Origin of the sequence: Paraburkholderia aspalathi (genome assembly GCF_905220735.1) — a bacterium.
GTDB classification, from domain to species: domain Bacteria; phylum Pseudomonadota; class Gammaproteobacteria; order Burkholderiales; family Burkholderiaceae; genus Paraburkholderia; species Paraburkholderia aspalathi.
The window spans coordinates 749,731-807,401 of the sequence record NZ_CAJNBA010000004.1 but is presented as its reverse complement, the minus strand read 5'-3'; the positions used below and the strand labels follow the sequence as shown (position 1 = coordinate 807,401).

Here is a 57,671-nt window from a genome sequence, read left to right as displayed (position 1 = left end):
TGCCATGAATGGCCACCTCTGGCCCAATTCAACCGTGCGCTCATTTTCTCGTCTCCAATGTTGTTGAAATCTCAAGACGACGGCACCCCTGCGCCGTCGCGCGTCGAGTCTGCTGCGTGGGGCTGACCGATACTGATTTGCTTCGATTCATGCGGCTCGGTCAGCCGCTGCTGATCGAGCCCATTGCGCGGTTTGCGTTGCTATGTCCTGTCACCTTCGCGGCGAGATCATCGACGGCCTGCGGGAGCCGATCTCCGCGCCACGCGACATGCATGTCGGGCCGCACGAGGATCAGGTCGCGCTCATAGACGGTGCGAAGCGCCGAATCCGCGAGCACGAGCACATCGAGCGGCGCGCCGAGCGTTTCGAACGCGGCGAGCAGCGGGCCTGCATCATGCCTACCCGCCGTGTCGATCAGCGTGTAGCGCGCCGGCCGCAGCCGGTCCTGGACCGCGCTTCCGTCCTTGAGCCACATATGGGGAAGCCGCGCGCCCGGCCATGTGGTGGGAAGATAGGCCCGCAGATCGTGCTGCGGCCCTCCCGGTACATTGTCGATAACAGGCGAATCCACATAGCGATAGCCCAGTTCCGCGCCGATCATCTCGTTCGACTTGCGCTGCTCCACGTTCGCCACAACGGCCAGGTGAGCACGAGCAGTCGTGCCTTCGGGCGTGTCGTCTCCGATCTCCGGGCGTACCTCGGCCAGCCAGGCGCGATACCCAAGCGACGCGTAACGCGATGCGCCGACGACCCGCTCGCCAATCTGGCGCCGTTCGACTTCATAGGAGGCCAGCAATCCCGGGCCGCCCCACCCTTGCAGCGTGGCGGCCAGTTTCCAGGCAAGGTCGGTGGCGTCGCCAACGCCAGTGTTCATGCCGAGACCGCCCGTAGGAATCACGAGGTGCGCCGCATCGCCCGCGAGAAACACCCGTCCTTTTCCATAGCGTTCGGCCAGCAGCAAATTCTGCCGCCATTCCGCGCAATACAGCATCTCGTAGGGCAAGGCAACGCCGATGATCCGCTCGAACATCCGCCGCATCTCGTCATCGCTTTCGACGGCGGAATGAATCGTCCAATGTCGTGTGGAATCCTGCATGATCATGAACGTGGGAGGTCCGCCCGCCATCAGGTAGTGCCGCCCCCGGCTCGGCCCGTTGCCAATCGGAAGCTGCTCGTAGAGTTGCTCGCAGTAAAACAGGCCCTGTCTCAGCCGCGCGATGTCGCCCTCGCCTTCCAGACGGATGCCCAGTTGCTTACGCACGGAACTCGCACCACCGTCGCAGCCTACGAGGTAAGCGGCCTTCAATGTTCTTCTCGCACCGTCGGCGGCATTGACCGCCACCAGAACACCATCGTTCTGCTCGGTGAATTCCAGAAACGTCGTGCTCCGCATCACCGTGACGTCCGGCAATTGCTCGGCCACCTCAAGAAGAAGCGGCTCTAGTGTGTACTGCGAGATCAGCTGATAAGGTTCGAGCGGAAGGCTGCCGTCGTGGCTCTCGTGCGTGAGCGCGCGAGCCTCCGCCACCGTGGGATAGGGCAAGCGCAGAATCGCAGGCTCCGTCATGGAGCGGATGATCTGGATGTCCATGGGGACGTCTTCGGGCATGCCGGCCGCCCGGATGCGATCCGCGATATCAAGCCGCCGGAAGATCTCCATGGTCCGCGCGTTGCAACGCTCCATCTTCGGCAAAAACTGCGGCTCCGCCTTTTGCTCGACGAGCACACACGCTATACCGCGCTTGCCGAGGTCGATCGCAAGTGTCAGTCCTACCGGGCCAGCGCCGACAATGATGACTTGAGTGTCCAAATCCGATCTCCGTTCGTATAGATCGTCACTGCAATTATTATTTTTATTAGCAATGCCAATGAAGTGATTGAAAGACCAACGTTGAATCTTTCATGTCCAGCCAGGATCGTTCGATCCGACTCCTCCCTCACGTCTGCACCAGTTCAGCGTATGACGCGTTGCTCACCCGGAACGAGGCGGTCTATCCGAATTCACCCGGGTAACATTTATTTGATTTTTCAACTACATTTGAAGTGGAGTATAGTTGATTTTTCAAATATACGTACCCATGTAAACCCGCAACCTACCGATGACCATGAAGACACCGAAGCGACCGCAAGAACTCGAACAGGCGATTCCGTTCCTGCTGACACGGGCCGGAGGCCGGATGGGAAACGCCTTCGCGAAGGCGCTGAAACCGTTCGGCCTGAACCTCAGCGAGTGGCGCGTCTGTGCCTCGCTGCTGTACGTTCCGCACCAGACCTTGTCTGAACTATCGGTGCATGCGACATCGGATATTTCCGCGCTGTCGAGGATCATTGATCGTCTTGAAAGCCAGGAGCTGGTCAAGCGCGAGAAGAGTACGACGGACGGACGATCAATCAGGATTGCCCTGACGAGCAAGGGCGACGAACTGGCGCTGCGCATCGTCCCGGTCGCGAAGCAACATGAGTCGGTGATACTGAGCGGTTTTACGGTAGACGACGTTCAGGTGCTGCGCGCCATGCTGCTCAAGGTGTACGAAAACGCCGGCGCGCTTGATGACCTTGTTTAGCCCGACTCGATCGCGACCGACGTGTCGTTCTTCTTCCATCTGCCGATCGGCGTTCATCTCGAAAAGCAGTTATAATTGAGCGCGTAATCACTCTATTTTTTCTTCAGACATACGATGGCACGTCCTTTGAGTCCGGAAAAACGCGGCGCCCTGCTGCTGTCCGCAACGCAGACCGTTGCTGAACAGGGCGTGCTGGCCACCACGGCGGGCATCGCCAAGCGCGCCGGCGTGGCCGAAGGCACCCTGTTCACCTACTTCGAGAACAAGGACGCGCTGTTCCAGGAACTCTACCTGCACCTGAAGCAGGATCTGGCCAGATCCGTGATGCCGGACTATCCACACGAGGCGGGCTATCGCCAGCGCATGCAGCACGTCTTCGAGCGCTATGTGAATTGGGGGCTGGCCAATGCGGCTGGGCGCTCCGCTCTCTCGCGGCTTTCGGCTTCCGGCCACATACTCGACGACACACGGGCACAGGGAATGGGACCGTTTCTGGCGATATCCCAGATGATGGAGGACGCCGTGCGCGACGGTGTGCTGGTTGATGCCTCGATCGCATTTCTTTCGTCCATAATCGAGCACATCGCCGACACGACGATCGAGTACGTCGACAAGCACCCCGAGAGCGCCGAACGTCACCTGCAACTCGGCTTCCATGTCGCCTGGCGGGCAATTACGGTTTAAAAATTTTCGACCATTATTGAGCGCGTACGCGCTCATTATTCGTAAGGAGGACGGTATCATGGCAAATCAGAAGTGGTTCATTACCGGCGCGTCCGGCGGTCTCGGGCTCGCCCTCACGGAAAAAGTACTGGCCCAAGGGCATCCTGTGGTTGCAGCCGTGCGGCGTGTCGAAGCGATGCAGGCGCTGAAGCAGGCCCATCCGGATCTGCTCCAGGTGGAGTCGGTTGATCTCGCCGATCACGAACAGGTTCGGGCCGCCGCAGCGCGCCATTCCGATGTCGACGTGGTGGTCAACAACGCGGGCGGCGCCGTGATCGGCGCGATGGAGGAAATGAGCGAGGCCGATATCGAGCAGCAGATTGCGCTCAATCTGCTGGCGCCTATCCACGTCACGCGCGCCTTCCTCGGCGCGCTGCGCGCCAGGAAACGCGGCACGTTCATCCATGTCACCAGCGTCGGCGGACGTGCGGCCTTCCCCGGAGGCGCGCTGTACCACGCCGCGAAGTTCGGTCTGGAAGGTTTTGCCGAAGCGGTGAGCCAGGAAATCGCCGAGTTCGGTATCAAGACCATCATCATCGAACCAGGCTCCATGAGGACCGACTTCGTGGCCAATATCCGCTGGACCGCAGAACTCGATGAATACAAGGACAGCGTGGTTGGCAAGCTGCGCCGCTGGATCGCGGAAAACGGCGACGCATACGCTTCGGGCGCCCCCGTGAAAATGGCCGACGCCATCTATACGGTCAGCCAGATGCCGGAGCCGCCGCTGCGCACTGTCCTCGGCGGCGATGCCTATTCGGTGCTGGAAGCCGGCTACGCCGGGAGTCTGGCCAAGCTGCAGGCGCAAAAGGACATCGCAGAGTCCGTGATGTTCGAGGGCAAGGCCGGCTTCGTGCCCGGGTGAGCGGTGCCGCTATCCCTTTGATGAGGGGTACGGCGTTTCGTCGAAGCTATGGCATTGCTGCCGTCGTTCATCAACGGATAGGCGTCAGTAGTGCGTAGCTTGCGTCGAGTGCGGCGGTAGGATTGCGCCCAGGACCCCAGCCGAGTGCTTCGCGATAGCTGCCGAGACGCGCACCGTGAGGAAGACGTGCTTCGTCCACCATGACGGAGGCATCGGCCTGCGGCGCGACGAACAGCGCATCCGCCGGACAGTACAGCTCGCACATGAAGCAGGTCTGACAGTCGTCCTGCCTCGCGATCCGCGGGATGCCACCCTCCACCGCCTCGAACACATTCGTGGGACACGCGCGCACGCAGATATTGCATCCCGTGCAGCGCGATTCGCTCAAAATTTCAATCATGCATGGGCTCCTTGATGTTCAGTTGGCGCCAATCCCGTGTCTACCTCCTTGCTGCGGACCCATACGTCGTCGAGGCCTCCACTGATCAACCTGTGACGCTGCCCGACATCGATCGACTTATATTCCGCGCGTCGATGCATGCCGCGCGTCTCGGTACGTACCTGCGCGCTGCGATACATCCAGCGCGCGGTCGCAACCATCGCCGCCGCCTCTCGCGCACGCACGGCCTCGTGTGCGCCGCGTGCCGGCGCGCTGGCGCGCAAGCTCGCCCACAGTGTGTCGAGGCGGCCCAGCGAATCGTCCAGCAGGTCCCCGCTGCGCGTCCAGTTACGCTCATACGGGAACACCTCGTCTTGCACGGCCTTCACGACGCTCGCGCTGTCAAAAGCCAAGTTGTGCGATGTGTCGCGCAAACCGACATCGCCCGCGCAATAGAGTCTGCCGGTCCCGGCGCGACGCTTCGCGAGCGAGTGGTCAGCGGCACCGGCGCCCGCCCAGAAACCCGACGACATCGCCCATGCTGCGTTATGGCTGCCGCCTCCGGTGAACCCGCCGCAAATCATCTCGCGTGTCGCGGCGTCGCCTGACGCATAGAGACCTTCCACCGACGTCGAACAGTCGCGACCCGTGACGTGCAGGCCACCGGTTCCGCGAACCGTCCCCTCTAACCTTAGCGTTACCGGGAAGTGCTGGGTGAAGGGATCGATGCCCAGCCGGTCGAAAGGTACGAAGAAGTTCGGTTGCGCCGTGCGCATCCACGCGCGAACCTGTTCGTCGGCGCGATCGAGGCACGCGAACACGCGGCGCGTCTGCAGCTCACGCGCGATGATGCTGCGCCCGAATGCCGAGCCCGCTCCCTCGAGCTTCACGCCCTGTTCGTCGTAGAACGTCGCCCACTTGTAGAAGAGCGATTTGGTGACCGAAGCGAATGCCGGACCAAGCCCATAAGCATTCGAGAACTCCATGCCGGACATCTCCGCGCCTACTTCCGCGGCCATCAGGTGGCCGTCGCCCGTCAGCACATTGCAGCCGAGCGCACGGCTCTGAAACGCGCAGCCGCCCGTCGCAATCACCACGGCCTTCGCGCGCACGACCCACGTGTCCCCGCTCTGGCGCTGCACGCCGCGCGCGCCGGCAACCGCGCCGCCTCCATCCACGAGTAATTCGAGGGCTGGGCTGTGATCGAGGATGCTTGCACCGCTCTCCTTCACGCGCTTGCGCATCAGCCGCATATAATCCGGCCCCTGTAGCGATGTGCGCTGCTCCTCGCCATTTTCGTCGACGGGAAATGGATAGCCCCATTCCGCAAGTTGGTGGACGTTCACCCAGGTTTGCTCAAGCACACGATCCATCCATTCGTGTTCCGCAAGCTGGCCTCCCAGATCAAAACGGCTCTGTTTCGCCCGCTCGCGCGTATCGCTCTGCGGCGAGACATACCAGATCGCGGTGCCTGACGGCGCCGTCGCGCCCGATGTCCCGCAGAAGCCCTTGTCCGCGAGCACGACCTTCGCCCCCCTCGCAGCAGCGCCAATCGCGGCCCAGGTGCCGGCCGGACCACCACCGATGACCAGCACATCGACATCATGACGCGTAGCTGCGGTTGCATCGTCCAGCGCGCCGCCGCTCACAATCGGTTGACTCATGTAAATCTTCTCCCATTAGGGCGAGGTCCAGATGGCTCGCGTTCCGACGTCCCGCCGGCTGGCATCCGGCGCTTACAAGAAAAACGTTCCTAAAGCGACCCTGCATCCATGCCGCGATACACGTTTATCGTTTATCGTTAATCGCTCGAGACATTTCGTTCGCACAGCTCGCGTTTATCGATACTCGATTCAAACCTCTTGAACCGGACTGCCGCATGCAAGGTGCACCGCAAAACCTTTCCCCTGTCGACCGCGCTGAAGATATCTCCGCCAAAGCAGCGGCAAATCTGCCATTGCAGTCGAGCGGCCGCGATCTGTCACGTAAGCAGCGGGAAATCATATGGACTGCGTTCCGTAACCATGAGGCCCTGAGCGCGTGGCCCGAAGCTGTCCTCGACGCCCTCGTCGAAGCTGGCTCTCTGCGCACGTATGCAGATGGCGAGCTGATCTATCTCGCCAACGATCCCTGCACCGATATCCACATCATTCTTTCCGGCATGCTCGAATGGGGATGGCCAAGCACTCAGGGCATCCGGGCCGTCGAGACGTTCATCCCACCAGGCGAGCTGGCCAACCTCACCGCGGTGATGACCGATCAGCGCTCCATTCACAACCAGCGGGCGCGCGGACTCACCCGGCTTTTCCACATTCCCGCCGATGCGTTGAACGCCGCACTCGAACGCGAACCGACCCTCACCGCAAGCCTGCTCCGGCTACTCGCCACGCGTGCACACCACCTTCACGACTGCCTCGGCAATCTTGGTTTGATGTCGTTTCGCGCGCGCCTCGCGGGCCATTTACTTGCGCTCGGCAAACGCTACGGCCACACCGATAACAATGGCGTGACGCTCGGCATCCGTCTGTCGCAGGAGGATCTGGCTGCACTGCTCATGGCCTCGCGCCAGCACGTCAACAAGGAACTGCGCTGGTTCATAGACCGGCAACTCGTGCGCATCCGGTACGGTCGAATCACCTTGGTCGATACCGCCGAACTCGAGTCCATTGTCAGGCAGCCCCCCGCCCATTCGATTGAACCGTTCGAGCCGCACCGCTCCGTTTGAGCAAACGCACGCGATCGTTACCGGTACGACCTGTCGCCGTCGTATTCGAACGATGACGGGGTCATTATCCAGGCTGACCGATTGGGTAATCTGTCGTTGACACGACAGTGCTTTGCTGTTTTTCTTTTATCTAAATCTGTCGCAGCACATTAGCACTCAACGCAATCGATCCGATTTTTCGCCGAAGCACGGCTAAGAAGAATAAGCATCAGACACGATGCCATCGCGGGCACTGCGGCCGCGACAAACAGCGCGGTATTCGACCATTGCAGCCTGATCAGTTGTCCGGCCACTACAGGACCGATAATTGAACCCGCCCGGCCGATTCCCAGACTCCAGCCAACCCCGGTGGCCCGCAACGAGGTGGGATAGAGCGTCGCGGTCAAAGCGGTGACCGCCGGCTGCCCACCGACGATACAGATTCCGCTTATCAGCACGACGGCATAGCGCAGCCCCGTCGATAGATCGGGGAGACCGACAGATGCCACTGAAAATGTCGCCACCAGAAAACTGAGCGCCAGCACACGATAGAAGCCGAAACGATCCATCAACGGGCCCAGCAGCAGCGCACCCACCGTACCGCCGATCTGCAACGAGGTGCCGATGAGCACAGCCGTCGCCACCCCATGACCAACTCGTAAGGAAAGCATCGGAAGCCAATTCGACAGGAAAAAGAGATCAAGCAGATTCGCGAAGTTGATCCCCCATAGCAACAACGTCATCGTGCCGCGGCCGTGGCGAAACAGCTCGCCAACGGAGGCCTTCGCTTGCGGCTGCCCGCGAACGGCGAAGCGGGTCCCGGGCGCGAACTGGACGCTCGGCGCAATTCGCCCGAGCCACTGAACCACCTTTTCCAGGCTGCGCTGTTTGACCACCAGCAGTTGGAGTGACTCGGGCAGATACCGGGCCATCGGGACGGCAATGAGCAGGGGCAATACGCCCCCAACGAAGAAGACCGATCTCCAGCCCATCGACGGAAGCAAGGCTGCGCAGAGAAGTCCTCCAGCAATGGCCCCACCCGTGAAGCCACACGAGACCCAGGTCATCAGCGATGCCCGATATTTCTGCGGACTGTATTCGCTGACCAGCGCGATAGCGTTACCCATCACGCCGCCGATACCGAAACCGGTCAGGAACCGAAGGACGAGAAACTCCGGCACGCTCTGAACCAGGGTGGTACCGAGCATGCATAGCCCATAGAAAATGGTCGCGCCGATGAGCACCGGCCGACGCCCCGCACGATCGGCCATGGCGCCGAGAACGATCGAGCCCGCGAGCATCCCCAGCAAGCCGGCGCCGAAAATCGGGCCGAGCTCGGCCGGGCTGATGCCCCACGCACGGACAATCGCAGGCGCGACAAAACCCATTGTCTGCACATCGAACCCATCCATCACCACTGAGCAACCGATCATCACCATGATCCATTTCTGGAAGGTGCTCAGTGGCTGGCTATCGATCAACGCGCCAATGTCGACGATCGAAGCAGGCGCCTTTTTGACTCGCTGCACAGTATCGGGGGTCACGCTTCACCTCGCTCCGTTTGCGCATGAAATCGTGCGCCAATGGGTCACTGCTGTCTTCTCGACGTTGCCGGGCGACGCGACTCCGTGCGCGTATGCGGCTAGCCCGGCACAACAGCTTTCTAGAACGGATAAGCCGGAAGTTCGTCGCGGCTCGTCACCCACTGCCATTCCGTAAACTGGTCGATGTTGGTCAGCGTGCTGTAGTTATGCCCGTTGCCTGACAAACCCAGACCGCCCATCGGACCAAACACCTCGTGCATGACCGTCTGATCATTGATGTGGACGATGCCCGCATGCAGCCGGTCCGCAATCCGTTGGGCGCGACGCAAATCCGAACAAGCCACTGCCGCGACCAGGCCATACCGGTTCTGATTGGCGAGCGTTACCGCCTCGTCATCGTTCTTGAACACGGTCACCGCGGCGACGGGACCGAAAATCTCTTCCTCGAACGCGGGCATCCCAGGCGCGACGTCTACCAAAACGGTCGGGTTAAAAAACAGTCCGTCGCGAGTCCCACCGGCGAGAAGCTTCGCGCCCTTGCTCACAGACTCAGCAACGATGCGATCGACGTTTTCAGCCTGCCGTTCATTGATGATAGGACCGAGATGGACATTGCCCTTGAAAGGATCGCCAACCGATAGCGCTTTGGCGCGTCTGACGAGGCTTTCAATGTAGGCGTCGGCAATACGTTCGTGAACGAGATGCCGGCCCGCGGACATGCAGACTTGCCCTTGATGCAAAAACGATCCCCACGCTCCCGCGCTCGCCGCAGCTTCGACATTGACATCATCAAGCACGATGTAGGGATTCTTGCCGCCGAGTTCGAGGCTCGCTCGCTTGAGCAAGCCGCCTGCTACTGCGCCGATCGCTTGCCCTACCCGTGTGGATCCCGTGAAGCTGATCATGTTGACAAGCGGATCCCGGACCAGCGCATCACCGGTTTCCGCTGCACCGGGAAGAACATGGAACAATCCCTCGGGCAGCCCCGCTGCCTCGAATAGCCGCGCATACAACACGCCGCCGCTAACCGGCGATTGAGGGTCGGGCTTGAGCAGCACTGCATTGCCGGTGGCCAACGCCGGAGCGATGGCGCGCGCCGCTAGAATGAACGGAGAATTCCATGGAGTAATAACGCCGACCACGCCCATTGGAATTCTGCGCGCTACGCTATGCCGCTCCTTAACGTCGCTTGTCGTGATCATCCCGGTTGGCTGGCTGCCCAAGGCCGCCGCTTCGAGAATCTCGCGTATCGCCAGCTTCACCTCCAGTTGCCCCTTTGGCCGTATCGACCCGGTCTCGCGGACAATCTGGACGGCGATCTCCTCTTTGTGAACCTCCAGCAAACGGGCGACCTCGCGCAACACATCCCCTCGCTGAGGCCCTGGCGTCGCGGCCCAGGCGCGTTGCGCTTCAGTCGCGATCGCGGCAGCGGCGGATACGTCGGCAGCCGATGCGCAACCAATCGATCCCATTTCCGCGCCGGTCGCCTTCTCGGTCACCGGGATCGTACCCGCGCCTCCGGTCTTCCATCCGCCGCTATAGATTCTGTTACGCCACACATCTGCTGGCGCCAATTGAGTCAATACGGACATTCGATTTCTCCTATTCCTCGCATCATTCAAGACCGAACAAACGCTGTGCGTTTTCCCGTCCAATCTTCACGCGATCCGTTTCGCTGATCGAGCATGTGTCGAACCACTGGGACGCCTCGTCATGCGTTTCGAACGGATAGTCGACCGAGTACATGATCCGGTCGCTGCCCATTTCAAGCATCGTGGACAGCAGCGTCTGGGTTCTGAAATTCCCGCTCGTCGTGACGTAGACATTCTCCCTGAGGTATTCGCCCACGCTACGCTTGCAGGGCAATCCCCGTGGCGCCTTTTGAAGAATGTGGTCGACGCGCCAGATGTTGAACGGAATCCCCTCGCCGAGATGGCCAAGAATCATCTGCAACTCAGGATTGCGGTCGAAAAGACCTGACGTCATCAGTCGCAGTGCGTGAGTACTCGTCTCAACCGCGAACGCCCAGGTCGCGGCGGTCAACCACGGAAAGCCATCGTAGATCGGTTCACGGGACGGCAACGGATCGCGAGGATGCATATAGAAAGGCTTGCCGAGCGCCGCCGCGCTCGACCAGAAATCGGTGTACTGCGGGGCATCGTAGTACACGACATTTTCCGCATCACCCACCTGGGAAAAGCCGTTCACCATGAAGCCATGGAATCCGAGATCCTTCACGCTTCGCTCGAGTTCACGTGCCGCCGCTTCGGGGTCCTGCATAGGCAACGCGGCAAATCCACCCAAACGGGTTGGATGGCGGCCAACATGTTCTGCGAGGACATCATTGGCTCGTCGCGCGACATCGATCGCCTGCTTGATGTCCGGGATACCCTGAATGCCCGGCGAGTTGAGCGACAAGATTGAATACTCGGTTCCGCCCTGCTCCATCCGCTCGAGTCTCTGCTGCTCGATGTCCATCAGATTGGACTTCAGCATTTCCCAAACGGGCGCAGGCGCATAAATCTTCGACTGTTCGATAGTGAGGTCTATCGCAAAGTGTTCCTCAAGTGCAATCTTGTTTCTCATTGATCGGCTCCAATTCAAGGCATCGCAACCTCATCTGCAAAGGCGAGATGAGGTGCATCACACGGGTTTGTCCCAGAGGTTAATTTATTTGATTTTTCAAATATGTTGGGACCGAGTGTACTTGATTTTTCAAATATATGTGCACCGCGTAAACCCTGAATCGACCGACTGACACCCGCAAGCAATCCACGGTCGGGTCGCGGACCAACGTAGGCCGCTACGAAGGCTAAGGGAGGGGAAATACGATCATGCAGGCTGACGCAATGACGCGAATATTCGAGTCATTCAGGCTGCACGGTATGGCATGGACAAAAAAAAACGGTGCGGCTCCGATATAACCGGAGTCGCACCGCGACATGCAGAATTACCTTCGCAAGCTGAGGCAAGGTTCCATCAGGGTTGCAGCAACCCTGACGGAACCCGCACACCTGCTCAGGCGAGGTCGAAGCGGTCGAGGTTCATCACCTTGACCCACGCAGCAACAAAGTCGCGAACGAATTTCGCCTGCCCGTCCTCGCTTGCATAGACTTCGGACAGCGCCCGCAACTGAGCGTGCGAACCAAACACCAGATCGACACGGCTACCGGTCCACTTCACCTCACCGGTCTTGCGGTCGCGCCCTTCGAACACGTCCCGGGAGACCGGTTTCCATTCCGTACCCATGTCGAGCAGGTTGACGAAAAAGTCGTTGGTCAGCGTTTCCGGCCGCTTGGTGAAGACACCATGCGAATCCTGCCCGCTCTGGACCTTCAGGGCGCGCAAGCCGCCGATGAGTGCCGTCATCTCGGGTGCAGTTAGCGTCAACAATTGCGCCTTGTCGATCAGCAACGCCTCAGCCGGGACACTGTACTTGCCCTTCAGATAGTTGCGGAAACCATCGGCAACGGGTTCAAGCGCGCCAACGGACTCCACGTCGGTCTGATCCTGCGACGCGTCCGCGCGTCCCGGCGCAAACGGCACGGTCACCTGATGGCCGCCGTTTTTCGCGGCCTGCTCGATGCCGGCGCTACCGGCCAGCACGATCAGGTCGGCCAGCGACACCTTCTTGCCGGACTGTGCGCCGTTGAACTCGCTCTGGATCCCTTCGAGGACCTTCAGTACCTTCGCCAGCTGCTCGGGCTGGTTGACCGCCCAGTCTTTCTGCGGAGCGAGGCGAATGCGCGCACCGTTGGCGCCGCCGCGCTTGTCCGAGCCGCGGAACGTGGATGCTGACGCCCAGGCCGTCGACACCAGTTGCGAAACGGACAGCCCTGACGCCAGAATCTTCTGCTTGAGCGAGGCGACGTCCTGATCGTTCACCAGAGCGTGGTCGACTGCCGGAATCGGATCCTGCCAGATCAGTTCTTCAGCAGGCACTTCCGGTCCAAGATAGCGGACGCGCGGTCCCATGTCGCGGTGAGTGAGCTTGAACCATGCACGGGCGAAGGCATCGGCGAGCTGGTCTGGATTCGCTAGGAAGCGCCGCGAAATCTTCTCGTAGGCGGGATCGAAGCGCAGCGAGAGGTCGGTGGTGAGCATCGTCGGCCGCTGCTTCTTCGAGGCATCGAAAGCGTGCGGAATCGTTTCGCCGGCATCCTTGGCGACCCACTGGTTGGCGCCGGCGGGGCTCTTGGTCAGTTCCCATTCGTACTTGAACAGGTTCTCGAAGAAGCCGTTGCCCCACTTCGTCGGCGTGGTGGTCCAGGTGACTTCCAGTCCGCTGGAGATCGCGTCGGCGCCCTTGCCGGTGCCGAAGCTGCTCTTCCAGCCCAGCCCCTGGTTCTCGAGGTCTGCAGCCTCGGGTACCGGACCCACATTGTCGGCAGGACCGGCGCCGTGCGTCTTGCCAAAGCTGTGGCCACCGGCGATCAGCGCGACCGTTTCCTCGTCGTTCATGGCCATGCGAGCGAAGGTCTCACGGATGTCATGTGCCGCGGCGAGCGGGTCAGGATTGCCGTCGGGACCTTCCGGGTTGACATAGATCAGGCCCATCTGCACGGCGCCCAGCGGGTTTTCCAGGTTGCGCCCGTTGTCGTCGCGGCTGACTTCGCTGCCGTGCAGTGCTGGATCGGCCACGATCACGCCTTCGCCCTCATTGCCGGCAGCGCCCTTGCCGTAGCGGACATCGCCGCCCAGCCAAGTCTTTTCGTTGCCCCAGTAGACGTCCAGGTCCGGCTCCCAGGTGTCGGCGCGACCGCCACCGAAGCCGAAGGTCTTGAAACCCATGGTTTCGAGCGCGACGTTGCCGGTCAGGATCAGCAGATCGGCCCAGGAAATTTTCTGACCGTACTTCTGCTTGATCGGCCACAGCAGGCGGCGAGCTTTATCGAGGCTGACGTTGTCCGGCCAGCTATTGAGCGGCGCGAAACGCTGCTGGCCACGCCCGGCGCCACCGCGGCCGTCGCCGATGCGGTACGTGCCGGCACTGTGCCAGGCCATGCGGATGAAGAATGGACCATAGTGGCCGAAGTCTGCCGGCCACCATTCCTGCGAGTCGGTCATCAGTGCCGCAAGATCCTTCTTCACCGCGGCGAGATCGAGGCTCTTGAACGCCTCGGCATAGTTGAAGCCGCTGTCCAGCGGGTCCGACTTGCTGGAGTGTTGGCTAAGCAGATCCACCCGCAGCTGCTTTGGCCACCAGTCACGGTTGGTCGTGCCACCTCCGGCAGCATGATTGAACGGGCACTTTGCATCGTTAGACATGCACTATCTCCTTGGGGAATATACCCACTACCAGTTCTTCCACGGCGTCTGGCTTCTACGGTGCATCGCCGAACCAGTGCCGTCGGGCGGTCGGGGAATCACATGATGGACTCTTTTTGATGTACTGGCACTGTCACCCGGCGCGCATAGTCTTCGTCCGATGATGGACGTCGTGGCGTGTATTGGACCAGGATGGGTCCGCGTCGGCAGGCCTACTGCACATAAAAATATATGTGAGAGCGGCCATCAACAGAATGCGATTTTCGCAATGCTATTGATAGATCGTAACTATAACGTGACAGATGCCTTACATATTTGCCGTCATGTGCGCCGTCCCGCGCCGTAGGAAGTGCAGGCTTATTTGTGCGCCGACATCTATCGACCCCATAGCGAGTAGTGGCTTCAAGCATATCGTCAAATTCCGATATATGATTCGTCTTGTAGCGATGCAGATGCATGGCCGCTAGCGTGTGCCACGCCTGCTTGTTGTTGACGATCTGAAGTTGATGCCCTGAAACCGACCCACATGACGCTCGATATCGACGCGATTCACAAAGCGCTCGCCAACCCTGTACGGCGGGAGATTCTCGGCTGGCTGCGCGAGCCGTATGCGCATTTCTCCGACCAGGAGCTCCCGCTCGACCACGGCGTGTGCGCGGGCAAGATCGACGCGCACTGCGGCCTGTCGCAGTCCACCGTGTCGGCGCACCTTGCCGCGTTGCAGCGCGCCGGTCTCGTTACGTCGAAGCGGGTCGGTCAATGGGTGTTTTTCAAACGCAATGAGGCAGTCATTCAAGCCTTTCTCGAGCACATGAACAGCCAGCTCTGAGCGCTTCATCCGCATCGCCGCGTTTTTTCGCTTATTTCATCATGCAGTTTTTTTAAGGCCGGGGCCACGCGCCCGCCACCTAAGGTGAACTCATATGCCGACTCTTTTTGACCCGCTCCAGATTGGCGACATCACGTTGTCGAACCGCATCATCATGGCGCCGCTCACGCGCCAACGCGCTGAAGAAATCCGCGTACCGAACGCGCTGATGGCGAAGTACTACTCCGAACGCGCCACGGCAGGCCTGATCATCAGCGAAGCCACGTCCGTTACGCCGCAAGGCGTCGGTTACGCCGACACCCCGGGTATCTGGTCGCAGGAGCAGGTGGAAGGCTGGAAGATCGTCACGAACGCCGTGCATGCAGCCGGCGGCAAGATTTTCCTGCAGTTGTGGCACGTCGGCCGTATTTCGGACCCGCTGTTCCTCAATGGCGAACTGCCGGTTGCGCCTAGCGCCATCCCGGCTCAAGGCCACGTGAGCCTGGTGCGTCCGGAGCGTCCGTATGTGACGCCGCGCGCACTCGAACTCGACGAAATCGCCGGCGTGGTCGAAGCGTTCCGCAAGGGCGCCGAAAACGCGAAAGCAGCAGGTTTCGACGGTGTGGAAGTGCACGGCGCGAACGGCTATCTGCTCGACCAGTTCCTGCAGGACAGCACCAACAAGCGTACCGACGCCTACGGCGGCCCGGTCGAAAACCGCGCCCGCCTGCTGCTCGAAATCACTGACGCCTGTATCGACGTCTGGGGTGCGAACCGTGTCGGCGTGCACCTCGCACCGCGTCGCGACTCGCACAACATGGGCGATTCGGATCCGGCAGCCACATTCGGTTACGTGGCACGCGAACTCGGCAAGCGCAAGATCGCGTTCATCGCCGCCCGCGAAGCACTCGGCGACGACCGCCTCGGCCCGCAACTGAAGAAGGCATTCGGCGGCCCGTACGTCGCGAACGAAAAGTTCACCAAGGAAACCGCGCAGCACGTACTCGACGCGGGTGAAGCGGACGCGGTGGCGTGGGGTCAACTGTTCATCGCGAATCCGGATCTGGTGCGCCGCTTCGAGACGAATGCGCCGCTGAACAAGCCGAATCCGGCAACGTACTATGCACGTGGCGAAACTGGCTACGTGGATTATCCGACGCTGGAAGCAGTGGAATAAGGCGTTCGGTTCATGCGGCGTTACGCAAGGTCACGCCGCATGAACACGCGTTTCGATTCGTCGAGTCCGCGCGCGATGTGCGCATCGCGCCGCGCGATCAGTGCCGCATCCAGATCGGCCTCCTCGATATCGCGAAAGCCGAGCCGCCGATAGTACGGTGCGTTCCACGGCACCTCGCGAAACGTCGACAAAATGAGTTGCGTGATCTGTTGCGCACGCGCGAGTTGTGCGACCTGCTCGATCAGCGCCGCGCCAATGCGTTGCCCGGCATGCGAACTCAGCACATCAAGTTCCTGAACATAGAAGCGCGCGGGCTGCGGCTCGAACATCACAAAACCCACACACGTCTCATCAGCTTCCACGGCAACGATGATCTGCTGCGCGTCGATCTTGCGGCGAACAAGTTCCAGCTCCATCGGCGGTGCATCGGCGATACCCGTCATGCCGACGCTGACAAAGCGCTGGCCGGCCTCGAATTCGATCATACGGATAGCATCCGCATCGTGCGGCGCGGCAAAGCGGAACGTGAGGCTGGAAGTGTGTTGCATAGGGGTTTCTTAAATTTGTTCGGGCGCGATTCTGGAAATCACACCCCGATATTGACATCCGCACCGAGAAATAAACAAGTGCCCATGCCGCGACGGGACTAAAATCCCGAACACCCAAATCCCTTTCGAACCACGATGGATCTCATGCATGTGCTGCAGGTCGCCCTGCACTTCGACCAGCACCTGAGCGGTTTGATCGTGCAATACGGCACAGCCGTCTACGCGATGCTGTTCCTCGTCGTGTTCGTCGAAATCGGTTTCCTGCCGCTATTCTTTTTGCCTGGCGATCCGCTGATCTTCATCTGCGGCGGTCTCGCCGCGACAGGCGCGCTGAACGTCTGGCTCGTGATCCCCGTGCTGTTCGCCGCAACGGTGGCCGGTAGCATCGTCGACTATGCGATCGGCCGCGCCATCGGCGAAAAAGTCTATACCGCCGACTACCGTTGGCTTGACAAGAACGCACTGCGTAAAGCGCACGCGTTTTACGAAGCACGCGGCGGCCTGACCTTTCTGCTGTCGCCGTTCATTGCCGTCGTGCGCACGTTCGCGCCGTTCGTCGCCGGTGTTTCGCGCATGACGTTTGCACGTTTCGTGTCGTTCGTCACCGCCGGCGCGGCGCTGTGGATCGTGTCGCTGGTGGCGGCCGGTTATCTGTTCGGCAACGTGCCACTGGTACGCGATCATATGAGTTCGATCGTGCTGCTGGGCGTCTCGCTCGGTGTCGGATCGCTGCTGGTGAGCGCCGTGTGGCGCTTCGTCAACCGAAGGTTGCGCGCTCATTAAACCGGAGGTTGCACGCACACTGAGCCGATGGTTGCGCGCGCACTGAATTTTGTGGAGGGACGTGATGTCGCTATCTGCTTTGCTCGTCTTCGCGCTGGCGCTGATCATCGCCGCCGGCACGCCCGGTCCTAGCATCGCCGCGCTGGTCGCGCGCGTGCTGACCAACGGCTTTCGCGACGTCTTGCCGTTTCTCGCAGCGATGTGGCTCGGCGAAGCATTGTGGCTCACCTGCGCGGTGGCCGGCCTTGCGGTGATCGCCCGCAGCTTCGGCATGGTGTTCATCGTGCTGAAATTTGTCGGCGTCGCCTATCTGCTGTTCCTTGCCTGGAAGATGTGGCGCGCACCGGCCGACGTGCAAGGCAGCGACCTGCCGAGCGGCCAGTCGCCGTGGCGCATGTTCATCGCCGGCCTGCTGGTGACGCTCGGCAATCCGAAGATCATGATGTTCTACCTCGCGTTGCTGCCGACCATCATCGATCTGTCGCGCATCGGCACCGTCGCCTGGTTCGAACTCACGCTCACCATGCTGATCGTACTGATGGCCGTCGACTTCGGCTGGGCGCTGCTCGCCACACGTGCGCGCAAATTGCTGAACACGCGCCGCGCGGTGAAGTTCACCAACCGCGCCAGCGCTACGGTCATGGCCGGTGTTGCCGCCGCGATCGCCACGCGCTGACGAGAACGTACGACGCACGCGCAGCCATTCAGCCCGGCGGCGCAGCCGATTGCACTTCAGTCCGTAGCGAAGCCAGCAACACCTGCCACCATTCGCCATGCCGCAACAGAAACACGCGCTCGGGGAAATGGTGGCGTGCGACATGCTCCTGCGGCACCGTATCCCAGCCGCGATGCTCCACCGTCACGCGTGTTTCGTCGCCCACCGCTTCGAAACGCACTTCGACCTGAGTGTGCTGCGCGTCGGTGAAACTGGCCTGACGCCAGCCGAATGCCAAACGCTCGCCCGGCTCCCAGGCCGTCACGCGGCCGATCTCGAACACGCTGCCGTCCGGCTGCGTTTCGATCAGACGGCCGTGCTCTCCGGGCGTGTGAGGCGCCGCAGCCTGCTCGAACGACAACACACCCGCGCCTTGCGGCGTGAACTGAAACAGGCCATTCGGACGCCACCATCTGCCGATCTCACGCGTAAACACTTCGAACGCGCGCTTCGGCGTTGCCGCGACCCGTAGCGACACCTGCACGCGAGAACTCATTCCTGCTGCTCCAGATGCGCCTTGAACGACAGCAATTGCTCGGACCATAAGGCTTCGGTCTGTTCGAGCCATGCCTTCAACTCGTTCATTGGCGCCGACCTCAGCACGTAGAGACGCACGCGCGCATCGACGCCGTCGTGCGATTCCTCGATCAGTTCGCTCGAGCGCAGCACACGCAAATGCCGGCTCATTGCCTGCGGCGAGAGACCGGTTGCTTGCGCGAGTTCACCCGCGCGCATCGGTTGCTGGCTGAGCAGTTCGACCACCTGACGCCGATTCGGGTCGGCCAGTGCAGCCAGAGTGCGGTCGAGCGAGACGCTGGCATGCAGTCCCATCGCTTATACCCACCCTTCGATTTTCAGGCCGCTCACGCGCTCGGCTTCCTCGCGCGACACCTCACGAACCGTCTGGCCGAAGCTCCAGACATGCCCTTCCGGATCGCGCGCCGCATAGACGCGGTCGCCATAGAACTGATCCGCCGGCTCGCGCGTGATCACAGCGCCTGCGGCACGCGCACGAGCGCAATGTTCATCGATCCCTTCGCGCAGTTGCACGTGTACCGACTGTGTATTCTTGCCGCCGATCGAAGCCGGGCTCGCAGCGTCTTCCGACCATTCGCGGCAGATCATCACGTAGCTGTCGCCGAAACGCATCTCCGAGTGGCCCAACTGACCGTCGCTATCCGTGACCACCAGTTGACGCTCGAAGCCGAACGCATTCTCGAGCCAGTCGAGCGCGGCAAACGGGTCCTTGTAGTACACCGACGCGCCCAGCGAAGGACGATGAAACGGTTCGTTCATGATTGCCTCCTTTTATAAACCTTTCGGTTGATATTTAACACTATAGTTAAACAAATCGAAAAGGCAAGGATGGCGTATTCGTACTGGTGACTCTTCCCAAATGAAATCTGGATCGCGGTGCCGCACGCAACCGCTATCCCTTCGGCGTTGTGTCGTGAATCCTCGCGGCGCGCAAGAAATCGAAATCGACGCCTTTATCGGCCTGCAGCACCGTATCGAGGAACAGTTTCCGATACCCGCGTTCGGCCGTCGGCACGTCTACGGGTGCAGCGGCCTCGCGGCGCGCGAGCTTGGAGTCCGACACGAGCAGCGTGATTTCACGCGCTGCTACGCTGAGCCGGATACGATCGCCGTTCTGAACATAGGCCAGCGGCCCACCAACGGCCGCCTCAGGCGTCACGTGCAACACGATGGTGCCGAAGGCCGTGCCACTCATGCGCCCGTCGGAAATGCGCACCATGTCCTTGACGCCGGCACGCGCCAGCTTTTTCGGAATCGGAATATAACCGGCCTCTGGCATTCCCGGCGCGCCTTTCGGTCCGATGTTTTTCAGCACCAGAATATCGTCGGCTGTGACGTCGAGGTCGTCCGAGTCGATGCGCTCGGCCATGTCCTGACCGTTCTCGAACACCACGGCGCGCCCCTCGTGCTGCATGAGTCTGGCATCGGCAGCGGATTGCTTGATGATCGCGCCGCCAGGTGCGAGGTTGCCATGCAAGACGGCAATGCCGCCTTGCGGATAGATCGGATCGGCGATTGTCCGCACCACGTCCTGTTCAAAGCCGGGACCGGCCAGTTCGATCTCTTCGCCCAAGGTACGCCCGGTGACAGTCATCGCGTCGAGCTTGAGCAGCGGCCTGAGTTCACGCAGCAAGGTCGCCATGCCCCCGGCGTGGTGGAAGTCTTCCATGTAGTGCTGACCGGACGGTTTCAGGTCCAGCAACACCGGCGTTTCGCGGCCCATGCGATCCAGCGCCTTCAGATCGACATCCAGTCCCATGCGTCCCGCAATCGCGGTCAGGTGCACGATGCCATTGGTCGAGCCACCGATCGCCAGTAACACGCGGATGGCGTTCTCGAATGCATCGGCGGTCAGAATCTTGTCGATCGTGAGGCCGCTGCGCGCCATGCGCACTGCCTGGGCGCCGGTCTCTTCTGCGATGCGGATACGATCGGCCGTCACGGCCGGCGGCGATGCGCCGCCCGGAACGGTCATCCCCAGTGCTTCGGCCACGCAAGCCATGGTGCTGGCCGTGCCCATCACCGAACAGGTGCCGACGCTGGCCACCAGTTGGTTGTTCACCGCGGCAATTTCCGCGCTATCGATTTCGTCCGCGCGGAATTTGCCCCAGTAGCGACGGCAATCGGTGCACGCACCCACGCGCTCGCCGCGGTGCGAGCCAGTCAGCATGGAGCCCGTGATCAACTGGATGGCGGGAATATTAGCCGATGCCGCGCCCATCAACTGCGCCGGCACAGTCTTGTCGCAGCCCCCGATCAGCACAACCGCGTCCATCGGCTGGGCGCGGATCATCTCCTCGGTATCCATCGACATCAGGTTGCGCAGGTACATGCTGGTGGGCTGCGAAAAACTCTCATGGATGGAAATGGTCGGAAAATCCATCGGCAAGCCGCCGGCCAGCATCACGCCGCGCTTGACTGCCTCGATCAGTTGCGGTGCGTTGCCGTGGCACGGGTTGTAAGCGCTGCCGGTGTTGCAGATGCCGACTACCGGTCGATCCAGTGCTTCATCGGTATAGCCCGCCCCCTTGATGAAAGCTTTGCGCAAAAACAGGGAGAAGCCGCTGTCGCCATAGTTGGTGAGACCTTTGCGGATCCCGGTGGCCGGTGCGTCGAGCGAGTCTTCTGGTTTGGTCTTGGACATTGAGAAACCCGGTATAGGGTGACACGTGAACGTAGGGACGAGACGATCTCACGGTGCGCCCGTCGCCGTGCGTGCGTGGCGACGAAATGCTTGCGGCGGTTGCCCGAACACACGCAGGAACACTTCCCGCATTCTCCTTGGATCGGAGAACCCGGTCGCGCTGGCGACCTGATCGATCGTGTGCCGGCTCTCCTCGAGCATCAAGCGTGCAGTTTCAATGCGCAGCCGCTCGACGGCCTTTGCAGGAGTCTGCCCTGTCTCCGCACGAAACGCGCGGCTAAATTGACGCGGACTCAACCGCGCGACATCCGCCAATTGCTCGACCGAAAGGGGCTCGTTGAGATTCTTTTTCGCATACGTCAGCGCGGATTGAATGCGATCGGACTTGGGCTCGAGTTCGAGCAGCGCTGAGTGCTGCGACTGTCCGCCGCTACGCCAATGATAGACAACAAGCTTTCGCGCGACCGACCGCGCGACCTTGGCACCAAGGTCCTTCTCCACCAACGCGAGTGCGAGATCGATGCCCGCCGTCATGCCGGCCGAGGTCCAGATCGGCCCGTCCGCAATGAAAATCCGATCCTCGTCCACCGTAACAGAGGGAAAGCGGGTGCGCAGATCGTGCGCATAGTGCCAGTGCGTGGTTGCGCGGCGGCCATCCAGCAAGCCAGCCTCCGCGAGCACGAACGCACCCGTGCACATCGAGGCGGTGCGCCGCGCGGTCTCGGCGCTGCGACGCACGTATGCGAGCACACCTGGCGGCGGCACGACGGTGATGGGGTTGCTTCCGGCGAAGATGACCGTATCGAAGACGCGATCGTCGATCGCCTCGGTCAAGACCGTCAGACCGCTCGAAGCGCGCACCAGACCGCCCGCTTCGGAAACGTTGAGTGTCTGATAGAACGGTTCACCGGCCGCCACGTTTGCGAACTCGAACACGGATTCCGCAACGAGCGCCATGGAATAGAAGCCGTCGAACACCACAAACGCAACTGTCGGCACGGCTGCCTCCTGAAAGGACACGTCCTGAAAACGTAGTTTATACGTCCTTTGAGCCATCAACAATTGACCGTATAAATATCGGTAAGGAGCACGGATCGCGTTACGCGGACGCGCTGTTCGCATACCGTGTCGGCTGCGACACGATCTCGTTGGCCTTCGATTTGATCAGATTTATATCTTCCATTTAATTAGGCATACGTAAATATGTTTTCCATTTCATCCTTGCGTCGACTGGCGTTCGGCTCGTTGAGGGCACGCGCGTTTAGCCTCAGCTTTCTTACTGCGGCCGCTTTTGCACCACCTGTCTTTGCTGCTGTCGAATTGCCCGTACCGGCATCGACTGGCGATACGGCGATCCGCCCGTTCCACGCTCATTTTTCCGATGCCCAACTCGCCGATCTGCGCAAACGCATCGCGGCGACTCGCTGGCCGGACAAGGAGACGGTTGACGACCGAGCGCAAGGCGCGCAACTCGCGAAGCTGAAAGAGCTCGTGAACTACTGGCGCACGGACTACGACTGGCGCAAGGCCGAGGCGAAGCTCAATGCCCTGCCGCAATACGTCACCACAATCGATGGAGTCGATATTCACTTCATCTGGGTGCGCTCACGCAATCCGAACGCGCTGCCGATGATCATGACCCATGGCTGGCCCGGCTCGGTATTCGAGGAACTGAAAGTCATCGGGCCGCTCACCGATCCAGTCGCCTATGGCGGACGCGCGGAAGATTCGTTCGACCTGGTCCTGCCTTCGATGCCCGGGTACGGGTTCTCAGGCAAACCCAATGGCACTGGGTGGACGCCTGACCATATCGCCCGCGCCTGGGAGGAACTGATGCGCCGCCTCGGCTACCAGCACTATGTCGCGCAGGGCGGCGACTGGGGCTCCGTGATCGCCGACAAAATGGCCGCCCAGAAACCACCCGGACTGCTCGGCATTCACGTCAACATGCCGGCGACAGTACCGCCGGACGTTGCGAAATCGCTGAAAGCGGGTGACCCACCGCCGGCCGGCCTCTCCGACAAGGAGAAAGCCGCCTACAGGTCGCTCGATAACCTCTATACGCGCGGCGGCGGTTACGCAGCGATGATGGTCACGCGTCCACAGACAGTGGGTTATGCACTCGCGGATTCTCCGGTCGGCCAGGCCGCATGGATGTACGACAAATTTGCGGACTGGACTTATAGCGGCGGCGATCCCGAACGCTCGCTGACCAAGGACGAGATGCTCGACGACATCACGCTGTACTGGCTGACCAACACGTCTACGTCCGCGGCGCAGCTCTACTGGGAAAACAATGCGAACAACTTCAACGCCGTCGATATCTCAATCCCTGCGGCAGTGACGGTGTTCCCCGGCGAGATCTATCAGGCGCCTCGTAGCTGGACCGAACGCAGCTACCACAAGCTCATCTACTTCAATGAAGTGAACAAGGGCGGCCACTTCGCGGCCTGGGAACAGCCACAACTTTTCTCGGAAGAACTCAGGGCCTCTTTCAAGTCCTTGCGTTGAATGACGCGAATCCATTCACGCATGAAAACCATTTATCTCAAGAGCAATCGATGAAGACGACTGGCAACACCATTTTCATTACCGGCGGCGGCTCTGGCATTGGCCGCGGTCTCGCCGAAGCATTCCATCGACTCGGCAATCAGGTCATCATTTCCGGACGGCGTCGCGCGAATCTCGACGAAACGATCGCAGCCAACTCCGGCATGCAGGCGATCGAACTCGACATCACCGACCCGAAGAACATCATTTCGGTTGCCGAGGAACTCGTTGCCGGATGGCCATCGCTGAACGTGCTGATCAACAATGCAGGTGTGATGCACGTCGACGATCTCGGCGCACCAGTTGACGAAACGCTGCTCACGTCGACGCTGAGCACCAATCTGATGGGTCCGATACGGATGACGGGCGCGCTTGTCGAACACCTGAAACAGCAGGACGACTCGACGATCATCAATGTCTCGTCAGTTCTAGGTTTCGTGCCGATGGCAATGGCCGGTGTCTATTCGTCGACCAAGGCGGCCATTCATTCCTACACGCAATCGCTGCGTTACGTGCTCAAAGATACATCCGTACGCGTGGTTGAAATCGCGCCACCCTGGGTTCAGACGGACTTGCTGAACAGTAAGAACGAACCGCGAGCCATGCCGCTCGCCCCGTATATCGAACAGACCATGCGCGAACTCAGCACCGATGCAATCGAGGCACTGGTCGAGGCAGCGCGACCGATGCGCAACAACGTCGGTCCGAATGAATCGGCGTTCGTAACGCAGTTCAACGACAAGTTCAAAAGCTGATTCACTGTTCGATAACCCTGATCATGAAGAGGAGACTTCCGGTGTCGAATGAGATGAACAGCCGTCGCCGACGCTTTCTTAGGACGGCTGCCCTCGGCGTCGGTGCCATGGAACTGTCCTTGAGCGGGTTGGCGCACTCGCAGTCCGCAGAAGGAGACGCGAATCCACGCGCAAACGCCGCAGCGTCGAAGGCATCGTTTGCCGGGATCAAGCAGATCGATGCCGGCGTACTGAACGTCGGCTATGCGGAGGTCGGCCCGGGCAACGGGCCAGTCGTGATCCTGCTCCACGGCTGGCCTTATGACATCCACAGCTTCACCGATGTCGCGCATCGGCTCGCCGCGGCGGGCCATAGGGTGATCGTCCCGTACCTGCGCGGCTATGGGACGACGCGGTTTCTTGCCAGCGAAACGGTCCGCAATGGCCAGCAGTCGGTGCTCGCCGTCGATGTCATCGCGCTGATGGATGCGCTGAAAATTCAGCAGGCGATCATCGGTGGATTCGACTGGGGCGCGCGCACGGCCAATGTCGTCGCAGCGCTCTGGCCGGAGCGCTGCAAGGCATTGGTCTCGGTGAGCGGCTATCTGATCGGCAGCCAGGCGGGCAACAAGGCGCCCTTGCCGCCGAAGGCGGAGCTCGCGTGGTGGTACCAGTTCTACTTCGCCACGGAGCGGGGTAAGCAGGGCTATGAAGCCAATCGGCAAGGCTTCGCGAAGCTCATCTGGCAACTTGCGTCGCCGAAATGGCGCTTCGACGACGCCACGTTCGAGCGATCCGCAAATGCCTTCCAGAACCCGGACCATGTTGCGATCGTGATCGACAACTACCGCTGGCGATTGAGTCTCTCAGATGGGGAGCCGCAGTATACCGATCTGGAAAGGCGTCTTGCGGCCGCACCAACCATCGCTGTGCCGACGATTACCCTTGAAGGCGACGCGAACGGCGCGCCTCATCCGGAGCCCACGGCATATGCGAAGAAATTCGTCAGCAGATATGCGCACCGCACCATCACCGGTGGAATCGGTCACAATCTGCCGCAAGAAGCCCCCAAGGCCTTTGCGGACGCTGTGATCGAGGTTGCCAGCTATTGAATGTCGCGGACGGCATCGCCGAAGGGCCAGGTCGCTCGACGGATTTGACGCCCGTGGCAGGCTCCGATTGGGTCCCGTTGGGGTGCGCTTTCGCTTGGCACGGCAACGCGCCGTGCCGGGACGCTCAAGCGGATTCAAGCAGACGCGCCCTTCGCACTCCCCCTCGCCTCGCTGCGCGCTTCGATCGCACGCACAACGGCCGCCATATCGGCTTGACCATGACCCAACTCAACGGTCTCGGTGTACAGATCAAAGCAGACATCCAGCAGCGGCGACGCAAGATTCGCATGGCGCGCCGCCTCAGCCGCAAGCCGGTTGTTCTTCAGCACGTCGACAATCGAGGCCTGCACCGTGAAATCTTCGTTCACGAGCTTGTCGACCTTCACGCGCGAAACGTTGCTCGCCATCGGGCCGGCGTCGAGCACGGCCTGAAATTGCTTCATGTCGAGCCCGTAGCTTCGCGCAAGATGCGCCGCCTCGGCAAGCGCGGTCACCATCGGAATCAGGAACGTGTTGATCGACAGTTTCATCAGAAGCCCCGCGGGCACCGCGCCGCAGATCACCGTCTCGTGGCACATCGGTTTGAGAAGTGGACGCACTTCTTCGACGGCCGCCAGTTCGCCCGCCAGCATCGCCACCAGTTGACCCGCTTCGGCCGGCTTGCGTGAGCCCGAGACGGGCGCCTCGACGTACTGCCCGCCTGCCGCGCGGATGTCGGCTTCGAGGCCGCGCGAATAGTCGGCCGATGTCGTGCCCATGTGCACGATGATGTGCTGTGCGACGTTCGTTGCGAAATCCGCGGTGTGGCGGCCGAGCACCGCGTCGAGCGCCGTATCGGTCGCCATCATCAGGATGACGATGCGGGCCTGCCGGAAGACCTCGCCGACGCTGTCCGCAACCTGCGCACCTGCGTCGCGCAACGCGGCGCAACGGTCCGGCGTGCGGTTCCACACGACCAGTGGGGTGCCGGCGCGCGCGAGGTTGAGCGCCATCGGCTGCCCCATCACGCCGAGACCGATGAATCCTGTTTTCATGGGAGTCTCCATTTCTTATCCGTTGCTTGTGGCCACGGTTCGGTGGATCGATCGAGCCGGGCGACGCCGCCCAGTCTATCCAAATTGCCGCGATCACGCCCGCACACCGAGGGGGGCGATTTTCATAAGAAAAACGCAGCAACGCCGCAACTATTTTCATTTTACTGTTTGCGGCGCGGCGCTCAGGATGAGGGCACAGCAAGGAGACGGAGCCGCCTATTTATGCGCGAGCCGCGGCATGCCATGGGCGGAGCCGTCTGCCGTCCGCCCATTCACCTGAACACCCTATCTCCACCAGCGCAGCGGACGGCGCAGATGATGCCGCTCCAACCGCACCGCGGCGCCCGCCTGGAGAAACGCGGGCATGCTGTCCAGCGGCCGGCCTTCGAGCCGCTCGCGCTCCTCGTCGGCCTCGACGGTCCTCGCCGGATCGATGAAAAACGCCGCCACGATCCCCACCCCGAGCAAGCATGCCGAAATCGTGAACGGCACGTTATAACTGCCCGTCGTCTCAATCAGATAGCCGAACACGACGGGCGAGATCATGCCGGCGACGCCGAAGCCCGTATTCATCATTCCGCCCGCCGTGCCCGCGTAGCGACCGCCGATGTCAAGCGGCAAAGTCCACAACACCGGATTCGTGATCTCAAGAAAGAAGAACGACGCCGACAGGTACAGCACCGCCATCAGCGGATTGGTCGCAGACACCATCGGCAGCAGAAACACGAGCGAGCCGCCCATGCCCACCACCAGCACGGCGCAGCGCGCAAAGCGCAGCCGGCCGGTGCGCTTGTAAAGCCGGTCCGAAACGACGCCGCCCAGCGTATCGCCGATCACGCCCGCGAGCAGCGGCAGCGCCGTGAACAGCGCCAGTTGCTTGAGATCGAAGCCGCGGGCTTCCTTCAAATACGAAGGCAACCAGGTCAGATACACCCACAGCAGCCAGCCGTAGCAGAAGTCGACGAACGTGACGAGCCACATACGACGGATCAGCTTGCGCCACGGCGTGGCCGCACGCTTGGCGCGTTCGCAGTCGCCCGCGCGATAGCCGATCTCGGCCGTTTCCTCAGGCGTCACACGCCGGTTCTGCTCCGGTGAGTTCGTAAAGACGCAGAGGTACAGCACCGTCCACGCGAGACTCGCCACGCCGAGCAGAATGAATGCGTCGCGCCAGCCGCCCGCCACGACCACCGCGAGCACGAGCGGCGGCGTGACCGCGCCGCCGAGGCGGGCAAAGCTATGGGTAATACCTTGAGCGAAACCCCGCTCCGCCACCGGCATCCAGTAGGTAAAGGCACGCGTCGCCGTCGGAAACGCGCCGCCCTCGCCGATGCCCAACGCGAAGCGCAACGCGACGAGCATTGCCACACTGCCGGCGAAGCCGGTAGCGAGCGTCGCCGCCCCCCAGATCAGCGACAGCACCGTCAACACCAGCTTCGGCCCGTACTTGTCCGACAGCCAGCCGCCGATGACCTGCATGAACGCGTATGGATAAGCGAAAGCGGAAAACACGAGGCCGAGTTGGACCGTCGTCAGACCCATTTCATGCCGGATGATAGGACCGGCCACGGCAATATTCACACGGTCGATGTACGAGATGAAATACATCAGGCACATGACGGCCAGGATGATGTGGCGCGTCTTCACACGCCGCTTGTGCGTTTGCATGCTGTCTCCTGTGTCTCTTATGTGACGCCGGGGGCGTCTGTGATCGCTCGATCTGTACGTCGTACTGCGTCGCGTCGCGTGCGCCTCGACTCGCGCCCTCCTCTGCTTGCTGGCGCGCTCCGGGCATGCCGCTGCGCATGCCGATACATGTGCCGTCAGGTGGGCACGAGCTTCAGGCGCTGCACCTTGCCCGACGGTCCACGAGGCAGTTCCGCGATGAAGCGAAACTCCTTCGGCGTCTTGTAGCGGCCCAGTTCGCGTAGACAGTGCTCACGCAGATCCGCGATATCGAGCGCGCCCGCCCCCTCTGAAATGCGAGGCACGATGAAGGCGACGATCTCCTGGCCGTAAGCGGAATCCGGCACGCCCACCACCGCCGCATCCAGCACACCGGGGTGTTTGAGCAACGCTTCATCGATCTCGCGCGGGGCGATGTTTTCGCCGCCCTTGATGATCAATTCCTTTGCACGGCCGTTGATGTAGAAATAACCGTCGCTGTCGCGATAGCCGAGGTCGCCGGTGCGCAGCCAGCCATCGGCGGTAAAGGCCGCACGCGTTTCTCCCGCGCGCTTGTAATAGCCGCGCATGACCTGTTCGCCACGCAACACCAGTTCGCCGCATTCGTCGGGCGCGCATTCGCGGCCGTCACGGTCGATCACCTTCGCTTCGCCGCCTGACGGCAGACCGATGCTGCCGATTCTCCGGCTTGCCGGGTCGTATGGATTGCTGAACATGGGGGCAGCGGTTTCGGTCATGCCCATCGTTTCGATGATGCCGATTCCGAAACGCGCCTCGAACGCGCGGTGATGCTCGACCGGCAGCGCCGCCGACGCACTGCGGCAAAATCTCAGCGCGGACAGATCGGCCGTGCACGGTTCGTCGTTGTTGAGCAGATAGGCGACGATCGTCGGCACCACGTTGATCCATGTGCAACCGTGGCGCGCGACATCGCGCCAGTAAGTGCGCGCGGAAAATCGCGGCGCCATGACCACCGACCCGCCATGAAAAAGCGGCGCAAGCAGCGTCACGACGAGACCATTGATGTGATAAAGCGGCAACGCGGCGAAGACCCGGTCACCGGTGCCGAGCCGATGTTCGCGCGAGATGTTGCGCGCATTGGCTAGCAGGTTTCGCTGGTCCAGCAGAACACCCTTTGGGGCGCCTGTGGTGCCGGACGTGTACATCAGTAGTGCTACGTCGCTCGCAGCCGGTTCGCCGTTTGCGGTCGTTTCGGTATCCCAGATGTCTATATGTTTCGCCTGTGCCTCGTATGTCGCACGTGACGCACGCTGAGCCGGTTTTGCGTGCACATCCAAAGACACTGCCGCTTCCGCCAGCACGGGTTCGACGGAGGTCGGCACCGGTGCACCATCGGCATCGGGCGACGTCTGCAACAACGCGATGTCGCGGGTCAATCCCTGCTCGCGCAACTCCGCAATCGCGCTCGACATCGCCGCGTGCGTCTCGCTGGAAACGAAAACCATGCGCGTGTCCGAATGCTCCACGATGTAGCGCAACTGCGACGGCTGACACAAGAGATTGAGCGGATTGGCGACGAGCCCGCTGTACATCGCCGCGAGCAGCAGCCTTGCCGTATGGATGCCGTTGCCCATGAAGACCGACACGACATCGCCGGCCTGCAAGCCTGCTTCGTGAAAAACCGTCTCGAGGGCGCGGCAGTCGTCGCGCAGTTCCGCAAAGGTCAGCACGTCGGGACGCAGCGCCGCGCCGCCGTCTTCAGCACATTCAGGCGCGGCCAGCAGGAATGGCTTGTCGGGATACTGCGCAGCACGCGCGTCGATCAGCGCACGGATAGTGTGAGGCGTCGTCATTTGCCATACCTCACGAAGAAATCCCCGAGTACGTCGTCCAGTTCGGGGACACGCTCTTCGATCGGGTAGGCCACACGCGTGATGTTCAAGTAATGCTGAAAGTTGAGGTTGCTCGAGAAATTGTTGCGGCCCCACGTTCCGCATCCCATCGACAGCGAGAATGGCAAGCCGTTATCGAAGTTGCCGCCGGTAGCAAGGCAATGCGCCTGATTCACGATCACGCGCGCAACCGGCAACGTTGAACCGAGCAGCTCCGCCTGGCCCGCGTCGCTGGAGTGCAGGCCGACCGAGTGTCCCGCACCCATGTAGCTGTAGATGCCGCTCACGATGTCCGCAGCGGCGTCGAAGGTCTCGGCGCGATAAACGGTCAGCACCGGCGCAAGCTTCTCGCCCGAGAAGGGGTAATCAGCGCCGAAGCCGGTCTCCTCCACCATCAGAAACGCGGGCTCGCGTGCGGCGATGTCGTCGAGTCCCGCCGCGCGTGCAATCGCCGTGGCCGAGCGCGCGGTGCAATGTGCCGCCAGCTTGCCGTTCGACCACAAGGCGGCCTGCAATTGCGCCTTTTGCGCGGCGTCGAGCATCACGCCGCCGCAGGCAGTCAGTTCGGCCAGCATGTCTGCGTACACCGCGTCTTCGATCACGACGCTGTTTTCGGATGAACAACTCGTAGCGTTGTCGAACGTTTTCGAGCGCGCGATCTTGTGCGCCGCATCGTGCAAATCGGCAGACGCCGTGACGATCGACGCAACGTTCCCTGCGCCCACGCCGAACGCAGGCGTTCCGCTGGCGTAGGCCATCCGCACATTCGCCTGCGAGCCGGTCGCCACGACCAGATCGCACTGCCGCATCAGTTCAGCGGTGGCCGCCTTGCTGATCGGTGCCGGCAACATCTGGACAAGGTCGGCCGCGAGCCCGACTCTGGCGAATTGCGCGTGAATGAATTCGATCAGCAGCGCGCACGACGAATAGCCCTTCGGAGAAGGCGCCACGATGACCGCATTGCCGCATTTGAGCGCGTTGACGATCTTGTTGATTGGCGTGGCCGCCGGATTGGTGGACGGTGTGATCGCCGCCACCACGCCGACCGCCCGCGCGATCTCGACGATGCCGGTGGCTTCATGACGCGCGATCACCCCCGTGGTCTTCTGCCCGCGCAAATCGCGCAACAGCCCGAGCGTCTTGCGATAGTTCTTGCGGAACTTGTCGTCCGCGTTGCCGAGACCGGTGTCGCGCACCGCCAGCTCGGCAAGCCGTCGGTTGCGGGCGGGCTCCATAATCGCCCACGCGGCAGCAGCGGCGGCGGCATCGAGCACGTCCTGCCCCGCGACCTCGAATTCGCGCTGTGCGGCGCGCGCACGCCCGACCAGTAACGCGACGACGCGCTCGACTTCGCGGTGTGTAGCAGCGTGCGCAGCTTCCGCTTCTGTGGCCCTAACGTTCATACGGTTCACTCCGGACTGAAAAAATTGGCGTTGGTACCAATCTAGTGAGCCGTACCTGCTTCGGAGTCCCGTTTTTTGAACTATCCCTTGCGCTAAGCGGGCCAGAATCGAAAAGTGCGAAATTCGGGACTTTCCATAGTCCCGAAAACTAAACAGACCGATGCACAATCCAACTTATAACTACGACATTGAGGAGACAGCGTGGCGACTTCGAATCAATCGAATGCGGCAGCCGTGCGCGCATTTCGCGTACTCGAAACCCTGGCTGAGGCAAGCGGCCCGCTTTCCATGACGGATCTCGTCCATGCCCTCGAACTGCCCAAGCAGACCGTGCATCGCATTCTGGTGCAGTTGATGGATGCGTGGCTGGTCACGCGCAGCGCCGGCGACCGGCTGTATGAGTGCTCGCCGCGCGTACGCATGCTGGCGGTCAATGTGCTGATGCATGCGGGCCCGGCCGCTGCCCGCCATGTGCTGCTTGAACAACTGGTGGCCAAAATCGGCGAGACTTGCAATCTGACGATGCTGGCCGGCAACGACGTGGTCTATGTGGACCGGGTGGAAACGGAGTGGCCGCTGCGCATGCACCTTCAACCCGGCTCGCACGTGCCGCTGCACTGTTCGGCAAGCGGCAAGCTGTTGCTCAGCTTTCTTCCCAAAGACCGGCGCGAACGGGTGATCGAAACCTTGCCGCTGCGCGCCTATTCCGAGCGGACGATTACGGATCGCGGCGAGCTACGCAAGGAGTTGACCATCACGCGGCGGCGCCAGCTCGCGATCAACAATCAGGAACATTTGCAGGGGCTCATCGCGATCGCGGTGCCGGTCATGCTGGATCGCAATCGCGCGTGCGCGGCCATCGCCGTCCAGGCGCCCGTCGGGCGGGTGGTACTCGACGATCTGCTGGCCTTCCTGCCCGATCTGCGGCTGGCCGCGGAGGAAACCGCCAAGACATTCCGGCAGTAGCGCCGAAATAGCGCGCCGCAGCGCATTCCGAAAAACGGGATGATCTGCGCTGGAATTACACGCCGGATCTGCCCCAATCCTGCGAAAACCTTGGCCGACAAAGGCACACGGTACAATGACGCCGATCCATTTTCCGGAACGGCACCATGACTAAAGCGGATACTCCCACCCTGCGCGCGTTCGCCCTGCTGGAACATCTCGTCCGCGCCGAAGGTCCGGTGTCGCTAGCCGACATTGCTCAGGACGTCGATCTACCCAAGGCTTCGCTGCATCGCATGCTGGCTTCGCTCGAAGCCGGTGGTCTCGTGATCCGCGAACCCGGTCAGAAGAATGCCTACGTGATCGGGCCGCGTCTCGCGCAACTCGGTCTTGGCGTCATGATGCACTCGGGTGCCCGCCGGTTGCGGCATGCGATCCTGTCGAATCTGGTGGCCGATCTCGGCGAGACCTGCAACCTTACGATGCTGCACGAAACCGAGGTGCTCTACCTCGACCGGCTCGAAGCGCCCTGGCCGTTGCGGCTCGATCTCAAGCCCGGCTCGCACGTACCGGCGCATTGCAGCGCGAGCGGCAAGCTGCTGCTGGCCATGCTGCCGCGCGAACAACGCAGCGCCCTCGTGCGCACGCTGAAGCTCGAACGCTTCACGCCGAATACCATCACCGACCCCGAACTGCTCGAAGCGGAACTCGACCGCACCGCGCACAAGCGCATCGCCATCGACAATGAGGAATTTGTCGCCGGTATCGCGTGTGTGGCCGCGCCGGTGATGGATGAGAACAATACCTGCATCGCAGCGATTGCCGTTCATGCGCCGGTTTCGAGGGCGCCGCTGTCGCGCGCCCTGGAGTTCGTCCCGCGCCTGCAGGAAGCCGCTCAGCAGCTCGCTAAAACGTTCTAGCGCGCCGCCCGTCTATTCCTCGGGCTGCTGCGCGCGCACAAGCTCCGCGAGCAGGCGCACGCCCTCGTCGATCTTTTCGAGCTTGATAGCCGAAAAGCCCATCCGGAAGCAGTGGTTTTGCTCCAGTCCCGTCATGAAGAAAACCCGCCCCAACTCGATCAGGATGCCGTGTGCCTGCGCATCCGCGGCGAGCTGTGTCGCATCGAGCCACGGCGGCCCTTCGACCCAGCACGACGCGCCACCGCCGACCGGCAGATAACGCGCTTCGGGAAGGTGCGTGTCGAGCGCCGTCATCAGCGCCTGCGCGCGTTCCCGATAGGCGTGAGCGAGCCGCCGCAGCAGCGCATCGTGGTGCCCGAGCGCCAGAAAGGTGGCAAAGGCGCGTTGAATATAGGCCGCCGGGTGCCGCACCATCAGGCGCCGCAGCGCGCGCAATTCGCGGACCAGTTCACGCGGCCCGACGATATAACCCAGCCGCAGCCCGGGCGCAAACGTCTTCGACAGACTGCCGATATAGATCACCCGGTCTGCGGTATCCAGGCTCTTCAATGCCGGATGCGGTGTGCCTGAGAAATTGTTTTCACTCTCGTAGTCGTCCTCGATCAAGACGAAGTCATGGGCCTGCGCCTGCTCCAATAGCGCATGACGGCGCTCGATGGGCATGGTGGCCGTGGTCGGGCACTGATGACTCGGCGTCACATAGACGTAGTCGCATTGCGCGAGCAGATCGGCGTCCTCGACCGGGCGCACGCCACCGCTATCCACAGGCAGCGGCTGCAGCCGCGCATTGCGGTTCTCGAAGATATTGCGGGCATCCGGATAGCCGGGGTTTTCGAAGCCGATCGTGGTGCGCTCGCTCGCGAGCAGATCCGCGATCAGATAGAGCGCCTGCTGGCAGCCGATCGTCACGACGATTTCGTCGGGCATCGCAAACACGCCGCGCCGCGGCAGCACTCGTGTGCGGATCTGCTGGATCAGCGACTCGTCGTCGCGCTCGATCAGATCCGGTGCCCAATTGCGAATCTCCATCACCGACAGCGCTTTCATGCAGCATTCGCGCCAGTCGTTAGTCGGAAACAGCGACTGGTCGAACTGTCCGTAGATAAAGGGGTATTCGTAGCTCAGCCAGTTTCCCGGCTTGACGATATTGCGCTGCGAGGACGGCCGTCTTCTGACGCGCTGATCCCAATCCGGCCGCGCGAGCGCCTCATTGGCCGCCTGTCCGGGGACCGTCTGCAGCGGCGCAAATTCGTGCCGCCCCTCGAGGATGGCCGGGTTGACGAAATGCCCGCTGCGCTCACGCGAAAGCAGATAGCCCTCCTCAACCAGTTGCTGGTAAGCCAGCACGACCGTATTGCGCGCAACGCTCAATTGATCGGCCAGCTCCCGGCTGGACGGCAGCGCGTGATTCGGCAGCAGTTGGCCGTCCAGAATCGCGGCCACCAGCATCTGGCGAATCTGACCCTGGAGGCTCATGTTCGACTCGGGTGAGCGCTGGAACCGCTGGGTCCATAGGGCCACCGAGGTGCGACTTGCCATGCTTTCTCCTGATTTTTATAGGCGGAGCCCGCCCGCGCAAAGGCGGACACCGGCATTGTGAACGCGCAAAAAAGCGTGAGCCACCAGCCCGGGCGGCTGCCGGCGAGATCGGCGCAACGGCCCACTCTGGTGCAAGGGTGTGGACTCAACGATCAGCCACGTCTGGCCCTAACCCGCAACATTTTTTACTGACGATACTCGCATCACCCCATTGCCGGCGATTGGGACAAGCCCCCGTCGGCGAAGGTTGGATTCACGTGTACTCGCGTGCCTGCACGGCCATTCTGGAGACCTACGATGAAAAGCGACAACCCCCAAAAGCTGTCCCGCTGGTTCGGCCATCTGACGCGCCGCATGACGGTAGCGGCATTCGCAGCACTCGCCTGCGTGGTGGCGCCAGCCAGTCACGCGCAGGACAAGGAGGTCACGATAGCCTATCAACAGATCGTCGACCCATGGGTCGTCGCGATCGCGAGCGGCTCCATCGAGAAGGACACGGGCTACAAGATCAACTGGCGCCAGTTCGAATCCGGCGCGAAGGTCGCGACCGCCATGGCGTCGGGCGACGTGAAGGTCGGCGTGATCGGTTCGAGCCCGCTCGCCGCCGCAGTCAGCCAAGGCCTCGACCTGCAGCTCTTCTGGATTCTGGACAACATCAACCAGGCCGAGGCGATGGTCGTCCGCAACGGCTCCGGCATCACCAAACCGGCCGATCTGAAGGGCAAGACGATCGGCGTGCCGTTCGTATCGACGACGCACTATCACACCATGTTCGCGCTGCAGCATTGGGGCATCAATCCGTCCGAGGTGAATATCCTCAACATGCAGCCGAACCAGCTGGTCGCAGCGTGGGAGCGCGGCGATATCGACGCCGCCTACGTGTGGGACCCGGCGCTCGCGCAATTGAAGAAGAACGGCAAGGTCCTGATTACGTCCGGCGACCTGTCGAAGCTCGGCAAACCGACCTTCGACGGCATTGCTGTCGACCGCCAATGGGGCCAGGCGCATAAGGACTTCATGGCAAAACTCGTGAAAGCCATCGCCGACGCCGACGATCAATACCGCAAGAACACGGCGCAATGGAATGCGACTTCGCCGCAGGCTACGGCCATCGCCAAGATGATCGGCGGCTCGCCGGCCGACGTGCCGGAATCGCTCTCGCTCTATGCGTTCCCGACGCTCCAGGAGCAGGCCTCATCGCAATGGCTGGGCGGCGGCAGTGCCGGCCGCGCCACCTTCGCGCTGAAGGACACGGCGAACTTCCTGAAGGATCAGAAACAGATCAGCGCGGTGTTGCCCGATTACTCGAAGTTCGTGACCCCGGCTTACGCCGAAGCGGCAATGAAACTCAAATGACGTAGGCCGGTTCCGTCGAATCAGGAGGCAACATGGAAAGCATGAGAGTCAAGAATGTGAGCGTGGTCTTTCCGGGGCGCAAGGCCGGCCAGACCGTGCACGCGCTCGACAACATCAATCTGACGATCAACTCGGGCGACTTCGTCGTCGCGCTCGGTGCATCGGGTTGTGGCAAGACCACCCTGCTCTCGCTGATGGCGGGCTTCATTGCGCCGACCAGCGGCGAGTTGCTGCTCGGCGGTTCGCCGATCGCCGGACCGGGTGCCGACCGTGGCGTCGTGTTCCAGAAGCATGCCCTGTTGCCGTGGCTCAACGTGATCGACAACGCCGAGTTCGGCTTGAAGCTTCAGGGCGTGCCGAAAGCGCAGCGGCGCGACATCGCCGCGCGCAATCTCGCGCTGGTCGGCTTGCAGGACTTTCACAAGCACATGATCTATCAGCTTTCCGGCGGGATGCAGCAGCGTGTGGGCATCGCCCGCGCGCTGACCTGCGACCCCGCCATGCTGCTGATGGACGAGCCGATGGCCGCGCTCGACGCGCTGACCCGCGAAACCATCCAGGAGCTGCTGCTCGACGTCTGGACGAAAACCAGCAAGATGTTCTTCTTCATCACGCACAGCGTGGAGGAAGCGCTCTTTCTGGCCAGCCACCTGATCGTGATGTCGCCGCGCCCTGGGCGCATCACGCATACCTACGAACTGGATTTCAATCGACGCTTCCTGGAGACGCGCGACGCGCGCGCCATCAAGTCGAGCCCCGATTTCATAGAAATGCGCGAACGCGTGCTCAGCATCATTTACGGCGACGAGAAAATGCACGCCGCCGAAGCCGAGGTGACACATGTTTAGTTCAAAACGGGCTCATGCACTGGCGCACGGCCAGCAAGCCTCGCTCGGATCCGACACGCCGATGGAGCCTCCACGCACACCCGGTCGACGTCCACGACTGCTCGCCAAGAAACCCGCACGGCCTGGCGACACGTTCGGCGTGCCCGGCCAGGGCAGCAGCGTCGTCACAAGCCTCATCACGGTCTCTCTGTTCATCGGGCTGTGGTTTGTCGCGACTAACCTGCATTGGATCAAGCCGCTCTTTCTGCCGTCGCCGCAAGCGGTGTACGCAAAGTTCATCTACGTCGCGACAGAAGGCTTCGCCAACTCCACGCTCGCGCAACATACCGGCATCAGCTTGCTGCGCGTGTTCGGCGCCTTCGCGCTAGCCTGCGTGACCGCGATTCCCATCGGCGTGATGATGGGCGTCTCACGCTTTGCGCGCGGCATCTTCGATCCGCCTATCGAGTTCTATCGGCCGCTTCCGCCGCTCGCCTATTTGCCGCTCATCATCATCTGGTTCGGCATCGGCGAATTCTCCAAGGTCTTTCTCATCTACCTGGCCATCTTCGCGCCGCTCGCGATCGCCGCGCGATCAGGCGTACGGTCCGTGTCGATCGAGCAGATTCATGCGGCCTATTCGATGGGCGCCTCGCGCACGCAGGTGGTGTTGTATGTGATTCTGAAATCCGCGTTGCCGGAGATTTTCACAGGTATGCGGATCGGCATCGGTGTCGGCTGGACGACACTTGTCGCCGCGGAAATGGTGGCGTCGACCAGCGGTCTCGGCTTCATGGTGCTCAACGCCGCGGAGTTTCTCGCCAGCGACGTGGTGATCATGGGCATCATCGTCATCGGCTTCTTTGCTCTGTGCTTTGACCTGTTGATGCGCCACCTCGAACGCGTGCTGGTGCCGTGGAAAGGCCGGGTGTGATGGTAGAAGACCGGCGTGGACTCAGCGATTGGCGGCGGCTGGCACTACTCCGATGACGGTGCCCTCCGCAATACTTCAGCTGTCTGTTATCGCTGGAGCGCAGTATGAATTCGATCGCGAAAGTCTGGCCGTCGCCGCAGGTTCGTCATGAAGCGCTGCGCATCGGCGGAGAAGCAATCCGGCGCGCGGAGATCATCGATGTTTTTAACCCCTACAACGGTGAACTGGTCGGCACGGTGCCCAAGGCGACGGTGGCCGACGTACGGCGCGCCTTTGCCTGGGCACACCAATATCGGGCGCGGCTGACGCGCTACGAGCGCTCACAGATCCTGCTGCGCGCAGCGGATAGGGTCCGCCGGCGTACTGAAGAAATCGCCGATCTGATCACTGCCGAGTCCGGTCTGTGCAAGAAAGACTCGCTGTACGAGGCAGGCCGCGTGGCGGACGTGATGACCTTCGGCGCCAATGAGGCGCTCAAAGACGACGGCCAGGTGTTTTCCTGCGATCTCACGCCACACGGCAAGAAGCGCCGCGTCTACACCCAGCGCGATCCCCTGCTCGGCGTCATCTCCGCGATCACCCCGTTCAACCATCCGATGAATCAGGTTGCGCACAAAATCGTGCCCTCCATCGCGACCAACAATCGCATCGTCGTTAAACCCTCCGAGAAGGTGCCGCTGTCCACGTACCTGCTCGCGGATATCTTTTACGCGGCCGGTCTGCCGCAAGAAATGCTGCAGGTCATCACCGGCGACCCGAAAGACATTGCCGACGAACTCATCACGAACGAGCACGTCGATCTGATCACCTTCACGGGCGGCGTGCAGATCGGTAAATACATCGCCGGCAAGATGGGCTATCGACGCGCGGTGCTCGAACTCGGCGGCAACGATCCGATCATCGTGATGGAAGACGCCGACCTGGAAGAAGCCAGCACGCTCGCCGTCTCCGGCTCCTACAAGAACTCCGGCCAGCGTTGTACCGCGGTCAAGCGCATTCTGGTGCACGAGGCGGTGGCCGACCGCTTCGTCGAACTGCTGGTGGAGAAAACCCGCGCCATACGTTACGGAGACCCCACCGATCCGGCGACCGACATGGGCACCGTCATCGACGAAGCCGCCGCGAAATTCTTCGAAGCTCAGGTGAACGATGCGATCAGCCGCGGCGCGAAGCTTCTGGTGGGCAATCGCCGCGACGGCGCGCTGTATTCACCCACCGTGGTCGATCACGTCACCCCTGACATGCCGCTCGTCAAATACGAAACCTTCGGACCCGTGTCGCCAGTGATCCGCTTTCGCGATATCGACGACGCGATCCGGATTTCCAATTCGACCGACTACGGGCTCTCGTCTTCGGTTTGCACGAATCGCCTCGATTACATCACGCGCTTCATCGCCGAGCTGCAGGTGGGCAGCGTGAACGTGCGCGAAGTGCCCGGCTACCGGCTCGAGTTGACGCCGTTCGGCGGCATCAAGGATTCGGGTCTTGGCTACAAGGAAGGCGTCCAGGAAGCGATGAAAAGCTTCACCAACGTGAAGACCTATTCGCTGCCGTGGGATTGAGCCGCCCCACGCATTCCGCCCTGCATCACATTCTTCAATTTTCGAGACAACTTGTACCGTTTATTTCTCATCACCTATTGACCATCATAGGTGCATGCTCTACATTTTAGATAAGCACTTTTCGGAACAAATTGTTCCGGTTTCATTAAACATCGGAGACAACCCTCATGAGCGATCACACCCCCGTCAGCGGCCCGCAGGCCATGACCCCGTCAGAAGCTTTCGTCGAAACCCTGGCCGCTAACGGCGTGACCGACATGTTCGGCATCATGGGTTCGGCCTTCATGGACGCCATGGACATCTTCGCGCCCGCCGGCATCCGTCTCATTCCCGTGGTGCACGAGCAAGGCGCCGGCCACATGGCCGACGGCTATGCTCGTGTATCAGGCCGCCATGGCGTGGTGATCGGCCAGAATGGCCCGGGTATCAGCAATTGCGTGACAGCTATCGCCGCGGCCTATTGGGCGCACAGCCCCGTGGTCATGATCACGCCCGAGGCGGGCACCATGGGCATCGGCCTGGGCGGCTTCCAGGAAGCGAAGCAACTCCCCATGTTCCAGGAATTCACCAAGTATCAGGGCCACGTCACCCATCCCGCGCGCATGGCTGAATTCACCGGCCGCTGCTTCGATCGCGCGCTGGCCGAGATGGGCCCGACCCAGCTCAACATTCCGCGCGATTATTTCTACGGCCAGATCAAGGCCGAGATTCCGCAACCGCAGCGTCTCGACCGCGGCCCCGGCGGCGATCAGCGCCTGAACGAAGCGGCTGAACTGCTCGCCCAGGCCAAGTTCCCCGTCATCATCTCCGGCGGCGGCGTGGTGATGGCCGATGCGATCGAGGAATGCAAGGCGCTCGCCGAACGTCTGGGTGCCCCGGTCGTCAACAGCTACCTGCACAACGATTCGTTCCCTGCCGACCACCCGCTGTGGTGCGGCCCGCTCGGCTATCAAGGCTCCAAGGCTGCGATGAAACTGATCCAGCGTGCCGACGTGGTGATCGCGCTCGGTTCGCGTCTGGGACCGTTCGGCACGCTGCCGCAACACGGCATGGACTACTGGCCGCAGAACGCCAAGATCATCCAGATCGATGCCGACCACAAGATGCTTGGCCTGGTGAAGAAGATTTCCGTGGGCATCTGCGGCGACGCCAAGGCCGCAGCGGTTGCACTGACGCAGCGCCTCGAAGGCCGCACGCTCGTCTGCGACGCCTCGCGTGAAGAACGCGCCGGCGAGATCGCCGCGGAGAAGGCAGCATGGGAGAAGGAACTCGACGGCTGGACCCACGAGCGCGACCCCTACAGCATGGACATGATCGAGGAGCAGAAAGACGAGCGCACGCCCGGCGGCGGCAACTATCTGCACCCGCGACAGGTTTTGCGCGAGCTCGAAAAGGCGATGCCGGATGACGTGATGGTCTCCACCGACATCGGCAACATCAACTCGGTGGCCAACAGCTACCTGCGCTTCAAAAAGCCGCGCAGCTTCTTCGCCGCGATGAGCTGGGGCAATTGCGGCTACGCGTTCCCTACCATCATCGGCGCCAAGGTTGCGGCGCCGCATCGCCCCGCGGTCTCTTACGCCGGCGACGGCGCGTGGGGCATGAGCCTGATGGAAACCATGACCTGCGTGCGTCACAACATTCCGGTCACGGCGGTGGTCTTCCACAACCGGCAGTGGGGCGCTGAGAAGAAAAACCAGGTCGACTTCTACAACCGCCGCTTCGTCGCCGGTGAACTCGACAACCAGAGCTTCGCGGGCATTGCTCGCGCGATGGGCGCCGAGGGTGTGACGGTGGACCGGCTCGAGGACGTCGGCCCCGCGCTCAAGCGTGCGATCGATGCGCAAATGAATCACGGCAAGACCACCATCATCGAGATCATGTGCACCCGCGAACTCGGCGATCCGTTCCGCCGCGATGCGCTGGCCAAGCCGGTGCGCCTGCTCGACAAGTATAAGGACTATGTCTGATCCATCCGTTGTCTGATGGTCCGGGCGCGGGGAGCACATCACCTCGCGCCCGGCGGGCCGGAAACGGGATATCCCCTGCCGTTTCCGGCTTCTTTGTTTCAGGCCTGATTTCTGGCCGCTTTGTTTTCGGCCGCATTCGTTGGCTGCCTGTTGCGTCTCCCGCCGCCTTCATTTGCTGCGTCCTCTTTTCAACCGTGATTGCCGCCCTGTGCCATGAAAGCCATCAACCGCATCATCGAACGCGCCCGCTCCTCGCTGAGACGCATCGTGCTCTGCGAAGCGGAAGATCCTCGCATACTGGAGGCCGCGCAACGCGCCACGCGTGAAGGCATCGCCCGCATCGTGTTGGTAGGTCCGAGTGAGCGCATCCGCGCGGCCGCAGCAGAGCAAAACATCGAACTGTCCAGCATGGAGCTGGTGGATCCTGCGACCTCGCCGCTCGCGCCTTCGTTTGCCGAAGCGCTCTTCACACTGCGCAGCAAGAAAGGCATGACGCCGGACGAAGCCAGGCAGGAAATCCTCAATCCCCTCTGCTTTGCCAACCTGATGGTGCGGCTCGGTCACGCCGACGGCTCGGTGGCCGGCTCCGTGCACACCACCGCCGACGTGGTCCGCACAGCGATCCAGATCATTGGCATTCATCCGTCCTTCAAGCTCGTATCGAGTTTCTTTCTGATGATGCTGTGCGAGCCCTTCCACACGCTCAAAGGCGGCCTGATCTTCTCCGACTGCGGACTGGTGGTGGACCCGGACGCCGGCGAACTGGCCCAGATCGCGATGGCGGCGGCCGACAGTGCGCAAAGCCTGCTGATGGAGGAGCCGCGCGTGGCCATGCTGTCATTCTCGACCAGCGGCAGTGCCCGGCACGCGGCGGTCGACAAAGTCGTGGAAGCAACGCGCCAGGTGAGGGAACAGCGTCCGCATCTGGCGATCGACGGCGACGTGCAACTGGACGCGGCACTCGTCTCCGAGATCGCCATGCGCAAGATCGAGCATTCGCAGGTTCAAGGGCACGCTAACGTGCTGATTTTCCCGAGTCTCGAGGCCGGCAATATCGGCTACAAGCTGGCTGAGCGGATCGGCGATGCGAAGGCAATCGGCCCCTTGCTGCAAGGCCTGAAAAAACCGGCCAACGATCTTTCGCGCGGCTGCAGCGCGGACGATATCTACTACGTGATCGCGGTGACTGCCGTGCAGGCGCAAACGGCAGAGACACCGCTGGACGCACACACCACGCCGCTCGCGTCGTGACCCACGCGCGGTCAGGCTGCGGGAGCGGTTACCGCCTGCCGCCCTGCCCGCGTGCGCCGATCCAACCCACAATCTCCGCGAACAGCTTCATGTCGGGCGGCACGGAAAGATCCACCGCGAGACAACGGCGGTAATACGGACTGAGATCCAGCCCGACACCCAGGCCCAGCACCTCCACATCGCGCGTGGCCTCATGGCGCGCCACGACGGCCTTGAGATGGTTGTCGAGATAGAAGGCGTCGTTGGCCTGGCCCGTCGCGCTATCCATCGGGCTGCCATCCGAGATTACGATCAGAATCCGTCGCGCCTCAGGACGGGCGACGAGACGCGCACAGGCCCAGTCGACCGCTTCGCCATCCACGCCCTCGCGAAACAGGTCCGCCTTGAAGAGCGCGGCAATATCGGCGCGGGCGCGTCGCCAGCTCTGGTCGGCGTTCTTGAACACCAGATGCGACAGTTCATTGAGCCGGCCCGGATGAGACAGCCGGCCCTGCGCCAGCCAGTCGAGCCGGGCGCGGCCGCCATTCCAGGCGCCTGTGGTGAAGCCCAGCACCTCGGTAGTGACACCGGCCTGGTCGAGCGCGCGCGTGAGGATGTCCACCATGATCGCCACCGGCTCGATATGCGCTTTCATCGAGCCCGAGCAGTCGATCAGGAAGCCGACTACGTAGTCGGCCACGAGCGTGTTTCGTTCCAGCCGGAACAGACGCCGCTCAGCGGGAGAACTAACCAGTTGGGCGAGACGCCGTCCGTCGATACGGCCATGCTCTTCACCGAACGACCAGCCATCGCGTTGCGGAATCGCCAGCGCCGCCTTCAACGCGTGCGCAAGCCGCGCCACGTTGATGCCCTGGGCAGCGACGCGTTCGTCGAGCCGCTCGCGAAACTCGCCAAGCAAAGCTTTACGGACCAGCGTGCCTGGCGAAATCTCGCGGTCGTAGCGTGTGGTATAGGCCCGATAACCCTGCTCCGAGGCCTCGAGCACGCGGCTTCTGCCGGTGAGCGCAACGGCCATGTCCTTGTACTCGTCGTCCTCGACGTCGAACCGGAGCGAAAACGCTGTGCGCGGGGCTTTGTCGTCGCTCTCCTGCTGGTCATCTTGCGCATCGTCCAGCGCCTCGGCGCGGGCGGTTCGGATCATGTCGCCCACCAGCCTCGCCAGTTCGAGCGCATGGACAGCGAACGCGCCCTGCTCCTGTCGATGCCTGCGCAAACCCGCCAGCGAGACGCCCACTACCGGCACGATCGCCGCGCGCGTGGCTTCGATCAGGCCTTCGGTTTGTTCGAGCACGGGCCAGCCCGTCAGGCGCGACCACGCAATCTGCGCGACGGTGTACAGGAGGACGCCGAGGTGGTCTTCGGCGAGCCCGGAGCGATAGAAAGCCAGCGACCAGGCCTCGAAACGATCGCGCAGATTCTGCACCAGGCCCGGCATGCCAGGCGGCGTCTGCGTCTCGCAACGCAGTTGCTCGAGCAGTTCGAATACCAGTCGCTCGACACGGTCCGTCGGACATAGCCGGCTATGCAGCGCCGCATCGGAGTGCATGAGTCGCAAGGCAGCGCCGTCGGCGGCGCCACGCAGGGATGCGAAATCGTCCTGCTGCGGATCGGTGCGCAGATGCGGCGCGTGCAAGGGCAAAGGCCGCAGGTCGCGGCACAAACGGCCTTCGCGGTAATGCAACGTGGCGTCGCCTGTGAGCGCACGCACGGTCGCGGCGCACAGGGCTTCGCGTTGCTCCGCGCGCAACGTCGCTTGCCTGTCAGACGTCATCAGCGGATGCCCGCTGCGTGGTCTTCAACCTTGGCCGCGGCCTCGAGTTCAATACCGAAGCAGCGCTGGAAATACTCGGCCACGATCGAGCGCTCTGCTTCATCGCACTTGTTCAGGAAGGTCAGGCGGAACGCCATCGCGGGATCACGGAAAATCTGGCAATTCTCCGCCCAGTTGATCACCGTGCGCGGCGACATCAGCGTCGACAGGTCGCCACTCGCAAAGCCCTTGCGGGTAAGTTCCGCCACGCTCACCATCGACTCGATCAGCGCACGTCCCGCCTCGTCAGCAAGCTCCGGTACCCGTGCAAGCACGATGCCGGCCTCTTCCGCGCGCGGCAGATAGTTGAGCGTGGCCACCACGTTCCAGCGATCCATCTGCGCGTGATTCAGCACCTGCGTGCCGTGATACAAACCGTTCAGATTGCCCAGTCCTACCGTATTGGTGGTGGCGAACATGCGGAAATACGGATGCGGATGAATCACGCGATTCTGGTCGAGCAACGTGAACTTGCCGTCGCGCTCGAGAATGCGCTGGATCACGAACATCACGTCCGGGCGCCCCGCATCGTATTCGTCGAAGATCAGGGCGACCGGGCGCTGCAAGGCCCATGGCACGATCCCCTCCTGAAACTCGGTGACCTGCAGATCGTCGCGCACCACGATCGCGTCTTTACCGACCAGATCGAGGCGGCTGATATGGCCATCGAGATTGACACGCACGCACGGCCAGTTGAGACGGGCCGCAACCTGTTCGACGTGCGTCGACTTCCCGGTGCCGTGCAAGCCCTGCACCATCACCCGGCGATCGCGGCTGAAGCCGGCCAGAATCGCCAGCGTCACTTCCGGATTGAAGCGGTAGACCTCGTCGATCTCCGGCACGTGGTCGTCGCGTTCGCTGAAAGCGGGCACCATCAGGCTCGAATCGATGCCGAAAACGGTTCGTACCGCGACCATTCTGTCGGGTTTGCCAGTCACGAAATCAGTCACTTCATTCTCCTCTCCGCTGCGGGGACGTTTGCTCGGCGCCGCCGGATCATGTTAATTTTCGGTACATTTTGTTCCGTTTTTATTATAAACAGAATCCCACGTCCTGGGCAGCACCTCGCCCACATCAACCCGGCAGGCCGCGCCATCAACGCACGGTCGCCATCTCGTCAAAGGGTTTCGTGCGCCGCTCCATCGCTCGCGCCGCCCACGCTGAGAGCAGCGCGGACAGAATCACGTAGCCGCACACATACCAAGGCTTGCCGCCGTCGAGACGCAGCAGCGCCGTCGCGATGATCGGCGTGAGGCCGCTCGCGAAGATGCCCGAGAACTGATACACGAACGAGATGCCGGTATAGCGCACCTCCGGATCGAACAGCTCGGCAAAGAGCGCGGCTTCCGGACCGTAGACCATCGCATAGAAGATGCCGAACGGAATCACCACGCCGAGCCACACGGCCAACGTATTGCCGGACTGTGTCTCCATCAGCCAGAACGCCGGCAGCACCGAGGCGCCGCAGATCAGCGAACCCCAGCGATACACGCGCGCACGTCCCATCAGGTCCGACATCCTGCCGAAGAAGGGGATGAAGAAGCACATCACCATGGCCGCGATCATCACGCCGGTGAGCGCTTCAGTGCGGCTCATCGAAAGACGCTGCGTGAGGTAGCCGATCATGAACACCGCGAAGATGTTGAAGAACACCCCGTCGATCCAGCGCGCGCCCATGCCGAGCAGCACCGAACTACGGTAGCGCGTGATCATATCGACGAAGGGGATTTTCACGTCGCGGCGGTTGCGCTTGAGCGCGAGAAACTCGGGCGTCTCCATCACCTTGAGACGGATGTAGAGGCCGAGCACCACAAGCAGCAACGAAGCGCCGAACGCAACCCGCCAGCCCCACGACAGAAACGCCGCTTCCGGCAGCAACCTGGAAATGCCCGCGACGATTCCCGACGCGAGGCACAAGCCGATCGACAAACCGATCTGCGGCAAGCTCGCGTACAGACCACGCCGGTTCGGCGGCGCATATTCATAGGCCATCAGCACCGCGCCGCCCCACTCGCCCCCGAGCCCGATGCCCTGCAACACGCGCAGGAAGAGCAACAGAATCGGCGCCCAGATGCCGATCTGATCGAAGGTCGGCACGAAGGCAACCCCTGCCGTCGAAACCCCCATGATGATCAACGTGCAGATCAATGCGGACTTGCGTCCGACCTTGTCGCCGAAGTGACCGAAAATCACGCCGCCGAGCGGCCGCGTGATGAAGCCGACGGCGAACGTGCCGTAGGCCAGCATCGTCGAGACGAGCGGATCGTGAGCGGGAAAGTAAAGCTTGTTGAACACAATGCCCGCGACGACGCCGTACAGAAAAAAGTCATACCATTCGACCGTCGCGCCGATCACGCTCGCGAATGCAACGCGGCGGATAACCCGCTTATCGATTGCCATAGCGCCTCCTCCAATGGATGGCCGCGTGCCGTCCCGGCAACGCAGCACATTTGGGCCCCCGTCTGTCTCCTCCTGGGGCACGAATTCCGCCGCCTGCACGCTGCTTTTATCGACTTCGGATGCAGCGAGTCAGGTAGCGATCGTTCTGCTTCTTGTGGCCACTTCGCTTCGTTGTTTCTGTTGTTGCTTCAGTATTGCGCTTCCATGCTCCGCGGTTGCACTTGCCCAGCCGGAAGGTCGCCGGCGCGGGCATCCTCGAGAATCATGCTGGACGCCTTCTCGGCGACCATCACGATCGGTACGTTGGTATTGCCGGAGACCAGCGTCGGCATGATCGAACAATCGACCACCCGCAAGCCTTGCGTGCCATACACGCGCAATCGTTCGTCGACCACCGCGCCCGGATCGCTCGCGACACCCATCTTCACGGTACCCGACGGATGAAAAATCGTCTGACCGTATTCGCGGCAAAAATGCAGCAACTCGTCGTCGCTTTGCGCTTCCCGGCCGGGCCGCACTTCGCGTTTCATCAGCGATGCCATCGGCTCCATGGCGGCGACGCGGCGTGCGAAACGCACACCCGCGACCGTCGTGCGGCGGTCGAGATCGGTTGCCAGATAGTTCGGCTGGATCGACGGGGCGTCACGCATGTCGCTCGTGCGGATCCGCACGCTTCCGCGCGACTCCGGCCGCAATTGGCAGATCGAATAGGTGCAGCCTGGAAATGCGTGGACGTCGCCGCCCGCGGTGTCGGCTGAGAGCGTGGAGAAGTGGAACTGGATGTCGGGCGTTTTCGCCTCGTCCGGCAACGCGCGGCAGAACATGCCGCCCTGATTGATGCCGACAGACAATGGCCCTTCGCGAAATAACGCCCATTGCAGCCCCATCTTCGCGCGGCCCGTCCAGGAGTGCAGCAGGTCGTTTGTTGTAATCGGCCGGGTCACTTCATAGGTCAGACGAACTTGCAGGTGGTCCTGCAGGTTTTCGCCGACACCGGCTCGATTGGCGACCACCGGAATACCGAGCTCATTGAGCAATTTTGCCGGCCCAACGCCCGACACCTGCAGCAATTGCGGCGACTGCAGCGCGCCTGCGGTCAGCACCACCTCGCGGTGCGCACGCACTTCGTGAACCTTGCCGTGCTGCACATAGCGAACACCCGTAGCACGGGTGCCTTCGAAGAGGATCTTCGACGCCAGCGCGTTGGTCTCGATCAGCAGATTCGGACGGCTACGCGCGGGCTTGAGGTAAGCGACGGCCGTCGAACACCGCCAGCCACGTCGAGTGGTCAGCTGATAGTAGCCGACGCCTTCCTGATCACCCTGATTGAAGTCGTCGACCGTTGGGACGCCCAGGCGATTTGACGCCGCGATGAACGCGTCCACGAGTTCGTGGCGCTGCTTGATCGTGGAGGCCCACAACGGACCGTCCACGCCACGTGTCGGCGACTCACCCAGTTCGTTGTGTTCGAGCCGCCGGAAGTATGGCAGGCAATCCTTCCAGCTCCAGCCGCGATTGCCGAGTGCGGCCCAGTGGTCGTAATCCTCTTTCTGACCGCGAATGTAGATCAGCCCGTTGATGGAACTGGAGCCACCCAGCGTGCGCCCGCGCGGCCAGTAAAGCTTGCGGTCATGCATGTTCGGATCCGGGTCGGTGTAGAAGCCCCAGTTGTAGACCGGATGAAACATCGTTTTGCCGTAGCCGATTGGGATATGGATCCACAGAAAGCGGTCGGGCGGCCCGGCTTCGAGCAGGCATACCGAGTAGCGGCCATTCTCGGAGAGGCGGTTGGCCAGTACACAGCCGGCCGATCCCGCGCCGACGACCACGTAGTCGAAACTCCGTACCATTGATGTCTCCGTGCTGCTGCCTTTGTTTTTAAAACCGGATCATTTCGTCCCAATTTATTGGATGGCAGTTTCGACTTCAAGCAAATCCGGTTACGATTGAATAATCCGGTACGAAAACCGACTTTTTCGTTTCACTTTTCAATCTGTCCGCGCGCGTTCATCCGGGTTGTCACTGATCCGTTCGGGCTGCATTTATCGTCATCTGCTTCGGGAAGGACAATGAGAGACACCACGCATCTCCCCTCACCCGCTCACGAACCCGCCGACGACACCCGCGTCCTGCGCGCGCTCAGCGTGCTGGAGCAACTTGCGTCCGCCGGACAACCGTCCTCGCTCTCCCAGTTGTCCTCACGTCTGCAGATTCCGAAGGCGACCCTGATGCGCCTGATCGAGTCGCTCGAAGCACGCGGTTACGTCACGCACATGCCGGATTCGCGCGGCGCCGATCGCGCGATTGCACTCGGGCCACGCGCCGCGCAGCTCGCCCTGACCACGCTCGCTAACAGCACGTTTACGCGTGCGTGCCGCTCGTTGCTGCGCACGCTCGTGGAGTCGCTCGGCGAGACCTGCAATCTCACCGTACTCGACGGCGATACCGTGCTGTACGTCGAGCGTGTCGAGACGAGTGAACCCTTGCGTCTGCATATGCAACCGGGCACGCGCGTCCCGTTGCATTGCACCGCCAGCGGCAAGCTGTTTCTTTCGCAGATGAGCTCGGCCGAGCGCGGACTCGTCATCCGGCGTTTGCCGCTCAAATCGATGACGTATCGCACCCTGACCGATATCGATCTGCTGGAAGCGGAACTCGACCGCCTCGCCATGCGCGGCATCGGCGTCGACAACGAAGAGTTCGTGCGCGGGATGGTGGCGGTCGCCGTGCCGGTGCGCAACGTCGAGGATGGCCGCGTGCTCGCGGCGCTGGCCGTTCATTCGCCCACAGCGCGTTCCAGTCTTGAGGATCTGTTGAAAGCGGTGCCGAAGCTCAAGGAGATCGCCGTGCGCATCGGACCGCTGCTTCAGCCTGCTGCGGCGGCGGCGGTGGCCGCAACGAAGTAGCAACCCCGTGCCCCCAACCTCTCATTGGCAAAGCGCGGCGGCGATCGCGAACGACCCACTACCGCACATCAAACATCCCCCTCCAGGACAAGCCTCAATGAGTACGCGGCCGATAGTCCACGAATTCCGGTTCAGTTGACGCTACACCGCTTTTTCGGGCCCGCCATACATATGCCACGAGCAGCACGCCGAGACTCACCACCCCGAGCCACAGCGGCGTGCGCTGGTCCGGTATGAACGCCATGGCCACCAGAATGCCGATCATGCCGACGATCGCAAAACAGGTCAGATACGGATAGCACCACATCCTCACGCGCAGCATCTCCGGCGCTTCACGTTCGAGCCGGGCGCGCAGCTTCAGTTGCGACACGGCGATCAGCACGTAGACGAAAATGGCCACCGTGCCGTACGAATTGACAAGGAATGCGAACACCGTGTCGGGCGATACGTAAGACATGACGACCGACACATAGCCGAACAAGGTGCCGATCAGAATCGCGCGAACGGGAACGCCGCGGCGATTGACCTTGGCAAGCGCAGCCGGCGCATCGCCGTGGCGAGTCAACGCAAACATCATCCGCGATGCGGCGTAAAGGCCGGAATTGAGCGCGGACAGCACCGCAGTCAACACGATTGCGTTCATGACATTGGCGGCGGCCGGGATACCCATTGCACTGAGCGCGCTCACATAGGGTGTCGCCATCTTCGGCGAGTCCCACGGCACCAGCGCCACGACCAGCAGAATCGAGCCGACATAGAAAATCAGCACGCGGGTGATCACCGAATTGGTGGCTTTGGCGACGGCCTTGACCGGCTCATGTGCTTCAGCGGCGGCAATCGTGACGATCTCTGCGCCAAAGTAAAAACCGGTCGCGGCAACTGCGCCGCTCAGCACTGGCCCGATCCCCTTCGGCATCAACCCGCCGTGCGACAGCAGCGTCGGCATCACCGAGGTGGTATGCATCGACGCAGGCCACAGACCCAGAACGTAGAGCGCGCCGAGGAACAGGAACACGATGATCGCCGCCACCTTGATGGACGCGAACCAGAACTCGAACTCCCCGTAGCTGCCCACCGAGATCAGGTTGGTCGCGGTCAACACGACCAGCAGCACGAGACTGATCGCCCATGCCGGCGTATCCGGCAGCCAGAATTGAACCAGTTTCGCGCCGGCCACCGCCTCGACGGCCACGACGATGACCCAGAAATACCAGTACATCCAGCCGGTCAGAAAGCCGGCCAGTTTGCCCGGCCCGCGCTTGCCCGCAAAGGCGAGGCGCGCGTATTCATAAAACGAACCCACCGCCGGCATGGCGCACGCCATTTCTCCGAGCATGCGCATGACGAGCACAATCAGGCCGCCGGTAATCAGAAACGACAGAACTGCCGCCGGGCCGGCCTGCTGGACCACCACGCCGCTGCCGACAAACAGGCCCGCGCCGATCACGCCGCCTAGCGCGATCATGGTCATGTGGCGCTCCTTGAGGCCGGTCTTCAGTTCACTCTTGTTCGATACCTGCATGTCACCTCCACATCCTGTTGATGGCGGCGCCTGTCGTGCGGGATGCGAAGCTGCGCGCATTCCCGGAACCTGAGCGCCGTCAATTCGGATCGAGCGAGGACGCTTGCGCGTTCCGCTGCATCGTGTCTTTTCTTATGATTTAACGCGCAGACCTGTCTGGCTGCGCAACGCCGCGCAAGTGACGCACGACGGCTGGCGAACAACGTGCCGCGGATAACGCGGCACGCAGGCCGCGCTCAAGGTTTCTCGTCGCGCCGGAAATACAACTGGTAGAGCATCCGTTGTCCAATGCGACGGAACGGCGCGAACGGATGGCCGGGCAATGGAGACGTGAAGATCGGCAACGTCTGCTTCGACCCTTTACCTGCAATCCGTTCGGCAAGGCGTCGCCCCGCCTGCTGGGAATATGACACACCGTTGCCACCATAGCCCAGTGCGTAAAACACCGACTGTTTCGGATCCGGCTGGCACACGCGCGGCATCATGTCGTGACTCACATCCACCCAGCCCCACCATGAATAGTCGATCTGGACACCGCGCAATGCCGGAAACTTGCGGCCCATCCCTTCGATGAGCAACTCGTAGTGGCGCGGATTCGGCGCATCCGCACCGGTGATCGCGCTACGACTGCCGATCTGCAGCCGGTTGTCCGGCAGGAAGCGGTAGTAGAAACGCAGCGTGCGCGTATCGGTGAGCACCTGGGTCGTTCGAAAATTGCAGGCGGCGATTTCCTGCTGCGTGAGTGGACGCGTCACCATCGAATTCGACAGGATGGGCATCACCCGGCGTGTCAGCGAAGGATGAAGATCCGGCGCCGTATACGCGCCGGTTGCGATACCCACGGAGCGGGCCCGCACGATACCGCCCGGCGTGCGCAAATGATGAATGCCGTTGATGGTTTCCCAGCCGATCACCGGGCTCGCCGGATGAACGCGCGCACCTGCTTCGCGTGCGAGCCGCAGATAGCCATACGCGAGCTTCAACGCGTGGATGCCGATGCCTTCGGGTTCATGGAGCGCGCCAGCCGCCTCGCAATCGTTGACGTATTCGCGGCGCAACGTGGCCTGATCGATGAGCTCGGACGGATAACCGAAAACGTCTTTCCAGACTTTGGCTTCGGCGGCGAGTTTGTCCATCATGCGCGGCCGGTGTGCAATCAGAAAGTGGCCACCCGGCTGCGGATCGCAATCTATTTCGGCCACCAGGGACTTGAAGTTGTCGAAGCCTTCCTGGATCTCGTCGTGCATTTTCAACGCGACGTCTTTGCCCCAACGCTCGATCCATTGGGAACGCGACAGGCGTCCCGACGCATTCTGCCCTTGTCCGCCATTGCGGCTGCTGCAGCCCCAACTGGTTTTGTTGGCTTCGAGCACCACAGCCTTGATACCATGCTCGCGCGCGAGACACAGCGCCGTCGCGAGCCCCGTATACCCTGCGCCGATGATCGCCACGTCCACGTCGATATCTTTCGTGATCGGACCATCGTCCGGCGGCGGCGTGCCGGCTGTCGCGGCCCAATAGGTCGGCGCGTATTGCTTGCCGTGCCCCGGTCCCGGCGAGACCAGCGGGTCGTATCTCGGGTCATACTGTGTTGCGCTGTCCCGCCCTGCGGACAAACCTTCGCCGACCCGTGTGATGACACTTTGCTCCATGAGAAGCTCCTCGTCGGCGTCAAACGTTCTGCTTGGGACGTTCCTTGCGGAACGCGCGCTTGACTGCGATCAGACCATCGCGGAACTCGAAGAGATCGCACCCTTCTGCTTCGATGCGCCAGCCTTCCGCATGCGTCCCCGTGAATACCCATTCGGACACACCGCGTTCCCCGATGACGTAGTGACGGCCCTTTCCCCAATGCGCATCCGGGAAAGTCTTGAAGACCGTTTCGAAGGCTCCGCGCACCGCGTCGCGACCGACGAAGCGCGCGCCATAGACTTCGCTTCCGCCGGCGGCGTCGAACACACAGTCTTCGGTCATGAAGTCCATCAGCGCATTCGCATCGTGACGATTGAACGCGGCAGAAAATGCGGCGAGCGTGTCCGCGGTGACTTTCGATGCGGACGTTTCTGTTGTGGCCATGCAATGTCTCCTGCTTGGTGAATTGGGTGCGACTCGTGAGCTTGCCTAAGCGGCGATCTCTTATGGAAAAGTGTAAGTTTGGTGACCACTCGACGGTAGGGCCAGTGCGCTGGTTTCGCCTGGTGCAGCGTGCGGCGAGGAGACGCGGGTTGACTGGCCTCGAACCGGGTTTTCGGAATCGGGCCGTTGGGGGCTTGGGGGCCTTACTGTGCCTGACGTGCCGGGCGCGATGATCGCGGCACGCTCGCGCGAGGCTGACGCTAGTTCAGCACTTGCGTGCTTTCGAGGCAGCGCTTCACGGTACGCTCGTCTTCGTCGCTAAAGCGACCGATCAGAACGATCGTCGATTCGCCCGCTGCGTGACCCGCGAAATGACCCGCGAACGGCGTGATCAGAATGCGACCGCCGACCACATGGAGCTCCTGGGGAGAAGCATCCTGGTCGAGCCATACGATGCCCTTCGCTCGCAATAGCGGGACCGTCAACGTGCGAAACACGTCCTTGAGTTTCTTCCTGTCGAGGCGAAAGTCCGAGCGGAAGGAAAAGCTGCAGATGCCCTGATGGCTATTGAGGTGCCCGCTCGGCGCGAGAGCGGGCCCACCGGTGCGATGACGAGGCGCGACACTCGCGTCGAAAATCAACTCCAGCGGGATGGACCCGTTTGCGGATTCGAGCAGGATAGACGTGGTCGCGAGCGCCAACACCGCTTCCGTCGCTGCAACCTTTTCCTTCTCGGTTACAAGGTCGGTCTTGGTGAGCACAAGGGCCGTCGCACCCGCAATCTGCCGGCGCACAATATCGCCGACATACGGATCAAGCAAGGTCGCACCGATCCGCTCTGCATCCACAGCAACGATGATCCCGACCAACCTGAATGCCCGGTCGAGCAGACCGATCTGCGCGATCTTCACGGGATCGGAAACACCGCTGGCTTCGATGATCAACAACTCAGGACGCTCGGGACGCGCGCTGATTTTCACGAGCGCATCGACGAGGCGACCGCCAATCGAGCAGCAAACGCAACCATTCTCCAGATTGATGACGTCGTCCGTGCGTTCGCGAATCAATGCGGCGTCGATATTGATATCGCCGAAATCGTTGACCAGCACCGCCACCCTGCGCTGCCCCGCATTCGAGAGCACATGATTAAGCAGAGTCGTCTTTCCCGCACCGAGATAGCCGCCGAGCACCACCAGCGGAATGGGTGGCCGAACGCCAGACTGCGTCACGTCGTTCATTTTGCCGGCGACTGAAACACACGGCCGCCCAGCACCGTGCCCCACACTTCGACGTCCTTCAACTGCTCGGGCGCGACCTCGGTCGGGTCGTCCTCAAGCACGGCGAAGTCCGCGAATTTGCCCACCTCAATGCTGCCGATCAGATGCTCCATCTTCAGCGTATAGGCGGCTCCCAGCGTAACCGCGCGCAATGCGTCCGCCACGGGGATACATTCGCTCTCACCCAGCACGCGACCGCTGGCCGTCTTGCGCTGCACTGCGCACCACGCTGTGAATAGCGGACTCAACTGCGTAATCGGCGCATCCGAATGAAAGGCATAGGGAATGCCCAGACGCCGCGCCGTTCCCGCGGCGTTCATGCGGTTCGCGCGATCGGGGCCCATGGTCTGTGCGTAGTGGGCATCGCCCCAGTAGTAGATATGGTTGGAGAAAAAGTTGATGCACATGCCGAGTTTCGCCGCGCGGGCCAACTGGCTCGCGTCGGCCATCTGACAGTGCTGCAGCGTGTGGCGGTGGTCGCTGCGTGGACAGGCGTCGAGCATCTTCTCGATCGCGTTCAATACGACTTCGGTGGCTTCGTCGCCGTTGGTATGAATATGAAGCTGCAGCCCCGCGCGGTGAAACGGCGTGAACACTTCTTCCAACTGGCTCGGCGGAATCAGCCACAAGCCGTTCGGCTGCCCGCCGACATAACCCGGCCATTTAAGCCGCGCCGTAAAGCCCTGAATCGACCCATCGACGATAAATTTAACCGGGCCAAACCGCAATTTCTCCGTGCTGCCGTGAACGGCCGACAGTACTTTTTCGACGCCGTTATCAGGGCTTCGCTGCGGAGCAAAGGCGGGCACGATTCTGACCGGATACTGCGGATCAGCTGTGACTTCGCGCAGGTTGCGATTGCCCAGCGCCGACAGATCGTTGACCAGATCCGTCGCGGTGGTCACGCCCGCGAGTTGCGCGACCTTGCCGAAGTTCCAGATGGCCTCGGTCTTTTCGCTCGCCGCAATGGAAAGCTGGCTGCCTATCACCTGATACACCGGGAACATGGCGGCGAATTCCTGCAGTTCGCCGGTCGGCCGGCCTTCGTTATCCTTGTCGATCCCGTCGATGTCCGTGTCGTCGTCAATACCGGCGAGCGCGAGCATCGCGGAGTTGACGTTCATCAGGTGCACACTCGCGTGCAGCACGACAATGGGCCGGCTCGCGGAAACGGTATCGAGTTCTCTAACCGACAGACGGCTCGCGCCGAAGAAAATCGGATCGAAGCCCCATGCAAGCAGAGGCGCTTCAGCATCGGTCATGACACGTTGCGCTTCGGCGAGCCGTTCGATCACCTCGTCCAGCGTTCTCAGTCCTCGCCACAGTTTGCCGTCAGGGCCGCGCCGGTCGTAGTAGCCGAGATACACGGCATCCCACATGGCGCCTTCCATCAGATGGCAATGCCCTTCAACAAGACCGGGCATCAGCACCTTGTCGCAGAACGTGTCGACGATCTCAGCCTCGCCCCAGCGGCTCACGTCCTCCAGATTACCGACGGAGAGAATTCTGCCGTCTCGCACGGCAACATGCGTGGCCTGCGGCTGGGCCGGATTCATCGTCAGAATTTTTCTGGCAACGAAGACAGTGATGGGACTTCGTTCAATCGGATTCATGGATAGCTGTTCTTTGGTTTAGGACACAGGCCGAATGATCAGGACAGCGCATGCACCGGCTTACGCTTCCAACCATGGTTCAGCACCGCAGTCACCGCGATATTGATCACGAGGCACAGCAGGCCCAGGTTGAATCCGCCGAGATCGACATGAAGGATGTAAAGGATGATCGCGAGGATCTGGCCAGTCAGAATACCCGTTGCAACAGCGGCTGGTTTGACTCGAAGCGAAAACAGAATGACCATCACGCCCGGGAAAAACTGGGTCACGCCGTAGTACGCGGTATTGATTAGGGTGAGCATCAGATTCGGCGTCAGCAAAGTCATCACGATAGAGACCAGCAGATAGACCACGATCACCGTTTTCGCGGTGGCTTTCTGCCTGCTCTCGGGCATCTTCGGCAACAGATTGCGCGTTACGAGCGGGCCGATGGCGAGGCAGATACCCGTCAGTACCAGCAGACCCGAAAGCGCGGCGCCGGCCGCGACCAGACCCAGCAACCAGCCCGGCAGCAGCCGGATCGCTGCCGCAAAGAACGCTTCATTCGGCGACGCGAGATGCAGGTTCTGACTGATCGCGTAGTACGAAGCGATAACCAGAAACGGATACATCAGCATGTACAGCGGCATGGCGACCTGCGTGCGCCGGATCGTGTTCGGGCTGGTGGCCGTGAAGAAGACCTGCACGGCGAACGGCATCACATAGAACCCCAACGACTGGAACAGCATGGTGCTCATCGAAAACGTCAGTTGACTGGCGTTCATGCTGTTGCTGACGTGCAGGCTCGCCGCATGAAAAACTTCCGTGACACCGGCTTGCCACGAAACCGCGAGTCCGGTGATCACGATCGCCACGACCATCAGCACGTCTTTCAGGATCGCGATGTACGCCGACGCCCGCACGCCGGAAATGGCGATGTAGGTGAATGCCAGCATCGCTGAAATCAGAATCAGATAGAGCGGCTGAAAGTTCCAGCCGAGCCCTTTGAACGCGGCAACGAGTCCCGTGAATTGCAACTCGCCCCAGGGCAGCAGGAACAAAATCGCTGATCCGGCGACGATCACCTCCAGCGCACGGTTGCTGAAATAGCCTTTGAACAGGTCGGGCAGCGTAATCGCGTTGTAGCGTTTGC

General features: G+C 61.7%; 49 protein-coding genes (2 of these 49 only partly in view). 20 read left to right on the top strand and 29 right to left on the bottom strand.

The features are described from left to right. Together KHO30_RS26380 and KHO30_RS26375 are read right to left on the bottom strand one after the other, a co-directional pair. Positions 1-44 carry the 5' end (the start) of a porin gene (locus KHO30_RS26380; RefSeq protein ID WP_211702788.1) on the bottom strand. Its footprint begins 1,105 nt before the window's first position, so the window shows 44 of its 1,149 coding nt (coding positions 1-44); it begins with the start codon at positions 42-44; its stop codon lies beyond the left edge, outside the window. A 116-nt stretch (positions 45-160) separates the two neighbouring features. Then, complete coding sequence (locus tag KHO30_RS26375; RefSeq protein WP_211702787.1) at positions 161-1,810, bottom strand: FAD-dependent monooxygenase; 1,650 nt, start codon at positions 1,808-1,810, stop codon at positions 161-163. 289 nt (positions 1,811-2,099) lie between these two features. Here KHO30_RS26375 and KHO30_RS26370 point away from each other — a divergent pair, with 289 nt between their 5' ends. The 3 genes from KHO30_RS26370 (at position 2,100) to KHO30_RS26360 (ending at position 4,152) form a co-directional block, all read left to right on the top strand. Further along, positions 2,100-2,564 (top strand): MarR family winged helix-turn-helix transcriptional regulator, encoded by a 465-nt coding sequence (locus tag KHO30_RS26370; RefSeq protein ID WP_342345975.1) that lies wholly within the window; start codon positions 2,100-2,102, stop codon positions 2,562-2,564. Between the two features lie 114 nt (positions 2,565-2,678). Beyond that, positions 2,679-3,248 (top strand): TetR/AcrR family transcriptional regulator, encoded by a 570-nt coding sequence (locus tag KHO30_RS26365; protein ID WP_200619640.1) that lies wholly within the window; start codon positions 2,679-2,681, stop codon positions 3,246-3,248. Positions 3,249-3,264: 16 nt separating this feature from the next. Continuing rightward, the gene (locus KHO30_RS26360) at positions 3,265-4,152 is read left to right on the top strand and encodes an SDR family NAD(P)-dependent oxidoreductase (RefSeq protein ID WP_244864136.1); all 888 of its coding nucleotides are present in this window, start codon (positions 3,265-3,267) and stop codon (positions 4,150-4,152) included. A 70-nt stretch (positions 4,153-4,222) separates the two neighbouring features. Here KHO30_RS26360 and KHO30_RS26355 read toward each other — a convergent pair whose 3' ends face one another. Beyond that, a complete protein-coding gene (locus KHO30_RS26355; protein ID WP_093632826.1) occupies positions 4,223-4,552 on the bottom strand; it encodes a 4Fe-4S dicluster domain-containing protein in 330 nt (109 codons plus the stop codon). Next, a complete protein-coding gene (locus KHO30_RS26350) occupies positions 4,549-6,195 on the bottom strand; it encodes an FAD-dependent oxidoreductase (RefSeq protein WP_211702786.1) in 1,647 nt (548 codons plus the stop codon). The genes KHO30_RS26355 and KHO30_RS26350 overlap by 4 nt, the downstream gene beginning before the upstream one ends. Before the next feature lie 215 nt (positions 6,196-6,410). On the opposite strand from KHO30_RS26350, the gene KHO30_RS26345 reads away from it, so the two are divergent. Beyond that, a complete protein-coding gene (locus KHO30_RS26345; protein ID WP_211702785.1) occupies positions 6,411-7,256 on the top strand; it encodes a Crp/Fnr family transcriptional regulator in 846 nt (281 codons plus the stop codon). Between the two features lie 149 nt (positions 7,257-7,405). Here the strand turns inward: KHO30_RS26345 and KHO30_RS26340 are convergent, their stop codons facing one another. From KHO30_RS26340 to katG, 4 genes are all read right to left on the bottom strand, one after another. After that, positions 7,406-8,716: an MFS transporter gene (locus tag KHO30_RS26340; protein ID WP_244864135.1), complete on the bottom strand. Its 1,311-nt coding sequence runs from the start codon at positions 8,714-8,716 to the stop codon at positions 7,406-7,408. 182 nt (positions 8,717-8,898) lie between these two features. Continuing rightward, on the bottom strand, positions 8,899-10,434 hold the full coding sequence (locus KHO30_RS26335) for an aldehyde dehydrogenase family protein (RefSeq protein ID WP_342345974.1): 1,536 nt from the start codon (positions 10,432-10,434) through the stop codon (positions 8,899-8,901). Then, a complete protein-coding gene (locus KHO30_RS26330; protein ID WP_093632831.1) occupies positions 10,394-11,365 on the bottom strand; it encodes an amidohydrolase family protein in 972 nt (323 codons plus the stop codon). The genes KHO30_RS26335 and KHO30_RS26330 overlap by 41 nt, the downstream gene beginning before the upstream one ends. Positions 11,366-11,797: 432 nt before the next feature. Beyond that, positions 11,798-14,047 (bottom strand): catalase/peroxidase HPI, encoded by a 2,250-nt coding sequence (katG, locus tag KHO30_RS26325; RefSeq protein WP_093632832.1) that lies wholly within the window; start codon positions 14,045-14,047, stop codon positions 11,798-11,800. A 526-nt stretch (positions 14,048-14,573) separates the two neighbouring features. Here katG and KHO30_RS26320 point away from each other — a divergent pair. After that, positions 14,574-14,876 carry an ArsR/SmtB family transcription factor gene (locus tag KHO30_RS26320; RefSeq protein WP_093632833.1) on the top strand — a complete coding sequence of 101 codons (303 nt, stop codon included), beginning with the start codon at positions 14,574-14,576 and terminating at the stop codon, positions 14,874-14,876. A 94-nt stretch (positions 14,877-14,970) separates the two neighbouring features. Next, complete coding sequence (locus KHO30_RS26315) at positions 14,971-16,032, top strand: alkene reductase (RefSeq protein ID WP_211702784.1); 1,062 nt, start codon at positions 14,971-14,973, stop codon at positions 16,030-16,032. 20 nt (positions 16,033-16,052) lie between these two features. Here the strand turns inward: KHO30_RS26315 and KHO30_RS26310 are convergent, their stop codons facing one another. Continuing rightward, a complete protein-coding gene (locus tag KHO30_RS26310) occupies positions 16,053-16,580 on the bottom strand; it encodes a GNAT family N-acetyltransferase (protein ID WP_200619648.1) in 528 nt (175 codons plus the stop codon). 135 nt (positions 16,581-16,715) lie between these two features. Between KHO30_RS26310 and KHO30_RS26305 the strand changes: the two genes are divergently transcribed. Both KHO30_RS26305 and KHO30_RS26300 read left to right on the top strand, forming a co-directional pair. Continuing rightward, positions 16,716-17,363 (top strand): VTT domain-containing protein, encoded by a 648-nt coding sequence (locus tag KHO30_RS26305; protein ID WP_054039163.1) that lies wholly within the window; start codon positions 16,716-16,718, stop codon positions 17,361-17,363. Positions 17,364-17,427: 64 nt separating this feature from the next. Beyond that, positions 17,428-18,039, top strand: a complete 612-nt coding sequence (locus tag KHO30_RS26300) for a LysE family translocator (protein WP_093632837.1) — start codon at positions 17,428-17,430, stop codon at positions 18,037-18,039. A gap of 28 nt (positions 18,040-18,067) precedes the next feature. Here KHO30_RS26300 and KHO30_RS26295 read toward each other — a convergent pair whose 3' ends face one another. From KHO30_RS26295 to KHO30_RS26275, 5 genes are all read right to left on the bottom strand, one after another. Continuing rightward, on the bottom strand, positions 18,068-18,574 hold the full coding sequence (locus tag KHO30_RS26295; protein ID WP_211702783.1) for an SRPBCC family protein: 507 nt from the start codon (positions 18,572-18,574) through the stop codon (positions 18,068-18,070). Beyond that, positions 18,571-18,909 (bottom strand): ArsR/SmtB family transcription factor, encoded by a 339-nt coding sequence (locus KHO30_RS26290; protein WP_211702782.1) that lies wholly within the window; start codon positions 18,907-18,909, stop codon positions 18,571-18,573. Before KHO30_RS26290 ends, KHO30_RS26295 begins: the two co-directional genes overlap by 4 nt. A 3-nt stretch (positions 18,910-18,912) precedes the next feature. Continuing rightward, positions 18,913-19,374: a VOC family protein gene (locus tag KHO30_RS26285; RefSeq protein ID WP_093632840.1), complete on the bottom strand. Its 462-nt coding sequence runs from the start codon at positions 19,372-19,374 to the stop codon at positions 18,913-18,915. 133 nt (positions 19,375-19,507) lie between these two features. Further along, positions 19,508-21,259: an IlvD/Edd family dehydratase gene (locus tag KHO30_RS26280; protein WP_211702781.1), complete on the bottom strand. Its 1,752-nt coding sequence runs from the start codon at positions 21,257-21,259 to the stop codon at positions 19,508-19,510. Positions 21,260-21,307: 48 nt separating this feature from the next. Then, on the bottom strand, positions 21,308-22,258 hold the full coding sequence (locus KHO30_RS26275; RefSeq protein ID WP_093632842.1) for a GlxA family transcriptional regulator: 951 nt from the start codon (positions 22,256-22,258) through the stop codon (positions 21,308-21,310). A gap of 204 nt (positions 22,259-22,462) precedes the next feature. On the opposite strand from KHO30_RS26275, the gene KHO30_RS26270 reads away from it, so the two are divergent. The 3 genes from KHO30_RS26270 to KHO30_RS26260 are packed head-to-tail and all read left to right on the top strand — an operon-like array spanning position 22,463 to position 25,655. Further along, the gene (locus tag KHO30_RS26270) at positions 22,463-23,770 is read left to right on the top strand and encodes an epoxide hydrolase family protein (protein WP_211702780.1); all 1,308 of its coding nucleotides are present in this window, start codon (positions 22,463-22,465) and stop codon (positions 23,768-23,770) included. A 50-nt stretch (positions 23,771-23,820) separates the two neighbouring features. After that, complete coding sequence (locus KHO30_RS26265; RefSeq protein WP_211702779.1) at positions 23,821-24,564, top strand: SDR family oxidoreductase; 744 nt, start codon at positions 23,821-23,823, stop codon at positions 24,562-24,564. Positions 24,565-24,605: 41 nt separating this feature from the next. Further along, the gene (locus KHO30_RS26260; RefSeq protein WP_211702844.1) at positions 24,606-25,655 is read left to right on the top strand and encodes an alpha/beta fold hydrolase; all 1,050 of its coding nucleotides are present in this window, start codon (positions 24,606-24,608) and stop codon (positions 25,653-25,655) included. 134 nt (positions 25,656-25,789) lie between these two features. On the opposite strand, the gene KHO30_RS26255 is transcribed toward KHO30_RS26260, so the two are convergent. The 4 genes from KHO30_RS26255 to sauS all read right to left on the bottom strand — a co-directional run bounded on the left by KHO30_RS26255 (position 25,790) and on the right by sauS (position 31,631). Then, complete coding sequence (locus tag KHO30_RS26255) at positions 25,790-26,701, bottom strand: NAD(P)-dependent oxidoreductase (RefSeq protein ID WP_211702778.1); 912 nt, start codon at positions 26,699-26,701, stop codon at positions 25,790-25,792. Positions 26,702-26,974: 273 nt separating this feature from the next. After that, on the bottom strand, positions 26,975-28,357 hold the full coding sequence (locus KHO30_RS26250) for an MFS transporter (RefSeq protein ID WP_200619655.1): 1,383 nt from the start codon (positions 28,355-28,357) through the stop codon (positions 26,975-26,977). A 155-nt stretch (positions 28,358-28,512) separates the two neighbouring features. Continuing rightward, complete coding sequence (locus tag KHO30_RS26245) at positions 28,513-30,189, bottom strand: AMP-binding protein (protein ID WP_211702777.1); 1,677 nt, start codon at positions 30,187-30,189, stop codon at positions 28,513-28,515. Beyond that, positions 30,186-31,631 (bottom strand): acylating sulfoacetaldehyde dehydrogenase, encoded by a 1,446-nt coding sequence (sauS, locus tag KHO30_RS26240; RefSeq protein ID WP_211702776.1) that lies wholly within the window; start codon positions 31,629-31,631, stop codon positions 30,186-30,188. Before sauS ends, KHO30_RS26245 begins: the two co-directional genes overlap by 4 nt. A 201-nt stretch (positions 31,632-31,832) precedes the next feature. Between sauS and KHO30_RS26235 the strand changes: the two genes are divergently transcribed. Together KHO30_RS26235 and KHO30_RS26230 are read left to right on the top strand one after the other, a co-directional pair. After that, positions 31,833-32,597 carry an IclR family transcriptional regulator gene (locus KHO30_RS26235; RefSeq protein WP_097393753.1) on the top strand — a complete coding sequence of 255 codons (765 nt, stop codon included), beginning with the start codon at positions 31,833-31,835 and terminating at the stop codon, positions 32,595-32,597. 146 nt (positions 32,598-32,743) lie between these two features. Continuing rightward, a complete protein-coding gene (locus tag KHO30_RS26230; protein WP_074288001.1) occupies positions 32,744-33,496 on the top strand; it encodes an IclR family transcriptional regulator in 753 nt (250 codons plus the stop codon). Positions 33,497-33,508: 12 nt separating this feature from the next. Here KHO30_RS26230 and pdxR read toward each other — a convergent pair whose 3' ends face one another. Beyond that, positions 33,509-35,035 (bottom strand): MocR-like pyridoxine biosynthesis transcription factor PdxR, encoded by a 1,527-nt coding sequence (gene pdxR / locus KHO30_RS26225; protein ID WP_211702775.1) that lies wholly within the window; start codon positions 35,033-35,035, stop codon positions 33,509-33,511. A 354-nt stretch (positions 35,036-35,389) separates the two neighbouring features. On the opposite strand from pdxR, the gene tauA reads away from it, so the two are divergent. From tauA to pta, 6 genes are all read left to right on the top strand, one after another. Next, positions 35,390-36,391 (top strand): taurine ABC transporter substrate-binding protein, encoded by a 1,002-nt coding sequence (gene tauA, locus KHO30_RS26220; RefSeq protein ID WP_244864144.1) that lies wholly within the window; start codon positions 35,390-35,392, stop codon positions 36,389-36,391. 32 nt (positions 36,392-36,423) lie between these two features. Continuing rightward, positions 36,424-37,239 (top strand): taurine ABC transporter ATP-binding protein, encoded by an 816-nt coding sequence (locus tag KHO30_RS26215; protein WP_093632851.1) that lies wholly within the window; start codon positions 36,424-36,426, stop codon positions 37,237-37,239. Beyond that, entirely contained in the window at positions 37,232-38,152 is a 921-nt protein-coding gene (locus tag KHO30_RS26210; protein WP_200619660.1) for an ABC transporter permease subunit, read from the top strand. Before KHO30_RS26215 ends, KHO30_RS26210 begins: the two co-directional genes overlap by 8 nt. A 104-nt stretch (positions 38,153-38,256) precedes the next feature. Next, positions 38,257-39,714 carry a phosphonoacetaldehyde dehydrogenase gene (gene phnY, locus KHO30_RS26205; protein ID WP_211702773.1) on the top strand — a complete coding sequence of 486 codons (1,458 nt, stop codon included), beginning with the start codon at positions 38,257-38,259 and terminating at the stop codon, positions 39,712-39,714. A 167-nt stretch (positions 39,715-39,881) separates the two neighbouring features. Then, positions 39,882-41,684: a sulfoacetaldehyde acetyltransferase gene (xsc, locus tag KHO30_RS26200; RefSeq protein WP_200651297.1), complete on the top strand. Its 1,803-nt coding sequence runs from the start codon at positions 39,882-39,884 to the stop codon at positions 41,682-41,684. Between the two features lie 213 nt (positions 41,685-41,897). Continuing rightward, a complete protein-coding gene (gene pta / locus KHO30_RS26195) occupies positions 41,898-42,935 on the top strand; it encodes a phosphate acetyltransferase (protein ID WP_211702772.1) in 1,038 nt (345 codons plus the stop codon). Between the two features lie 28 nt (positions 42,936-42,963). Here pta and KHO30_RS26190 read toward each other — a convergent pair whose 3' ends face one another. From KHO30_RS26190 to KHO30_RS26175, 4 genes are all read right to left on the bottom strand, one after another. Further along, positions 42,964-44,706 (bottom strand): cobaltochelatase CobT-related protein, encoded by a 1,743-nt coding sequence (locus KHO30_RS26190; protein WP_211702771.1) that lies wholly within the window; start codon positions 44,704-44,706, stop codon positions 42,964-42,966. After that, positions 44,706-45,695, bottom strand: coding sequence for an AAA family ATPase (locus KHO30_RS26185; protein WP_211702770.1), 990 nt, complete (start codon positions 45,693-45,695; stop codon positions 44,706-44,708). The genes KHO30_RS26190 and KHO30_RS26185 overlap by 1 nt, the downstream gene beginning before the upstream one ends. A 145-nt stretch (positions 45,696-45,840) precedes the next feature. After that, a complete protein-coding gene (locus KHO30_RS26180) occupies positions 45,841-47,145 on the bottom strand; it encodes an MFS transporter (RefSeq protein WP_211702769.1) in 1,305 nt (434 codons plus the stop codon). 188 nt (positions 47,146-47,333) lie between these two features. After that, positions 47,334-48,995 carry a GMC family oxidoreductase gene (locus tag KHO30_RS26175; RefSeq protein ID WP_211702768.1) on the bottom strand — a complete coding sequence of 554 codons (1,662 nt, stop codon included), beginning with the start codon at positions 48,993-48,995 and terminating at the stop codon, positions 47,334-47,336. A 219-nt stretch (positions 48,996-49,214) separates the two neighbouring features. On the opposite strand from KHO30_RS26175, the gene KHO30_RS26170 reads away from it, so the two are divergent. Beyond that, positions 49,215-50,051, top strand: a complete 837-nt coding sequence (locus KHO30_RS26170) for an IclR family transcriptional regulator (protein ID WP_211702767.1) — start codon at positions 49,215-49,217, stop codon at positions 50,049-50,051. 94 nt (positions 50,052-50,145) lie between these two features. On the opposite strand, the gene KHO30_RS26165 is transcribed toward KHO30_RS26170, so the two are convergent. The 6 genes from KHO30_RS26165 to KHO30_RS26140 all read right to left on the bottom strand — a co-directional run. Beyond that, the gene (locus KHO30_RS26165; RefSeq protein WP_200651290.1) at positions 50,146-51,573 is read right to left on the bottom strand and encodes an amino acid permease; all 1,428 of its coding nucleotides are present in this window, start codon (positions 51,571-51,573) and stop codon (positions 50,146-50,148) included. A 236-nt stretch (positions 51,574-51,809) separates the two neighbouring features. Beyond that, on the bottom strand, positions 51,810-53,225 hold the full coding sequence (locus KHO30_RS26160; protein WP_211702766.1) for an NAD(P)/FAD-dependent oxidoreductase: 1,416 nt from the start codon (positions 53,223-53,225) through the stop codon (positions 51,810-51,812). A 19-nt stretch (positions 53,226-53,244) separates the two neighbouring features. After that, on the bottom strand, positions 53,245-53,649 hold the full coding sequence (locus KHO30_RS26155; RefSeq protein WP_211702765.1) for a nuclear transport factor 2 family protein: 405 nt from the start codon (positions 53,647-53,649) through the stop codon (positions 53,245-53,247). 260 nt (positions 53,650-53,909) lie between these two features. Continuing rightward, positions 53,910-54,887 carry a CobW family GTP-binding protein gene (locus tag KHO30_RS26150; protein ID WP_211702764.1) on the bottom strand — a complete coding sequence of 326 codons (978 nt, stop codon included), beginning with the start codon at positions 54,885-54,887 and terminating at the stop codon, positions 53,910-53,912. Beyond that, positions 54,884-56,539: an amidohydrolase gene (locus KHO30_RS26145; protein ID WP_211702763.1), complete on the bottom strand. Its 1,656-nt coding sequence runs from the start codon at positions 56,537-56,539 to the stop codon at positions 54,884-54,886. Before KHO30_RS26145 ends, KHO30_RS26150 begins: the two co-directional genes overlap by 4 nt. A gap of 38 nt (positions 56,540-56,577) precedes the next feature. After that, positions 56,578-57,671, bottom strand: the 3' portion of a protein-coding gene (locus KHO30_RS26140) for a sodium:solute symporter family protein (RefSeq protein ID WP_211702762.1). It continues 292 nt past the right edge of the window; 1,094 of the gene's 1,386 nt are visible here — the last part of the coding sequence; its start codon lies beyond the right edge, outside the window; the stop codon is at positions 56,578-56,580.

Coding starts and splice junctions, on each gene's coding strand:
- KHO30_RS26370 (WP_342345975.1), top strand. CDS start 2,100: ATGACCATGAAGACACCGAAGCGACCGCAAGAACTCGAACAGGCGATT.
- KHO30_RS26365 (WP_200619640.1), top strand. CDS start 2,679: ATGGCACGTCCTTTGAGTCCGGAAAAACGCGGCGCCCTGCTGCTGTCC.
- KHO30_RS26355 (WP_093632826.1), bottom strand. CDS start 4,552: ATGATTGAAATTTTGAGCGAATCGCGCTGCACGGGATGCAATATCTGC.
- KHO30_RS26350 (WP_211702786.1), bottom strand. CDS start 6,195: ATGAGTCAACCGATTGTGAGCGGCGGCGCGCTGGACGATGCAACCGCA.
- KHO30_RS26345 (WP_211702785.1), top strand. CDS start 6,411: ATGCAAGGTGCACCGCAAAACCTTTCCCCTGTCGACCGCGCTGAAGAT.
- KHO30_RS26330 (WP_093632831.1), bottom strand. CDS start 11,365: ATGAGAAACAAGATTGCACTTGAGGAACACTTTGCGATAGACCTCACT.
- katG (WP_093632832.1), bottom strand. CDS start 14,047: ATGTCTAACGATGCAAAGTGCCCGTTCAATCATGCTGCCGGAGGTGGC.
- KHO30_RS26320 (WP_093632833.1), top strand. CDS start 14,574: ATGACGCTCGATATCGACGCGATTCACAAAGCGCTCGCCAACCCTGTA.
- KHO30_RS26315 (WP_211702784.1), top strand. CDS start 14,971: ATGCCGACTCTTTTTGACCCGCTCCAGATTGGCGACATCACGTTGTCG.
- KHO30_RS26310 (WP_200619648.1), bottom strand. CDS start 16,580: ATGCAACACACTTCCAGCCTCACGTTCCGCTTTGCCGCGCCGCACGAT.
- KHO30_RS26305 (WP_054039163.1), top strand. CDS start 16,716: ATGGATCTCATGCATGTGCTGCAGGTCGCCCTGCACTTCGACCAGCAC.
- KHO30_RS26300 (WP_093632837.1), top strand. CDS start 17,428: ATGTCGCTATCTGCTTTGCTCGTCTTCGCGCTGGCGCTGATCATCGCC.
- KHO30_RS26295 (WP_211702783.1), bottom strand. CDS start 18,574: ATGAGTTCTCGCGTGCAGGTGTCGCTACGGGTCGCGGCAACGCCGAAG.
- KHO30_RS26290 (WP_211702782.1), bottom strand. CDS start 18,909: ATGGGACTGCATGCCAGCGTCTCGCTCGACCGCACTCTGGCTGCACTG.
- KHO30_RS26285 (WP_093632840.1), bottom strand. CDS start 19,374: ATGAACGAACCGTTTCATCGTCCTTCGCTGGGCGCGTCGGTGTACTAC.
- KHO30_RS26280 (WP_211702781.1), bottom strand. CDS start 21,259: ATGTCCAAGACCAAACCAGAAGACTCGCTCGACGCACCGGCCACCGGG.
- KHO30_RS26270 (WP_211702780.1), top strand. CDS start 22,463: ATGTTTTCCATTTCATCCTTGCGTCGACTGGCGTTCGGCTCGTTGAGG.
- KHO30_RS26265 (WP_211702779.1), top strand. CDS start 23,821: ATGAAGACGACTGGCAACACCATTTTCATTACCGGCGGCGGCTCTGGC.
- KHO30_RS26255 (WP_211702778.1), bottom strand. CDS start 26,701: ATGGAGACTCCCATGAAAACAGGATTCATCGGTCTCGGCGTGATGGGG.
- KHO30_RS26250 (WP_200619655.1), bottom strand. CDS start 28,357: ATGCAAACGCACAAGCGGCGTGTGAAGACGCGCCACATCATCCTGGCC.
- KHO30_RS26245 (WP_211702777.1), bottom strand. CDS start 30,189: ATGACGACGCCTCACACTATCCGTGCGCTGATCGACGCGCGTGCTGCG.
- sauS (WP_211702776.1), bottom strand. CDS start 31,631: ATGAACGTTAGGGCCACAGAAGCGGAAGCTGCGCACGCTGCTACACAC.
- KHO30_RS26230 (WP_074288001.1), top strand. CDS start 32,744: ATGACTAAAGCGGATACTCCCACCCTGCGCGCGTTCGCCCTGCTGGAA.
- pdxR (WP_211702775.1), bottom strand. CDS start 35,035: ATGGCAAGTCGCACCTCGGTGGCCCTATGGACCCAGCGGTTCCAGCGC.
- tauA (WP_244864144.1), top strand. CDS start 35,390: ATGACGGTAGCGGCATTCGCAGCACTCGCCTGCGTGGTGGCGCCAGCC.
- KHO30_RS26215 (WP_093632851.1), top strand. CDS start 36,424: ATGGAAAGCATGAGAGTCAAGAATGTGAGCGTGGTCTTTCCGGGGCGC.
- KHO30_RS26210 (WP_200619660.1), top strand. CDS start 37,232: ATGTTTAGTTCAAAACGGGCTCATGCACTGGCGCACGGCCAGCAAGCC.
- phnY (WP_211702773.1), top strand. CDS start 38,257: ATGAATTCGATCGCGAAAGTCTGGCCGTCGCCGCAGGTTCGTCATGAA.
- xsc (WP_200651297.1), top strand. CDS start 39,882: ATGAGCGATCACACCCCCGTCAGCGGCCCGCAGGCCATGACCCCGTCA.
- pta (WP_211702772.1), top strand. CDS start 41,898: ATGAAAGCCATCAACCGCATCATCGAACGCGCCCGCTCCTCGCTGAGA.
- KHO30_RS26190 (WP_211702771.1), bottom strand. CDS start 44,706: ATGACGTCTGACAGGCAAGCGACGTTGCGCGCGGAGCAACGCGAAGCC.
- KHO30_RS26180 (WP_211702769.1), bottom strand. CDS start 47,145: ATGGCAATCGATAAGCGGGTTATCCGCCGCGTTGCATTCGCGAGCGTG.
- KHO30_RS26175 (WP_211702768.1), bottom strand. CDS start 48,995: ATGGTACGGAGTTTCGACTACGTGGTCGTCGGCGCGGGATCGGCCGGC.
- KHO30_RS26170 (WP_211702767.1), top strand. CDS start 49,215: ATGAGAGACACCACGCATCTCCCCTCACCCGCTCACGAACCCGCCGAC.
- KHO30_RS26165 (WP_200651290.1), bottom strand. CDS start 51,573: ATGCAGGTATCGAACAAGAGTGAACTGAAGACCGGCCTCAAGGAGCGC.
- KHO30_RS26160 (WP_211702766.1), bottom strand. CDS start 53,225: ATGGAGCAAAGTGTCATCACACGGGTCGGCGAAGGTTTGTCCGCAGGG.
- KHO30_RS26155 (WP_211702765.1), bottom strand. CDS start 53,649: ATGGCCACAACAGAAACGTCCGCATCGAAAGTCACCGCGGACACGCTC.
- KHO30_RS26150 (WP_211702764.1), bottom strand. CDS start 54,887: ATGAACGACGTGACGCAGTCTGGCGTTCGGCCACCCATTCCGCTGGTG.
- KHO30_RS26145 (WP_211702763.1), bottom strand. CDS start 56,539: ATGAATCCGATTGAACGAAGTCCCATCACTGTCTTCGTTGCCAGAAAA.